Below are 57,671 nucleotides of genomic sequence, written 5' to 3' on the forward strand. Positions count from 1 at the left end.
TGAATCCAAATAATCGTTTAACAACAAACCAAGGTGCTCCGGTTGGAGACAACCAAAATTCTCGTACAGCTGGTCGCCGTGGACCGGTATTATTAGAAGACTATCATTTAGTAGAAAAATTGGCTCACTTTGATCGTGAACGTATTCCAGAGCGTGTTGTGCACGCACGTGGTGCAGGTGCTCATGGTGTATTCGTTACGAAAAATAGCATGAAGCAATATACGAAAGCAGCATTTTTACAAAATGAAGGAACTGAAACGCCTGTATTTGTTCGTTTTTCAACGGTTATTCATGGTCAAGGTTCTCCAGAAACAGCTCGTGATCCACGTGGGTTCGCTGTTAAATTTTATACAGAAGAAGGAAACTATGATATCGTAGGTAATCATTTACCGGTCTTCTTCATTCGTGATGCAATTAAATTCCCTGATATGGTGCATTCTTTAAAACCAGCACCTGATACAAATATTCAAACACCAGATCGTTACTGGGATTTCATGACGTTAAGTCCAGAATCTACACATATGATGACATGGGTATTTTCTGATTACGGTACACCAGCGAGCTATCGTGAAATGGAAGGTTTCGGTGTACATTCATTTAAATGGATTAATGCAGAAGGTAAAATTGTCTACATTAAATATCACTGGAAACCACAGCAAGGTGTACGTAACTTAAGTGCAAAAGAAGTGCAAGAAGTACAAGGAAAAGACTTCAACCATGCAACTCGTGACTTATTCGATGCAATCGAAAAAGGAAATTATCCGAAGTGGGATTTACACGTACAAGTGATGCAACTAGAAGAAACGGATTCTTTAGATTTCGATCCGTTAGATCCAACGAAAGTTTGGCCAGAAGATCGTTTTCCATTAATGGAAGTAGGGACAATGACGTTAAATCGTAACCCGAAAAACTTCTTTGCTGAAGTAGAACAAGTGGCGTTCTCTCCAAGTGCAACTGTAAATGGTATTGAACCATCTGAAGATAAATTATTACAAGGTCGTTTATTCTCTTATCCAGATACACAGCGTTATCGCCTTGGTGCAAACTACTTACAAATTCCTGTAAACTGCCCATATGCAGCTGTTCATAACCAACAACGTGATGGTGCGATGCAAATCAATCAAAACCCATCTACAATCAACTACGAACCGAGCCGTCATGCTGAAAATCCAGTTGAAGACCCAGCTTACCGCGATTCAACTATGAAAGTAGAAGGCTATGTATCTCGTGAGAAAATTGACAAACCAAATGATTTCAAACAAGCTGGTGAGCGTTACCGTTCATTCTCTAAAGAAGAGCAAGACAACTTAATTGCAAACTTAACAAATGACTTAAAAGACGTAAATGAACGCACGAAATTACTAGCTGTTTGTAACTTCTTCCGTGCAGATCAAGAGTACGGTATGCGTTTAGCGCAATCATTAAATGTTGATATTACGCAATATGTAGGAAATGCTCCGAAATAAATTGGAAAAGACGACTGTTAAACGGTCGTCTTTTTTTGTAAAATTATTCTGGGGTATTTTTCATTTTCGTCATGTCGAAATTTGCTGGTAAATCGATATCCTGTGTCGAAACGTCGATATATTGAAATAATCGCTGATATATTTGAAAAATCGCCGATATATCCGAAGAATCGCCGATATATTCTACCAAATACTAGATGGGGTATTTCAAGATGCGAATATAAACAATATGTAACGGTTCCCCTACATTCAATAAAGCTAAGCAGCCTGAGTTCTACAATAGATAGGAACTCAGGCCTTTTTATGCGAAAAATTTATGAAATCTTTTTGGGACAAAACTGAGGACGAGGAAAAGTGCGATTTCACCTAAAATAGCGACAATGATATTAAATAAGAAGGTGCGGAAATTTGTAGTGATATGATTAAGAATTGCGTATTTCCAATAGGATAAGCTCATGAAAATCACTCCCTGAGGCATTTTTTATAGTATATAAAATTTGTTTCGTAAAAGTGCATGTCTTAGTTTGTGATTTGTAAAAAAATAAAACGAATTCTCAATATAATCTCAATAATTGAGCAAGAATAATGTGGAATATATTACCTGTATACTTGCATAAGAATAGAAAAGTTTACAAAACATTTTTCTGAATTAACATAAAATTTACAAAAAACTAATAAATTGTTGAAATAATGCAAATGAAAATATATACTCGATATATACTTTTTACAAAAAAAGGATGTGACAAAATGGATTACACGTTTACTTAGCTTGGATAGGATTGATTCAGTTTACAGACTCAAAAATAATGAAGTGAGGAGAAATGTACATGTTTCGATTTATGAAATCACCAATCGGTATAGCTGTTGGGGTAGCAGCAGTTATATTGGCGTCACCGAAAGCGAGAACGGGGTTAAGAAAATTAGCGGTAAAAACAGTATCTGCTTTTCTCGGTGCAAAAGAACAAATGAAAAGTGCTGGTTCAGAAATGGAAGAAGCTCTGCCGAAAGTTAAAGAAGCGGCACGAAAAGCGGCGGTAAAAACAGTATCACCGATTATCGGAGCGGTAGAAGCAGTGCCGATTACAATTTCTAAATTCCAGGAAAAATGGGCATCTCGTGTAAATGCATATCATTCGAATGAGAGTGTAGATTATGAAAGCCTACCTGTTACTCCTTAAATAGTAAGTGATGTTATTTCATTTACAAGAATAAGGAGGATGATGATGCAGAGTAAATCATTGAAAACGAGATTTATACGATCGTTACCTGGAAGAATTCGAATTGAAATATATAAACTGAAATACAATACAAATATGGCGAACTTGATAGTAGAACGTTTTCGTGACGTGGAAGGTATTTATCAAGTAAGTCCCTCTATTTCTACGGGAAGAGCCCTTATTACTTACGATATCAACAAGACCTCTCTACATACAATTTGTGAAATAATTAAACTCCTAGAAGAACAAATTACAAAAAATAATAACCTTAATAATATGGAAGAAACGAAGAAAGTAGAAGATTCTTCATCTAGTGTAATTTCTTACGAGAAAAAAGGTGAAGGTGTCCCGTTACCGTTAGCGCTTTCTGTCGCTGGATTAGGTGCATTTGGTATAAAGCAATTATTTATGGGAAGGTCAGCTTTAGCTAGAAGTCCAGGGCTTTTTTATGTATCGGGTGCTTTATCCGTTGTAACAGGATATCCGTTTCTTAAACGAGGATTCAAAAAAATGGTTGCTAGCAAAAAAGTGAATTCTGATTTAGTGCTTGGCATAGGAACGCTAGCGCTAGCACTTGCGCGAGAAAATATTATCGTATTAGCGGGACTTAGTCTATTAAACTATTTAAATTGGAAGCGTAGTCAGGCGAATATAAATGAAGAAACAGATTCGTACAAAGAAAGGATTTTATCCCCGGAGATTAAAGCATACAGTGAAAGACAATCGAAATGGGGTATGCTTTTTGGCGGAGCAACATGGGCATTTACGAGAAATCCGTTACGCGGAATGGCGGTTTTATTAGCTGCGAATCCAAAACCTGCTGTTTCATCTGCTGAGTATGCGTGGCGACAAGGGGATCTCGTTGCGCGAGAAAGAGGATACGTTATTCCAAATGAAGGGTCATTATCTCAATTGTCTCGAACGAGAACGGTCGTATTTGACGATGTGTCTCGTATATTCCGTAATGAAGAAGCGGAGATTAGCTGCGTTTCAGAAGATGAAGGGCAAGTTTTGTGCACGGCAGCTTCGTTACTAGAGAAAAGTGAGCATGATTGGAAAGATGAGGTTGTGCAACGAGCGAAGCAAACAAGAAGAACGTTAAGGAAAGCTTTTGAAGTTGAAGCTGATGATGAAGGGATAAAAGGTGAAATACAAGGTATGCCATCTTTTGTCGGTAGTAAAGAATTTGCAGAACGAAATGGTGTAGATATAAGCCTATATGAGTTAGAAGCGAAGAGACTAAGCAAAGAAGGATTTAACATTCAGTTTGTAGCAAAGGGTCAAAAATGCCTCGGATTGTTAGTTGGATCAAAAATAACAATTGTTCCTGAGTTTGCACATATCTTTCATAAGTTAAACGAAAATAAATGGGCAATAGCTGTTATGGGAAATAGTTTAAATATAAATGAGGATGTTCTTACGCAATACGGTATAGATACAAGCTGGCGACATAGCGATGTTGTAGAACGTGTAGAGCGTATCCGTTTGAATGGGGAAGAAGTGTTATTTGTATGTGAGGAAAAGATTGAATTTCCGTCAGTAGCTCACTATGAAATGAAAAATATTTTCCAATCAATAGCGTATGCAAAACGAATAGATATGCTAGTGAAGGAACATTTTCGAGTAGCAAAAATGTGGAATATTGCTGGAGAGATGTTGGCTGTTTGGTCTATATTTACTGCACCTGTCATCGCTTTAATGGCGAATGCTCTATCTTTAACATTTTTATCTAGAGCAAAGCGGGTGAGTGAGAAGATTTTTTCTAATAAAGAGATAGTAAATAAGAACGACTCGTCAGTGAGAGAACCTTCTACTAAATGGTATACACTCTCGCAAGAAGATGTAATAAATGATTTGCAAGTGGAGAAACAGCGAGGATTAAGTGAGCAAGAAGTGCAAGTGCGACAAGAAAAGTATGGGGTGAATACAATTGAACCGAAGCAGTCTGTTCCTTGGATTGTTTCATTTATGGGCCAATTTAAAGAGTTTACATCGCTTATTTTACTTGGAGCAGCTGGATTGTCTGTATTATCAGGCGGTGTGTTTGACGGGTTAGCAATGGGCATAATCCTCGTTGTCAATGCGGTAATTGGAACTCTTCAAGAGCGGAAGGCCGAAAAAGTAGTGGAAGCTTTAAATCAATTCCGTGCGCCGAATTGTACAGTACTTCGAGAAGGGGAAGAAGTAGAAATAGCAAGTAGTGAGCTTGTTCCCGGTGATATTGTTTGCCTGCAGGCTGGAGACCGTGTACCTGCTGATCTTCGTACTATACATTCTTGGAATTTGGAAGTGAATGAAGCAATGTTAACGGGGGAGTCTCTACCTGTTGAGAAGAAAGTGGATGCTATAGGAGAAGAATGTTCGTTAGCGGAGCGGAATAATATGCTCTTTATGGGTACGTCTGTAACGCGCGGTAAGGCGAAAGCTATAGTAGTGGAAACAGGGATGAATACAGAAATGGGCTATATGATTTCCTTGATGAAAGGAGAAGAAACAGAACCTACACCACTCCAGCAAAAGGTGACGTCTATTAGTAAAACGTTTATTAAAGGGGCTTTTGTAGCTGGTGGTATTGTACTTGTAGCGGGGTTACTACGTGGTTTACCAATTACGCAAATGATTACAACATCGGTTGCCCTTACAGCATCAGCTGTTCCAGAAGGTTTGCCGATTATGATTACAATCGCTTTAAGCGCAGGGATATTCCGTATGCAGAAGCAAAATGCGCTCGTTCGGAAGCTTTCCAGTTTAGAAACGTTGGGTAGAACAACGGTTATTTGCTCTGATAAAACAGGTACTCTTACGAAGAACGAAATGACGGTTAAAGTGATCGCTACGCCAAATCGTGTATGGAGTGTATCTGGTGACGGATATGAACCAGTTGGTAAGATTTCGGATGTAACGTCATCTAAAGTCGCTGCTGCTGTAGAGATGGAAGTAGAAGAAGTGACTTATCATGAAAGTGAAAACACACCATTAGAACATCCAGATTTAGTTCGCGTTCTGCAAATTAGTGTTCTTTGTAATAATAGTAAATTAGAACAAGAGGAGGATCAGTGGATTGTGAAAGGTGACCCGACTGAAGGAGCTTTGTTAAGTTTGGCCTCTAAAGTGGGGGTGTCACATGAAGATATGAAATCATTTGAACGACATCATGAAGAACCGTTTGACTCTGAGACGAAAATTATGAGTGTCGTTTGTAAGGAAAATGAATCAATCTATAAGTTTTCGAAAGGGTCTGTAGAGGCGATTCTTACTAGATGTAAATGGTATCAACATAATGGCGAAATCTATCCGTTATGTGATGAGGAAAAAGAAGTGATTTTACAACAAAATGAAGGTTTTGCAGAACAGGCGCTGCGAGTATTAGCGTTTGCGTATAGTAATGGTGAAAATGATGACCTTATTTTTGTTGGATTAGTTGGTATGATTGATCCGCCGAAACCTGAAGTGGAAGAGAGTATTCGTGAAGCGATTGAACTTGGTGTAAAACCAGTCATGATTACTGGGGATCATCCGACTACGGCGATCTCTATTGCGAAGCAGACTGGCATTTGGAATCGTGATGATCGTGTTTTAACAGGGATAGAAATTGATAATTTAACAGATGAAGAGTTGGAAAATATCGTGAAAAACACGTCTGTGTTTGCGCGAGTAACACCAGCCCATAAATTACGCATAGTAACTGCATATCAAGCTGACGGTCAAATTGTTGCGATGACTGGAGATGGTGTGAATGATACGCCTGCTATAAAGAAAGCGAACATCGGTATTGCAATGGGGCAAACGGGAACAGAAGTAACGAAAGAGGCTGCCGATCTTATATTGAAAAAAGATCATTTCGGTTCCATTGTGGAAGGGGTAAAAGAAGGTAGAACGATCATTGGTAATATTCGAAAAGCGGTTGGGTGTTTATTAACGGGAAATTTAGCTGAAGTATTAGTGACAAGTGCAGCAGTTATTGCAGGAATGCCCATTCCGTTAGTGCCAATTCAAATTTTATTAATGAATCTTATTACGGATGCTTTACCAGCGATGATTTTAGCTGTAAATCCTGGAAACAAAACGAAGCAAACGAAACGTCAAGATATTGTTGATAAAGAGCTATACAAAAAGGTTGTAACGCGAGGCATACTGCTTGGAGCGGGTTCACTTGCTTTATTCGGTATGAGCTTAGCGGCTGGCGTGCCTCTTGCGGTAGCGCAAACATCAGCATTTGCTGCATTAGTTGCAGGTCAACTTATTCAAACATTTTCTTGGAGACAAGAAGGGTCAGATGAAACGATGCGTGATTGGTCAAAAGATCGTTTCTTTGTAACAGCATTAGGAACGTCTTGGCTTGTATTATTATCAACTATATATGTTCCGCCGTTTGCTCGTATATTCCATACCGTTCCATTGACATTTATGCAATGGGTACCTGTTCTTCTTGTAGCGGGCACAGTATCTCAAATTTCAAAACCTATTATTAATTTAGTTTCATATAAGAATGATGATTCGAAAAAATTGGCAGTTAATGAACTAGCATTATTAAAAACAGTGTAAAGGAGTAATGAAGATGATACGAAAAATTGTTATTGGGTCTACTTTAGCGTTAGCGAGTGCCGCTTTATTACCTGTTGTAAGAAATACACTTCGTCCACTTGCTGAATCAGGTACAAAAGTTGTGAAATCTACTTTTGAAACAATTAAAGAAGAAGTAGAAGATATTATTGTAGAAGCGAAAATGGATAGAATGCAAAAACAATTTGAGAAAGAACTTTCTTATGTTGAAGATGATTATGCTGAAGAGCAAGAGGTAATAGAAGCGGCTGCAAAGGTTGAGGAAAAGGAGGAAGTAAGAAATGACGCATAAAGTTGTTGAACAAAATGTAGATTACCATTTAGAAAAAGCGTTAGAGCATTTTGAACAGGCGTTAGACTTGAGTGTAAAGGTAGCATCAGAAAATAAAGAGATGCAAAAAGAGATTGCTACTAAAATGGGGTCTTTTACAGGAGAAATTTTTCGATCTGTTCGTGAAAAAGGAAAGGTGAATCGCATGAATATAATGAAGTGGTTCACGCTACCACGTTTGTAAACAGGGCCGTTAATTGGAAGGGATATAGGGAGTTTTGTCTCCCTTATCCATATTCCGTACTATGTATGTCACGTTAGTTTCCGGAATGTTCAACAATATGAAGGGGTGAACGAAATGGCAGCATGGATAATGGTATTGGCATTAACATTTTCATCAAGTATCGATAACTTAGGAGTAGGAATTTCTTACGGCATTCGAAATATAAAAATTAGTCATCTATCAAACTTTATTATTTCGATAATTTGTTTTTTATTTAGTGTAGTAGGAATATATTTTGGCTTATGGCTGTCAAAAATTTTACCTGGGATTATGCCTGTTGTAATCGGTTCGTTCTTATTAGTGATAATTGGTCTCCGAATTATTTTACTAGCAATTCCTCGTAAAGTTCCGGTGCAAGAGACTGAGGGAGAAGTGGCAAGTACAGAAATAAATGGTTTAACGAAAAATATCGGTAAATCTGGTGAAATCGGTTTTGTAGAATCTATTTTTCTTGGAATTGGTTTGTCTGCGAATGCACTAACGAATGGTTTAGGCGCAGGATTATTTGGTTTGAATCCAATTGCGATTTGTATTGCCGCTGCAGTGGGTAGTTTTATTACAGTATGGGGCGGAGTTGCGTTAGGGAGAAAGATTGCTCATGTTCGTATCGGTAAGTTCACTTTAGGTCAGTTTGGTACATTGATTAGTGGAACATTATTATTAGTTATTGCGTTTGCTGCATTTTTTGATTAATTCATAGAAGGTGAGTGAAATTGAGATTACTGTATAAAAGGCTAAAGTACTCGGAGTTAGAGTCGGAGTTGCAGTTAGTAGAAAGTGTTTTAACTTCAGGGTACTTTATTTTATTAGATTTATTCTTTGTATCTTTCTTATTGATGATACTAACCTTTTCTCTACATCATTCATTTTTTATGGCCATCGTCATATTCGTGAGTTCTTATATAATTTGCGGTAGTGTATTTGTATTATTGCGGAAATGGTTAAAATGATTTTAAAAAGCTATCTTGAATAGAAGATAGCTTTTTTGTTTGTAAAATGTAAACATATAAAGGGACTTCTATCTTGTAAATGGTCAGAAAAATTTGTTAATATAAAATGTATAGTGATGTAGTTATTTTTCATATAATAACTATGGTTATTCTCGTGAATAAAGGGGAATGAGATATGTCTCAAGATAATGAAAAAAGTAATCTTGGATTGTTGTTGAAAAAATTACTTAAGGAAAAGTCTTTATCGATGCGAAAACTTAGTGCGCTCACTAATATTGATACCGCTACAATTTCAATGATTGTAAATGGTAAGCGAAAGGCGAATCCGAAGCATTTGCAAAAGTTCGCAGAGAGCCTTGATGTTCCGGTAGGTGATTTGTTTGTAGCGGCAGGTTATTCTATTGACACGAAACAGGAGGAGCAATCTGATATTCACGTTTCCATTAATAATATTGAACACTTACTTGAATCTGCTCAGCTATATGATCAAAAGTTTAGTATATCAAATGTAGAGCAGCAGTTAGCGAATTATGAACAATATTCGCAAACAGAAGAAGGGAAAGAAACAATTGAAAAGGGGTTTCTTGAAAAGATTCAAAAGGTAAGCAGTATCGGCCCATTTATTAATGATTTAAAAGAATTGTACGAGAGATTTTCGAAGAAGAAAGGAACGACTGCAGAACTTGCTTTAATGGGAAGTGCGCTCATTTACTTTATATTATCGGTCGATGTAATCCCAGATTATATATTTCCAATCGGCTATTTAGATGATGCGGTTGCGGTACAACTTGTTTTAAATGCACTAATGAAAAGATAAGATGTTTATATGAATAGATAGATAAAGATATTTATATACCAATAGTTTGGGATAATTGTATCGTTATGAATATACGAAAAAGGTGTACCCCGTGTTAGAACGGAGTACACCTTTTTCGTTTTAATTAGCCGATTTTTCTACATACTCATAAGCTTTCTCCCCATGCATTGAAATATCAAGTCCCATATGTTCCTCGTGCTCATCTACCCGGACAGGGAGGAAGAAGTTAATTGCTTTAATAATCGCGTACGTCATTATAATTGTGAACGCATATGTTGCACCGATTGCTACAAGTTGTTTAAACAGCAACGCGGCGTTTCCGTAAAATAATCCGTTAGCGCCATCGCTGTTTACGGTAGTAGTTGCAAATAGTCCTGTCGCAATGCCGCCCCAAGTTCCGCCGATGCCGTGACATCCAAATGCATCGAGTGTATCGTCGTATCCGAATTTTGTTTTTAAGAAAAAGACCGCTCCGAAGCATAATACGCCGCCAATTGCTCCGATAAGAAGAGCTGAGAAAGGTGTAACGAACCCGCAAGCTGGTGTAATAGCGACTAGACCGGAAACGGCGCCACAAGCAGCTCCCATCGCGGTCGGTTTTGATTGGAAGAACCACTCTGAAAGCATCCAAGTTAATGCGGAGGCAGCGGCAGCTATATTTGTATTAATAAATGCAGTTAAAGCTACATCATTTAAAGATAATGCGCTTCCGACGTTAAAACCGAACCAGCCGAACCATAGCAGCCCAGCGCCTAACATCGTAAATGGTAAATGATGAGGAGACGAACCGTTTATGTTTTTTCGTTTTCCAAGGAAAATAGCTAATACGAGGCCAGCCACGCCAGATGTAATATGAACGACATTACCGCCAGCGAAGTCTAATGCGCCAAGTTCTCTTAGCCATCCGCCAACGCCCCATACCCAATGAGCGACAGGATTGTAAACGATTGTTGTCCATAGAAGGATGAAAATAAGGAAAGCTGAAAATCGCATTCTTTCGGCAAATGCTCCTGAAATTAGAGCGGGGGTTAGAATAGCAAACATGAGTTGAAACATCATAAATAAATTGTGAGGAATAGTAGATGAGTAGTCTGGATTTGGTGCGTAGGTAACTCCGTTTAAACCGAACCAATTGAATGTGCCGATAAGTCCGTGCCAATCGGGTCCGAATGATAAAGAATAACCAATTACAATCCATTGAATCGAAACGATAGCCATTGCGCTATAACTATGCATTGTCGTACTGAGTACGTTTTTACTGCGAACCATACCTCCATAAAAAAGTGCTAATCCTGGTGTCATTAACATGACCATTACTGTCGCTACAAACATAAAAACCGTATCTCCTGTATTCATTCTCTCTCCTCCTATAATGTTAGAAAAAATAACATCAATTTGTTATGTTTCATATCATATTCGAAATAAAGAGAAAAATCAACTAAAAATTCAGAAAACTTTATATGTAATGTTAGAAAATCTAACATGGAGTAATTTAATAAGAATGAAATCAACGTATGCGATTCGTTCGGATAATTGGTATAATATTCTTACAATTAAAATACATGGGGGATGCGTGTGGGGAAAATACATACTAGGAAACTATTCATTTGTTTTTGTTTAGCTGTCGTTTTGTTTGTACCAATACATACATTTGCAGACGAAAAAAGAGAGTGGCGAGACGAAGTTATATATTCCATTATGATTGATCGTTTTAATAATGGGGAACCGAAAAATGACAAACAGTTAGAAGTTGGCAATTTAGAAGGATATCAGGGCGGAGATATAAGAGGTATTATAAAAAGGTTGGATTACATAAAAGAAATGGGATTTACTACTGTTATGCTTTCGCCGCTTTTTGAAAGTGTAAAATACGATGGGTTAGACGTGCGCAATTTTCAGAAGGTAAATGAACATTTCGGAACAGAAAATGATGTGAAAGAACTTGTGCAAGAAGCTCATGCAAAAGGAATGAAAGTTGTATTTCAATTTCCACTTGGAGAAAACGAACAACAAGTAATTGACTCGATGAAATGGTGGATCAAAGAAGTTGATTTAGATGCAAGTTATGTAATACATAGTGAAAAAAAGTCGCCTGCTTTTTGGGATGATGTGCAAAAAGATATGCAAGTGATAAAGAAAGATTTTCGAGTTATGACAAAAGAAGATAGTGAATACAACGAAAAAATAGTAGATGCGTTTTCCAAAGCGGACGTATCGGTGAAACCTTTATATGATGTGAGTAAAAAAGACGGAGCAGCCGCTACATTTTTAGATAATCAAGATACAAAAAGATTTGCTCGTATTGCAAAAGAGAATATGAATTATCCACCATCTCGTTTGAAACTAGCTCTTACATATTTATTAACAACACCAGGTATTCCGAATTTTTATTACGGAACTGAAATTGCATTGGATGGAGGAGGTACGCCAGATAATAGACGATTAATGGACTTCAAATCAGATGAAAAGTTTATGCAACACATAACGAAACTTGGTGAGCTTAGACAAGCGAGACCATCTTTACGCCGCGGTACGTTTGAGCTTCTATACGATAAAGATGGAATGAGTGTACTAAAGAGAAAGTATAAAGATGAAGTCACATTAGTAGCGATTAATAATACGAAAGAGACGCAAAAAGTTGCTTTACCTGCAAGTACGATTGGTGAAAAACAAGAGTTAAGAGGATTGTTAGAAGATGAAATTATACGAGAAGAAAATGGAAAGTTTTATCTCGTTTTAAAGCGTGAAGAATCAAATGTGTATAAAGTTAATAGAGAAACAGGTGTGAATTGGTTATTTATCTCCTTAATAGTTGGTGTGAACGTATTGTTTATTGCTTTTTTAATTGCGGTTAAAAAGAGACGGAAATAAGTAACGATTTTCTTTAGTATCTCGTCTTCAGTTTAAGGTAAGGCGTTGCTCTTAATAAGTATAGGGGATCAGGTTAAAGAGAAGACTTTCTCCTTAACCTGTTTTTCTGCGAAGTAAGACTCGCGCCTCGAAATGCATCTGAGCAAAGAAGTGAAAAGAACAATAGAAGAAACAATAATTGCAACTATACTAATTTTACATTACATTAAAAGATGAAAACTAATTTTATACTCATTAAGGGTTATATTTGAGGAGCGAAAATGGAATTTTACGATTTGGGTATTACCATTAAAGAACTTAGAATTAAAAAAAATATATCACAATCCGAATTGTGTCATGGAATATGTTCACAAAGTCAAATTAGCAAGATTGAAAAAGGTGTGATTTATCCATCTAGCATATTGTTATATCAATTATCAGAAAGGCTTGGTATTGATCCAAATAATATATTTGCACTAACTCAAAACAAAAAATTAAAATATATAGAAAATGTAAAATTTGTAATGAAAGACTGCATAAGACAACATCAATATAAAGAGCTTTATGAAATAGTAACAAAAGAAAAAAACTTAAATAATTTTCGAATGAAAGAAGATAAACAATTTCTAATATGGCATGAAGCAATTGCTATATATCGTGTGAATAACTCAATAAAAACAGCTTTAACTCTTTTGAATAATGCATTAAAAATAACTGTAACGAATATTGATTTTTTAACAGAGAGAGAAATAGATATTATGCAGACAATGGCTATATTTCATGCAGAAAATAAAGAATATAAAGAGAGTATTAATATATTAAAAAGATGTTTAAATAATTTTGATAAGTTAGATTTTCCTAGAGATAAAGAAATTAAATTAAAAATTATTTATAATTTAGCAAAATGTTTAAATTACACATATCAATACGAAGAAGCAAAAAAATACATTGATAAGGGTATCAAATTAGCTATTAATCTAAATACTTTATACTTATTGGGTGAACTATACTATGAAAAAGGTTCGAATTTATTAAAGCTTGAACAATCTAATAAAGAAGAAGTTGCTGATAACATGAAAACAGCGTTATTTATATTTGAATTAACAAAAAACGAAAAAAAATTACAAATAATTAAAGAAGGATATTTCGAAAAACATAATTGCTAAATAACTACTTATAGTACAATAAAACCTACAGGAAAAGTTCCTGTAGGTTTTACACTTATAAACCTCTTAATATTTTTTATAAACTTGATTCTAAAATATTATTACTTAATATGAATTTTTTAATGAAAGTTTACTTAACGTACTTTCTATTTTGAAATCTGCATCCTTATTAACACTTTATACTTCTTTTCCTTCCATATTAAAATTAAGATGGTTCAAGTAAGAGGAAGGCAACTTAAAGTGTTTTTTTTTATGAGCTTTATCATCAACTATTTAGTGTTTCTTTAAATTATTACATAACGTAGTTTTTTTGTACCAAGCTTTGTGAATGCAATTAGATTTATCATTTAGTGTAGTTACATTATTAGAACATCCTGTCATATGTAGAGAGAGTATAGCCAATAAAAAACATAATATTAACTTCTTCAAATAACCACTTCTAACTCTTTTATAATTAACTTTTTTTACGGAATAAGATTCCTTATTAATTTTACATTACATTGAAGGGTGGAAAATATTCTTATACTCATAAATTGTTACGCTTGAGTAGGAGAGGGATTTTGGTTTGGGATTCAATTGATAAAGAAAGTGCTTCAAGTTGAAGGGAAATGTTCTAAGGTGTCTTTTCCTTATTTTTAAAAGGTTATCCTCAATTCCATGTATAAAAAAATTCTACAATGAGACCTAGTCTAACAACGCGGTCACCTGTAAGATATTCGCATGAATAAACACTGTTCGCTCAGCAATTTTCACCGCAAATACCTTCTTGTCCTCGTCATATTGTTTCTACCCGCTAAAAAGAAAAACATCCCCTATGCAGAGGATGTTTTTCTTTTTAGCGGTAGTTAATAAATTGTACGTCAATTGGTAAATCAGCGCTACGAACTGCTGCGATAACTGCTTGTAAGTCATCACGGCTTTTCGCCGTAACACGTACTTGATCATCTTGTACTTGTGTTTTTACTTTTAATTTCATTTCTTTAATGATATTGTTAATTTTTTTTGCGTTATCTTTATCGATACCTTGTTGAAGTGTTGCGCGTTGGCGAACAGTGTTACCAGCCGCCGCTTCAACTTTTCCGTAATCTAAGTTCTTAATTGGAACGTTACGTTTTACGAGTTTAGAAATAAGAACGTCTTTTACTTGCTCTAATTTGAACTCATCGTCAGAAGTTAAAACAAGTACTTCTTTCTCAAGTTTAATATCACTTTTACTTCCTTTAAAGTCATATCGGTTTTGGATTTCTTTTAATGCAGTGTTAATTGCGTTTGTTACTTCAGGTAATTCTACTTTCGAAACGATGTCAAAAGAACTATCTTTTGCCATAGTTAGCACCTCCAAATAAATTTCTAATCTTTTTATGTACTGTACATACTAAAGTATAGCTGAAAACGAGCTTAGACTTAAGTGTTTTCATGCTTATAATGATGTAACCTCATTTTATTATAGTGAATTTTGGGCAGTTGGACAAATAAAGAGAAAATCGTGTTATAATTAACTTTTGTTTGGAATGATAAAAATATAAAAAGTTAAAAAAGTTCATTTTATATATAGAGAAGGGAATTAAAAAAATATGTATTTACAAATAGGATCGATTGAGCAGGTAACTGTTTTACGCGAAACGGAAATCGGATATATGGTTGGGAATGAAGAAGAAGAAATTTTCCTACATAAAAATGAAGTAGCTGGAGAAATTGAAGAAGGCGATACGATTGATGTATTCTTATATCTTGATCACCAAAATCGTATTTCGGCAACAATGAAGGAACCAATTATTACAACGTATGATTGGAACTGGGTAAAGGTTGTAGAAGTCATTCCTAGTCTAGGTGTGTTTGTTGATATTGGTGTATCAAAAGATATACTAATTCCAGCTGATGAATTCCCAATTTATATGCCAGTATGGCCAGAAGTTGGAGACGAATTATATTGTACGTTAAAATTAACGAATCGTGATCGTTTAATTGCTCTTCCAGCAAGAGATAGTGATATGCAAGAAATCGTTGTAGATGCGACACCATCTATGCGTAATAAAAACGTAAACGGACGTGTGTATCGTTCACTTCAAGTTGGTTCGTTCGTATTAACAGATGAGCATTTCCGTGCATTTTTACATCATACAGAAAGAAAAGAGCAAGTTCGCATCGGTCAGCGTGTAACGGGACGAATTATTGATGTAAAAGATGACGGTACAATTAACATCTCTCTTCTTCCTCGTAAGGAAGAAGGAATGGAAGATGATGCTGCAGTGATTTATGCATATATGGAAGAACGAGGCGGAGCAATGCCGTTTTGGGATAAGAGCTATCCAGAAGACATTAAAGAACGTTTCAATATGAGTAAAGCTGCATTTAAGCGTGCACTTGGTAAGTTGATGAAAGAAGAAAAGGTTTACCAAGAAGAAGGTTGGACGTACTTTAAGAAATAAAGGAAATAAAAAGCACCACCTTATATTTTACCTATAAGGTGGTGCTTTTTTAATTCCCTTGCTCATGTACAAGAGTGAACGTATCTTTCAACTCACTATCGTTTATTTTAATATTTGCTTTTTTTAATTCATTTTGCAATAGTTTTTTGCCGAATATAGGGTCAGAGATACGTTCTTCTTCTAAGTTTTTGCGAATAGAGTCTTTCACTTCATCATAAGGCTTTAAAGCTTTTTTATCAGTTAATTTAATAATATGATAACCGTTTGGTGATGCAACGGGATTGCTAATTTGTCCGACCTTTAGTTTATAGGCAGCAGTTTCAAATTCAGGTGCCATTCTACCTGAATTGAAGTATCCAAGGTCTCCGCCTTTCTCTTTTGATAGTAGGTCTTGCGATTCTTGTTTTGCTAGTTCTTCAAATGAAGCACCAGCATCTAATTTTTTCTTTATTTCTTTCGCTTCATTTTCGTCACTTACTAAAATATGGCTTGCTTTAATTTCAGGTTTATAGTGGTCTTTCACGTCTTTTTCTGTAATACTTTTCTTAATCGCTTCATTCATAGCAAGTTTGAACTTAATTTGATTTTTGAAATCAGCTTCATCTTTTAAACCATTGTTTTTCAATACGTTTTTAAATTGGTCTCCGTATTGATTTTTCGCTTTTTGTAATTCTTTATCTACATCATCGTCAGATACTTTATATTTTTTCGTGATAACGTCTTGCGCCATCATTTCGTACAGCATGTCTTTTCCGTAACGATCTTTTAACTGTTTTTCGAAGTCGCTCTTCGTAATGGTTGAGTCTGTTGCTGTAGCGACTGTATCTGAGTCGTTTTTTTGTCCACAAGCAGATAGCATTAATATACTTAGTAGTGCAGTAATAATGAAAATGTGTTTCCCTCTCATGCTAACACCTCATCCGAATATGTTATCGCTATTGTAGAATATAGAAGTGAACATGAAGTGAATTTTTAATGTTTTTTCCCTGTAAACTGTAAAAAAAGTACACCAACAATATTGTCGGTGTACGATGGAATCAAAGGTGATCAGTCTTTTTAGAATAGGCACGCTTACCTTGTTCTATATTCTTTTGTTCTTGCTCATTTTTTTGCGCGCGTTTTGCATTATTATCGCGTGCTTTTTTGTCGTTATCACTCGTATGTGGCATATGTATCAACTCCATTTCTAAACGTTGTACGTTTATCATTTCCTTTTTCGTAAAGACTATGTATAGCAGTGTACTCATGAATAATGAAGGTGGATTGGAAATGGATTTGAAGTTGAATTATACCGAACTTATAAAGAAGTTAATCGTTGTAATCGTCGCAGGTTTGTTAAATGCGATTGGAATGAATTTATTTTTAACGCCAGCGAAAGTGTATGCAAGTGGCTTTGCTGGATTGTCTCAATTGCTATCACAAATATTAGGTGATTTTTTATCTATTCACATATCAACCGGGGTATTATTTAGCTTGTTTAACATTCCAGTCGTTATTTTAGCCTGGAAAAAGGTTGGAAAGGCCTTTACTTTCTTTAGTTTTCTTTGCGTTATCTTTATGACTATGTTTTTAGAAATTATCCCAGTTAGAGCAGTTTCAAACGACATCATATTAAATGCGATTTTTGGTGGGCTTATTTCAGCAATCGGGGTAGGGATTGCGTTGAAGTGGGGGGCTTCTACAGGTGGTTTAGATATAATCGCCATGATTTTATCAAAGATTAAAGACAAGCCTGTCGGTACGTATTTTTTCTTCTTTAATGCACTGATCATTATCGCTGCCGGCTATGTGTATGGATGGGAAAAAGCATTATATACTTTAGTGACTTTGTATGTGTCAACGCGAATCATCGATGCAATTCATACGCGTCATGTGAAGATTACGGCGTTAATCGTTACGAAGAATGGGGCGGATGTACGAAAGGCGATTCACTCACGCTTAGTGAGGGGGATTACAACTATACCAGCAACTGGTGCTTATACGAATGAAAATAAGGAAATGTTAATGATTGTTATTACTCGTTACGAACTGTACGAATTAGAGAGGGTTATTAAACAAGTGGACCCAGGTGCATTTACAAACGTACTGCAAACGGTTGGGGTGTTCGGATTGTTTCGAAAAGATTAAAGAGGACCAAAGCTGGTCCTCTTTTTTAATGTGCATTCGTAATGTTTTGCAACTGCTCTTGCATTTCACGTAGCTGAGCTTTTTCAGCTGTTGAAGAGTTTGCGTATGCAGAGTGCAAAGCGTTTTTGGCTCTATATACGAGATCTTGTTGCTCGGCACCGCTTGAACAAGATACGGCATTTGCAACAGCATCTCTAGCTTGTTGAAATAGTAAGTTCCCCATTTAGACCCCTCCAAAAGAAGAGTTACTTCTCGCTTTTTCTGCCTCAGCTAATGTACCTCGGTACGGGAATCTTGCATCATGCTTCATAACAGCATCGGCTCCTTGTTGGATAAAACGTTTTGATTTATTCTTTTTACCCATTCGAAAAACCCCCTTTATTTAGCTGAAAACAATCGACGCGCTAACTTTTGCGTCTAATGATAGTATGAGCGTTTGGCGAGAAACTATAAGCAGGGAATTTTTAGATTACAACCCAAGAACCTCTTCTAAATATAGTGCAATGCCATCTTCTTCGTTCGTTAGCGTCGTATGGTTTGCGAGCGATTTTAATTCAGGGATGGCATTTCCCATTGCGATGCCGTGACCAGCAAATTCAATCATTTCAAAGTCGTTATCTTCATCACCGAAAGCGATAATTCGCTCTTGTGGAATGTTGTAATGACTAGAAATTTTTTGTAGTCCAACGGCTTTATTTAATCCGCTTTTTACAATTTCAATAATCGGCCAAGGTGCGCCCCATTTTCTATGGTCAATTACTTCAGCATGCATATCAGTTAAATGTTGACGAATTGCACTGGAATGCTCGTCATGTGCGTCAATTAATAAGCAAGTTGGATGATCGTTTAAAATATTTAATAAGTCTCCTGTAAAAATGTTTGGAGAACCGAATTCAAAAATATGTTTTTTATCTTCATCAATTTCACGAACATACACATCATCCATTACTTCAGCGTATATATTTTTTACGCCAAAATCAAAGCAAGCTCGGACAATTTCTTGCGCTGTTGCTAGCTCAAGAGGAGAGTGATGTGTGCCCCACTTTGAATCAAGAGGGTGATGTACGTAAGCGCCATTAAAGTTTACGATTGGTGTATTTAAACCAAGTTCTTTATAGTAATCATAACTAGCGCGGAATGGACGTCCTGTTGAAATAACGACAATATGTCCTTGTTCCTTTGCTTTTGCAATTGTATGTTTCGTTCGAGTGGAAATTATTTTGTTGTCTGTTAATAAAGTGCCGTCTAAGTCTAGTGCGATTAAATGCTGTTTGTTCATAATTTCACCTCTTATAATAATTTATTTTTGTTTCTATCTGTATTTCCGTTTTAATATGCAGAAATAAGAGGTTAAGCTGGGTGAGACCACCAAAGATGGAAACTTCACTATATATCCATCTTACGTCGCAAAGTGTTACGGTGTCTACTATTTCTCGCTGGAAATTAAGAAAAGTCAACATCTTTTTAGAAAGTTCAAACAATGTTTCTTTCATTATGGACAAATTGTGAAAAGGGTTACATTGTTCGTAGGATGAGGCTTATAATGAACATGTAATCTTCTCGTATATGTTTGACTCTCCTTTGAAACTGGCCTATAGTAGGTTGGTTTCTTTTTTTTCTACAAATAGGGAAGAAATCCCTGCTTTAAGCTTGTGTCATTCATGTATATGTACAAGAATGAAATGTAGTACTTGTTTCCTAAACATGACAGACAAGCTTTCTTTTAAAATGGATATACTAATGAGGCAAAGACGTCATGGAAGGAGAATGGAAATGGGGCAAAATCGTAGGTTTCGTTCTGGACAAAAAGCGCCGAATGATGGCATTTACGTAGAAATTGGTGAAACGGGAAGTATGGTGAAAGATCCGCAAATGGTAAAATTAACTGCTGGTGAAAAGTTTCCAGATAACACAAATCATAACCGCCAGTGGACATATAAAAGAAAACCGTAAAAGAAGCCGCAATTATTATTGCGGCTTTTTTGTCGTCATCCATTTTAATTTCATTTACCGTATATTTTTCAGTCGTATCATGCATGCTCCCTTTTTCTTTTTCTAATAATAAGTTTGAAAATACATAATCAAAATTATTGTATAAAAAAGTCAGTTGGCGTATAATCAAATCAAAGGTCAAAGAAAGTCAAACATTTGGAGGACTGTAAAGATGGACTTAAATCAAATGACAACAAAAACACAAGAGGCGATTATGAGTGCTCAATCTTTAGCGGTATCTCATCATCATCAAGAAGTAGATACTGTTCATCTCTTGTTTACATTATTAGAAGAGCAAGATGGGCTAGCAGTACGTATTTTTCAAAAAATGAATGTCGATATAGAAGCGTTAAAACAAGGTGCTGAAGGTTTAATTAAGAAAAAGCCCTCTGTAACGGGAAGCGGTGCAGAAGCAGGTAAATTATATATAACAGGTGCTTTGCAACAACTGCTTGTAAGAGCAGGAAAAGAAGCAGAAAAATTGCAAGATGATTACATTTCAGTTGAACATGTATTACTTGCTTTTACTGAAGAAAAAGGCGATATAAACCAATTATTTACAAGATTTCATATTACGAAAGATAACTTATTACAGTCTTTAATGACAGTTCGGGGGAATCAAAGAGTGACTAGTCAAAATCCAGAAGCAACTTATGAAGCGTTAGAAAAATATGGTCGTGATTTAGTGGCGGAAGTAAGAGCGGGGAAAATTGACCCTGTTATCGGCCGCGATAGTGAAATTCGCCGCGTAATCCGCATTCTTTCACGTAAAACGAAAAACAACCCAGTTTTAATTGGTGAACCAGGTGTTGGTAAAACAGCAATTGTTGAAGGGTTAGCACAGCGTATTGTGAAAAAGGATGTACCTGAAGGATTAAAAGATAGAACAATTTTTGCATTAGATATGAGTGCGCTTGTAGCTGGAGCGAAATTCCGCGGTGAGTTTGAGGAGCGTCTCCAAGCTGTATTAAATGAAATTAAAAAGAGTGAAGGTCGTATTTTACTATTCATTGATGAACTTCACACAATCGTCGGCGCTGGTAAAACAGAAGGCGCAATGGATGCAGGAAATATGTTAAAACCGATGCTTGCGCGTGGTGAACTGCATTGTATCGGGGCGACGACGTTAGATGAATATCGTAAATATATTGAGAAAGATCCAGCGCTAGAAAGACGTTTCCAACAAGTATTAGCAGAAGAACCAACTGTTGAAGATACAATTTCCATTTTACGTGGTTTAAAAGAGCGCTTTGAAATTTATCACGGTGTAAATATTCATGACCGCGCGATTGTAGCAGCATCAGTTTTATCAGATCGATATATTTCGGACCGTTTCTTACCAGATAAAGCAATTGATCTTGTCGATGAAGCGTGTGCAACAATTCGTACAGAAATCGATTCTATGCCGACAGAATTAGATGAAGTAACGCGCCGCATTATGCAGCTAGAAATTGAAGAAGCGGCTCTTGGAAAAGAAAAGGACTTTGGTAGCCAAGAACGTCTAAAAACGTTGCAACGTGAATTATCGGATTTAAAAGAAGTTGCAAGTGGTATGAGAGCCAAATGGGAGAAAGAAAAAGAAGATATTCACAAAGTTCGTGACTTACGTGAACATTTAGAGCGTCTGCGCCGTGAATTAGAAGAAGCAGAAGGTAATTACGATTTAAATAGAGCAGCGGAACTTCGCCACGGAAAAATTCCTGCAATTGAAAAAGAGTTAAAAGAAGCAGAAGAAATGGGCGCGCATAATAAACAAGAAAATCGTTTATTACGTGAGGAAGTAAGTGGAGAAGAGATTGCTGATATTGTTTCACGCTGGACTGGTATTCCTGTCGCAAAACTCGTTGAAGGTGAACGTGAGAAATTATTACGATTAGAGCAAATTTTATCAGAGCGTGTCATCGGACAAGAGGAAGCGGTAAGCTTAGTATCAGACGCAGTTCTTCGTGCGCGCGCAGGTATCAAAGACCCGAACCGTCCGATTGGTTCCTTCATTTTCTTAGGACCTACTGGTGTTGGTAAAACAGAACTTGCAAAAACGTTAGCGCAGTCATTATTCGATAGTGAAGAACAAATGATTCGTATTGATATGTCTGAGTATATGGAGAAACACGCTGTGTCACGCTTAATTGGTGCGCCTCCTGGATATGTTGGATATGAAGAGGGCGGTCAATTAACAGAAGCGGTAAGACGTAAACCGTATTCGGTTATTTTATTAGACGAAATCGAAAAAGCACATCCAGAAGTATTCAACATTTTATTACAAATGTTAGATGACGGTCGCATTACAGATTCGCAAGGACGTACAGTAGACTTTAAAAACACAGTTATTATTATGACTTCAAATATTGGATCTGCTCATTTATTAGATGGATTAGAAGATGATGGCTCCATTAAAGAGGAATCAAGAGAGCTTGTAATGGGACAATTAAGAGGACATTTCCGACCAGAGTTTTTAAACCGTGTCGACGAAATTATTTTATTCAAACCTCTTACAACGAATGAAATTAAAGGTATTGTTGATAAAATTGTAAAAGAATTACAAGGTCGTTTAGCTGACCGTCACATTACGGTAGAATTAACAGACGCAGCGAAAGAGTTTGTTGTCGAAGCTGGCTTCGATCCGATGTACGGAGCCCGTCCATTAAAAAGATATGTACAGCGTCAAGTTGAGACGAAATTAGCGAGAGAATTAATTGCAGGTACGATTACTGACAATAGTCATGTAGTGGTTGATGTAGAAAATAACGAGTTAGTTGTTCATGTGAAATGAAAATAGGTTGTGGAGGAGGATTTCTCCACAGTCTATTAAAAAAAGCACTCTTAAGTGCTTTTTTTATTGTTTATAGACTCTGGTGCAACTTCATTATCGGTTTGAGTGTAGTAATTTTCATCGTGGTAGGGCAAAGCTAAGTGCTCCAATGTTTTTTCATCTTCTAGACAAATAATTTTCAATTCGTATCCTTCAAAATCGGTTGGATAGAAAATATCTTCACTTTGATTTTCAGTTAATGCTACATCAATCATATCCCTTAATTGTTCTAATCCTTTTTTGTTACCGATAATTATAGCTTGATTATGCCACATTTGCTGGCCGTAAATATTGCAAATCTTATAATCTTTGAAATTAATAACATTACTCCTTTATATTACGATATAGTCTTTTTTAATAAGAGAATAGTGCTTTTTGTCCTTATATTAGTTATTTAACCGTTAAAGGATAATAAAGGATTTTTATCCATGTAAAAAAGAGTTCGGATAAAATCCGGACTCTTTTTTTAGTGTTGTTCTACTGGCTCGTTTGGAATTGCAGCTGAAATTGCTAGTACGAATACCGCAAGAACAACTGAGAAAATAGACGCTTGGTTAAAATCGTATGTACCGCCAGTCATAGAGCCGATTACGTAGCTCATCATATGTACAAGCAAGAACGACCAAATTAATGCCCAAATGAAACGCATATTTTACACCTCTATTCGTTCAATCTGTCCTTATTGTAACACAATTGAAAAAAGAATATAGAAAAATATTTGTAGATTTTTCAACGCAAATTTGCATTCCGTTCATACATTATAAAAGAGTACTTTTATACGTTTAGAAAATAAGGCGGGGGAAAAATGAGTATTACGGAACGTTTTTTTTACTTAGAAAAAGAACCATGCGTTATTTATTTACCAGAGAAGCCAAATGGATTTTCTGTCATGCTTCTTGGTGATTACAACTACTTTATTGAGAATGGTACAAGTTTATGGACACAGCATACAGGTAGATCTTATTTTTTACATGGCCTTATTGAGGAAGGCTATACGGTCTTTTCTTCTAATTTATACGGAAGACATTGGGGAAACGACCAATCTGTTCGTCTAGCGAAACGTCTATATGACGTTGTGTTGAGAAAAGAGACATTAAATGCAAAAATGCACATTATGGCAGATGGTATGGGAGCACTTGTTGCGCTTGAAATGATGAACAAATACCCTGAATGTATACGTTCTGTCATTATGTTAAATCCGTGTTTAGATTTACCAGAATATGTGGAGTTTGAGAAAGAGCATAAATTTTTTTACAAGAGACTCTTGAAGGAATTAAGTTTGGCGTATGATGCTAAAGAAGAAGAATTAGAAGCGAAAATAAATAAGAAATCATTTACGCTTCTTCCGTCTTGTGTACCTGTTAAAATTTTTGTATCAACACAAGAAAAAAGAGGAAGAAAACAGCTGCTACGTAAATACGAGAAAATGAGGCAATTGAACCAATGCGATACTTCTGTCTTATTCCATCTGCAAGATGTGAAATATAAAATGGTTAGGCAAACGACTGATTTCTTTAAAAAATATGAAGAAGAATTGTGAAGCTCCCATATACATAAATGAGGAGCTATTTGTTTCAAGGGGAAAGGGCTGGTGGTATGGAACGCGTGCTAATTATAGGTGCACTTACGTTTGTAGGTTATCACCTTGTGAATAAAATGATTGCAGAAGAAGTAGAAGTATATGGTCTTGATTTTGATGAATTTGATAGTATGACAAAAATTAATGAAGAGAAGTTATTGTTAATTGGGCGAAATGCGTTATTTACGTATTATTCGATAAGAGATGAAGACGGATGGAGATCCGTAGAGGAAGAGAAATTTGATGCCGTTTACTTTTGTCTGTATGAACCAAATCAACAAAGGGGCTTTCGAAATGAAAGAGTTATATTACAGTATTTAAAGCGAATGATAAGACTGTGTGAAGAACATAAAGTGAAGTTAAATCTAATTTCTTCTATTGAAGTAGGAAACGCAGATGAGTCCGAAAATAAACGTTTATTTTCGAAAGTGGAAGAAGGATTGAAAAAAGGAGAGGTACAATATAGTGTATTTCGAGTTCCTACATTATATGGTCCATGGCAACCATCTTTTATGATGTATCATCAGCTCATGTTATCAGAACTGGGTGAGAAAGAGTGCCATTATGTGAGTGAGGAAAACGGAAGTGATCTACTGTACGTTGAAGATGTATGTGAATACTTATGGGAAAATGGAATGAACGAGGAGCATCTCGGTATATATAATTTACTTAGTGGCAAAAAATCATTATGGAAAAAAGGTATGAACCTTTTACGTGCAGAGGATAAAGTGAATAAAGAGAATGCGGAAGAAAGAGATGGAGCGGCCGAGGATATTTCAATAAAAAGAAATACTCCGTTAGAATACGGTTTAAATAAACAATTGGCACATATGAAAAAATATAAAGAGTTATACGAAGGATAGAGAGCATGTTACACTATGTATGTGAAAGTTTTAATGGAGAGGAAGAACGTAATATGAATGAGAAAAGCATGCAATTTTTACAAATCGCAATGAAGCATTTACCAGAAGCTAAGGCCATTTTAGATGATAATGGAATTGCGCTTGATATGGAGAAAGCTCAACCAGTATTAGAGTTATTGATGAAAGTTATGAACGAAGCATATGAGCTCGGGAAAGCAGATAAAGAATAAAAGCATTTTTTTAGACGGAAGAAAGGCCCGAACCGTAAGTAGAAGCGGTTCGGGCCTTTTTATATTTCGAAAGAATAGGGAAAGGTATGTTTCCGTTTCTTTTCATGAACAATAAGGTGAATAATGCGTTAGCTTTATGTTTTAGCTGAAATATATTCTAGACAAAAATACATTTATGTTTTAAAATTAGTACCAAGTCATAATAATTGATATAAAACGGAGGGCTGCGATGTGAACGTGGGCATTTTAGGGATCGGAAGATATGTGCCAGAAAAAGTAGTCACAAATCACGATTTAGAGAAAATAATGGATACATCCGATGAATGGATTCGTACGAGAACAGGGATTGCGGAAAGACGCATTGCCGATGATACAATAGATACTTCATATATGGCCGTAGAGGCTTCTAAAAAAGCACTTGAAGATGCAGGGATTAGCGGAGAGGATATCGATCTTATTTTAGTAGCCACAGTAACGCCAGATCGTGCTTTTCCAGCAGTAGCTTGTGTTATTCAAGAAGCGATTGGCGCAAAACATGCAGCTGCAATGGATTTAAGTGCAGCGTGTGCTGGTTTTATGTACGGAATGATTACAGCGCAGCAATTTATTCAAACGGGAACTTATAAAAATATACTAGTAGTTGGTAGTGATAAACTATCTAAAATTGTAGACTGGAACGATCGAAATACAGCAGTACTATTTGGAGACGGAGCCGGTGCGATTGTAATGGGAGCTGTTTCAGAAGGTAAAGGTGTTCTATCTTTCGAATTAGGAGCGGACGGAAGTGGCGGTAAGCATCTTTATCAAGACGAGTATGTTATGATGAATGGCAGAGAAGTCTTTAAATTTGCCGTTCGTCAACTTGGGGATTCTTGTCTTCGCGTTTTAGATAAAGCAGGTCTTACGAAAGAAGATGTGGATTTCTTAGTACCGCATCAAGCGAACATTCGTATTATGGAATCTGCAAGAGAGAGATTAAATTTACCACAAGAAAAAATGAGTATGACAATTGAGAAGTTCGGTAATACATCAGCTTCTTCCATTCCGATTGCGATGGTAGAGGAATTGCAAAACGGACGTATTCAAGATGGTGATTTAATTATACTTGTTGGTTTTGGCGGCGGATTAACGTGGGGAGCAGTCGCTCTTCGTTGGGGTAAATAAGGACTGAGAGAAAAAAGGAGTGTATTTTGTATGGAAAAAAAGAGGGTCGTAATTACAGGACTAGGAGCTGTTACACCGGTCGGTACAGATGTTGAAACAGCGTGGGAAAACATTAAAAAAGGTGTATCTGGAATCGGACGACTTACAAGAATTGATCCGGAACTATTTCCAGCAAAAGTAGCAGCAGAAATTAACGACTTTGAAGTCGAGAAATATATTGATAAAAAAGAAGCGCGCCGTATGGATCGCTTTACACAATATGCAGTAGCAGCAGCGAAAATGGCAGTTGCAGATGCAAAGCTTGAGATTACAGAAGAAAACGGACCTCGAATTGGTGTATGGATTGGTTCTGGTATTGGCGGTATGGAAACATACGAAGAACAATTTAAGATTTTTACTGAGAAAGGTCCGCGCCGCGTGAGCCCATTCTTCGTACCGATGATGATTCCAGATATGGCAGCAGGCCAAGTATCAATCGCAACAGGAGCAAAAGGAATTAACACTTGTTCTGTAACGGCTTGTGCATCTGGTGCAAACTCAATTGGTGATGCGTTTAAAGCGATTCAGCGAGGTGATGCTGATGCAATGATTACAGGCGGAGCAGAGGCGCCGTTAACAAGTATGGCATTCGCAGGATTTAGCTCAGCGAAAGCATTAACATTCAATGAAGATCCAGCAACAGCTTGCCGTCCATTCGATAAAAACCGTAGCGGTTTCGTAATGGGTGAAGGTTCGGGTATTTTAATTCTTGAAGAATTAGAGCACGCATTAGCTCGTGGTGCTCACATTTATGCAGAAATCGCTGGTTACGGTGCAACTGGTGATGCATTCCATATTACAATGCCGGCTCCTGGCGGTGAAGGCGGCGTGCGCGCAATGCGTCAAGCTTTAGCAGATGCAGGTCTACAGCCAGAAGATATTGATTACATTAATGCGCATGGTACAAGTACGGATGCGAATGAAAAGTATGAAACGATGGCAATTAAAGAAACGTTCGGTGAGCATGCGTATAAAGTAGCGATCAGCTCAACGAAATCAATGACAGGTCACTTATTAGGGGCAGCTGGTGCTGTTGAAGCGATTTTCTCTATTAAATCAATTACAGATGGAGTAATTCCTCCAACAATTAACTATGAGACACCAGATCCAGAATGTGACTTAGATTACGTACCGAATCAAGCGAGACATCAAGAAGTAAACGCAGTGTTAAGTAATTCATTAGGATTCGGTGGTCATAACGCAGTATTAGTATTTAAAGCGTATAAATAATAGATGAAATAAGGAGTTTTTTCGTAACATATTGCGAAAAAACTCCTTATTTATTTTTACGCCTTTTTCTCCTTTTGCATATACATAAGAAAAAGGAGGGATAAAGATGGGGGTTGTTGAAACTGCTGAGTGGTTACATCTATATTACGGACGGCCAGAAAAGCTGTGTGAGAAATTTACGAAGTATATCCCGCTGCCAAAAGAAAGATTGTATCGCTTTTTAATTTCTAAAGGTATGTATCGCCCCGTTATGCGAGGAGAACGAGAAATTAAAGAGTTAGAGAAAAAGGAAGTTTGGAAAGAGTTACGTGCGGAGTATGAGAAGCTGAAAGATTGGCTAAAAGGTCCAGATGTCCCTGTCTTTATTTTATTATCAGATTCCTATAATCGAACGGTACAAGAAGAGTATAACGGCAGGGCTGGATTATCTATGCGTCACGTTATTTTCTTATTTGTATGTGGACGGAATTCGGTGGAAGAATTAAAAGTGTTACTAGCGCATGAATATCATCACATATGCAGGTTACATCAAATTGAGACGAAAGAAACGGAATATACATTACTTGATACGATGATTATGGAAGGTTTGGCTGAGCAAGCGGTAACGGAAAGATATTCAGAAAAAAACAATGCACCGTGGACGACGTATCTTTCAAAAGAAGAGGCTATATATTATTGGAAAAATGTTGTACATGAAAGAATAAGTATAAAGCGAGGAACAAGGGAGCACGACATCTTATTAAATGGATTTCATTCTTATCCAAAGATGCTTGGCTATGCGCTTGGATTTCATATTGTCAAAGATTGTGTAACTTTGGAAGGAGAAGATACACTTTCTTTATTGCCTATAGATGCGAAAGAAATATTGAATAAAGCAAATACATTTCATATATAAAAAAACAGGAGCTCTCTTTCCTGTTTTTTTAGTATTAATAGAAGAAAAAATAATAATTAGAATATATTTCCTTAGGTGGAATAAAGTTAAGAAAAATTGAACATAATGATGGATACAAACAGTAGTGAAGTGAGGGGTAGTGAATGTTATATCTACATGATGTATGGGTAAATTGGTTTGAAGGTGAAGAAAATGGGTATAACGTTTGTCATTTTTACGAATGGCGGAAAGATGATACGATTGAGCTATTAGATCAAGTGCCATTATTAAAAGTAGATGCCACATTATATCATTACATCGAGAACGAATTGTTAGAGCTTCCGCAAAAAATGTTGGAAGACGTACATCATAAGGCTTATATTCGTAAAAATCATGAACGTTTGCAGCAAGAGTATTGCTTTGTAGTTACAGATGGAAAAGGAATTATTGCGATTGACACAATTGGTTACAATGTACCGATTCGAAAAAGTAGACTTATACCGCGCCAAGAGCAGATGGTATATGAGATGGTAGAAAACGTACAAGCAGAAAAGTATGAGTTCCAAGTAGAAGAAATAGAAAAAGAACATCATATTTTATCACCATCACCATTCATTATGAATGGCCTGACTCGTAAAGAAAGACAGCTTAAACAATTATTATTTATGGCGTTAGATCAATTACATACAACGAAAAACACAGCAGAAATTCGCTATTGGTTCACAGAGTGGGATCCATCAGCATACGGAATGGTTCAACATATGGAATTTGAAGATATTTGGGCTAAGCTGTATGAGGAAGCGAAAACAGGTTGGTCTGAGAAGCACGAACAATTATGCGAGCGTCTCGTAAAAGGACAACCATTTTTTGAAAAGTTATGGGAAATGGAAAACGAGCAAAAGGTAAATTAAAAAAACCGCCAATCGGCGGTTTTTTTAATTTGGTGTAACTTATCTTCAGCAGCAAGCTCTTCGTGTCTAAGAACTGAACGAGCTGCCTCCGCTTTTATATGAAATCCAGCTCCAGCGGCAAGAATGTTCGGTGGCTTCGCACCTTCCTGCGAGGCAAAAAACGCCTCTCCGTCAGGAGCTCCATCCCCCTCACATTCTAAGCGAGCCGCTTCCGCTTTATATAGAAATCCAGCTCTGGCTCCTAGCCCTCCGCTTTATATGTTACCTACGTTTTCTGCTTAGTCCCATTGCGTTTTCTACTTTGCGTAGTTGTTTGAATGCGACGCGGTTTGCTTTTTCGGCACCTTTGTCTAGAATTTCGTCTAGTTCTGGTGAGTTAATTAGTTCGTTATATTTGTCTTGGATTGGGCGAATCGCTTCTACGACTACTTGTGCTAGGTCGCCTTTGAAGTCGCTATATCCTTTTCCTTCGTACATTGCTTCGATTTCTTCAACTGTTTTTCCAGAGAATGAAGAGTAGATTGTTAATAAGTTAGAGATACCAGGTTTGTTTTCTTTATCGAATTTCACGATACCTTCAGAGTCAGTTACAGCACTCTTAATTTTCTTTTCAATTGTTTTTGGTTCATCAAGCATGCTAATCATTGATTTTGGATTCGGATCAGATTTACTCATTTTTTTCGTAGGCTCTGTTAGTGACATAACGCGAGCTCCTACTTTTGGAATGCGGATTTCAGGAATTGTGAATACTTCACGGAAGCGTTTGTTGAAACGCTCTGCTAGGTCACGTGTTAATTCCATATGTTGCTTTTGATCATCACCAACAGGCACGATCTCAGTGTTGTAAAGTAAAATATCAGCAGCCATTAATGGTGGATACGTTAGTAATCCAGCTGGTACTGAATCTCTACCTGACGCTTTATCTTTATATTGCGTCATACGCTCTAATTCTCCAACGTAAGCAACTGATTGCATAATCCATCCTAGTTGAGCGTGTGCCGGTACTTCTGATTGTACAAATAACGTAGCTTTTTCAGGGTCGATACCGCATGCTACATAAAGTGCAGCAAGACTGCGGATGTTTTTACGAAGCCCGACAGGATCTTGAGGTACTGTAATCGCATGTTGGTTTACAATACAGAAATAACAGTCGTGTTCATTTTGAAGCTCTGTAAATTGCTTCATAGCTCCTAAATAGTTTCCAAGTGTAATCGTTCCACTTGGCTGAATACCAGAAAAGATAACTGACATAATTAATTCCTCCTAAATTTGAATGCGTAATGGGGAAGAGAAGGCAAACAAAAAAAGCCCATTCATCCCAAAAAACTATAGGGACGAATGGACCGCGGTACCACCCTAATTATTTCACTACTGTGAAATCTCTCTAATCCATAATAACGTTTGGATATAACGCCAAAGCCTACTACTTTCGGTTCGGTTTGGAGCTCAAAAGCCCATTCCATACTGTACAATTACTTGTTCACACCAGCCACAAGCTCTCTGAAATTGCCTCAATATGTACTCTTCTTTATCATCGCATACATATAAATTTATTTATTGTTACCTGAGCTCTTTAAATATGAAAGAACTAAAGTTTTATAACAAAATGTTTTGCTGATTATTATATCATATGGGATAGTGTTTGCAAACTACATCAAAATAGTAAAGCTAATGAAGGTCGAGAACAACCCAAGAATGATACCGGTAATGCAAATTGGATACGTCCATTTGAATGAATATGTTTTATAAATACGTTCTTTCTTATCGACAGGTTCCTCTACTTCTTCAATTAAAGAGTCAATTTTTTTGTTCGTACCAAATACTCTTTGGAAGGCGTAAATTGTTACATTAAAAAATCCATTTTGAAATATGAATAAAAAACCGCCTATAAGAATAAAAAATAGTGCGATATAAAACGAGATGTTGACAAAATTCAACAAAAAATGCGATGAAACGAGGAATGCACCAATACTAGAAGCGATTATCGCTATGAAAATTAGTATACAAGTATGAAAAAAAACTTTATTCAAAATGTTCCCCTCCGTCAAAATATTACTAGAATTATTATACTATAAAAGCTATAATATGTACTAGAACTAATTTTTTGAAAATTATACGCAATTAAAGGTCTGATTGCAAGATGATGGTAGCAATGTTAACGTATCCCTTTACAAAAAAAAAAAATATAAACATTTTATTAAAAATTTTAACAAAAAAACAAAAAACTATATTCACAATTGTTATATTATATGTATAATGAAAATTGTAGAAACTTGGAGATTATTCTTTCAATTCTACTTTTTTACAAGTGAGGGTACAGGAAGTGCAATTAGGGGAGGCAACACAACATGAAGAAAAAGATACCGTTATTACTTGCATCGACGTTGACTGTCAGTATGTTAGGAGCTTGTAGTTACCAAAAAGAGGATAATAAAGCAGGCGCGAAAGAAAAATCCTCAAACAAGCAAGTGTTAAATCTAACTGAGACAGCTGAAATCCCAACTATGGATACGACGTTATCAACAGATGCAACATCTTCTAACATCATGAATAACACAATGGAAGGGTTATATCGTCTGGGGAAAGATGATAAACTTGTTCCGGGTGTCGCTAAATCTTATGAGAAATCAGAGGATGGCAAAAAGTATGTGTTTAAGTTACGTGAAGATGCGAAATGGTCTAATGGTGAACCTGTAACAGCGAAGGACTTCGTTTATTCTTGGCGAAGAGCTGTAGATTCAAACACGGGTGCCAAGTTTGCTTACATACTATTTGATGTTAAAAATGCGGAGAAAGTTAACAAAAAAGAGTTACCAGTTGAAGAACTTGGTGTAAAGGCAATTGATGATCATACACTTGAAGTGGAATTAGATAACCCTGTTCCTTATTTTGTAAGTTTAACAGTCTATCCAACATTGTATCCTTTGAATGAGAAGTTTGTAACAGAACAAGGAGCAAAATTTGGATTAGAATCCAATACGACACTTTATAATGGTCCATTCGTATTAAATGAATGGAAGCATGAACAAAGTTTCAAGCTTAAGAAGAATCCAACGTATTGGGAAAATAAAGAAGTAAAACTTGAGGAAATAAACTTCAATATTGTTAAGGATCGTTCAACTGCTATAAATTTATATGAAACGAAAGCAATTGATCGTGTAGTCTTAACATCAGAGTTTGTAGATAAATACAAATCAGATGCTGACTTTAAAACGATTAAGAGACCATCTACACAATTTATTCGCTTAAATGAAAAGAATAAATTTTTAGCAAATAAAAATATCCGAAAAGCAATTGCAATGTCCTTTGAACGTGAAAACATCGGAAAAGTAATCTTAAACGATGGTTCAGAGGGTATATATGGTTTTGTTCCGAAAGGCTTAGCAAAAGGTCCGAATGGAAAAGACTTCCGTGAAGAAAACGGAAAGCTTATAAAAGAGGATATGAAAGAAGCACAAAAATACTGGGAAGCTGGTAAAAAAGAACTTGGTGTAGACAAAGTAGAGTTAGAGCTATTAAACTTTGATACTGATGATGCTAAAAAAATCGGAGAGTATTTAAAAGGCCAATTTGAAAAGAACTTACCAGGTTTAACAGTTCCAACAAAAATGCAACCATTTGCACAAAAATTAAAACTTGAAGCAAGTGGAGATTATGCAATGTCATATGCGGGATGGAATCCAGATTATATGGATCCAATGTCATTCCTTGAAATGTATACGACAGGTAATGCGCAAAACAAAGTACATTACGCAAACCCAGCGTATGATGATTTAATTAAAAAAGCAAAAACAGAAGTTGATGTACAAGCTCGTTGGGATGCATTATTACAAGCAGAAAAACAACTGCTTGAAGATGCAGCAATTGCTCCAGTATATCAACCTGGAAAAGCATATTTACAACGCCAATCTATTACTGGCCTATTAGAACATAAATATGGCGGGGAATTTAGCTATAAGTGGGTTGAACTCAAAAACTAAAAATGGTTTCCATCATGAATAAGGGTATATGCCTATGATGGGCATATACTCTTATTTTAAAAAAATAAAAGTAAGAATATTTAAAACTATCTTATTGCTTTTGAGAAAAACGGGGAGGTGCTTGACTATGGGACGTTATGTATTAAAACGTTTCGTGTACATGGCTTTGACATTATTTTTAATTACTACACTGACTTTCTTTTTAATGAAATTACTTCCGGGTTCTCCGCTTAAAAACCAGGAGAAGTTATCACCGGCACAAAAAGAAATCATTCTTGAAAAATATGGCTTAAATGATCCAGTACCAGTTCAATACGCACGTTACTTAGGTAACTTAGCAAAAGGTGATTTAGGGGTATCATTCCAATATGATAACCGTCCAGTAACAGACATGATTGTGGATCGCATTGGACCATCAGCACAACTTGGTTTACAAGCGATTATATTAGGAACATTTATCGGTTTAATTTTAGGAATCGTTGCGGCACTTCGTAACAATACGTGGGTCGATTATGGAGCGACAATTATTTCCGTACTCGGGATGTCGGTACCATCGTTCGTATTTGCCGCATTACTACAATATTTCGTAGGGGTAAAACTTGGATGGTTCCCAGTAGCATTCTGGAAAGGACCAGAGTTTACAGTAATGCCTACAATCGCTTTATCGATGGCAGTTATCGCAACAATCGCACGTTTCGCTCGTGCAGAGTTAATTGAAGTTATGCAAGCTGACTACATTTTAACAGCGAAAGCGAAAGGAATTAGCCAAGGCGTTATCATTATCAAACACGCCCTTCGTAACGCGTTAATTCCAGTTGTAACAATTTTAGGACCAATGGTTGCAGGGTTAATTACAGGTACATTAGTTATTGAGCAAATTTATGCTGTACCAGGACTAGGGGAACAGTTCGTTAAATCTATTACAGTGAATGACTATACAGTTATTATGGGAACTACAATTTTCTATAGTGCGATCTTCATCTTAGTTATTTTCATTGTTGATATTTTATACGGAATTATTGATCCTCGTATTCGTTTAGCGGGAGGGAAAAAATGATGAAAGATGTACAAAAATTATCTCCAGACTTATTTCAACAAGCTAATCAAAATAATGTGGATAATGAAGTCATTGCCCGTCCAAGCTTAACGTTTTGGCAAGATGTAAGAAGACGTTTGTTCCAACATAAAGGAGCAATGTTCGGTTTAGTTTTATTAACGCTTATTATCTTACTAGCAATCTTCGGACCGATGGTAAGTAAGCACTCGTATAAAGAGCAAGATTTAGGACGTGCAAAATTGCCACCGAAAATTCCAGTTATTGAAAATGTTCATTGGTTACCATTTGACGGTACAGATCAATATGGTGTTGACCAATATGAAAAACGTGATATTAAAGAGTATTTCTGGTTTGGTACAGATGATCTTGGACGCGATTTATGGACAAGAACATGGGAAGGTACACGCGTATCATTATATATCGCTCTTTTAGCAGCAGCAATTGACTTAATAATTGGGGTTGCATATGGAGGTATTTCAGCATTCTATGGCGGTAGAGTAGATAACATTATGCAACGTATTATGGAGATTATTAACGGTATTCCATACTTAATCATCGTTATTTTAATGGTAATCATTATGGGATCTGGTATATGGTCAATTACACTCGCAATGGCAATTACAGGTTGGATAGGGATGTCGCGTATCGTTCGTGGACAAATCCTGAAATTAAAAAATCAAGAATACGTATTAGCATCTCGTACATTAGGTGCAACAAATACACAATTAATTGTAAAACACTTAATCCCGAACGTAATGGGACCAATTATCGTAATGACAATGTTTACAATTCCAACAGCGGTGTTTGGTGAGGCGTTCCTAAGCTTTATCGGTTTAGGTATTCAGCCACCATTCGCATCACTAGGTTCTCTTGTAAATGACGGTTATAAATCAATTCAAACGTATCCGCATATGATGTTCATTCCTGCGGTTGTCATCAGTATATTAATTTTAGCATTTAACTTAATGGCAGACGGATTACGCGATGCGTTAGATCCAAAAATGCGTAAGTAAAAGAGGGGAGAGGCAAAGATGAAAACATTGTTAGAGGTAAAAGATTTACAAGTCTCCTTTGATACACATGCAGGTGAAGTACAAGCTGTACGCGGCGTTACTTTTGATTTGAAAAAAGGGGAAACATTAGCGATTGTAGGAGAATCTGGTTCTGGGAAATCAGTTACTTCTAAAGCGTTAATGGGTTTAATTCCGAATCCTCCTGGACGCATTAAAAATGGTGAAATCGTATTTGAAGGTCGTGACTTAACGAAATTAACAGAAAAAGAAATGCAGCAAGTACGTGGTAAAGATATCGCGATGATTTTCCAAGATCCAATGACATCATTAAACCCAACGATGACAATTGGAAATCAAATTATGGAAGGCCTTATTAAACACCAAGGGATGAGTAAAGCAGACGCACGTAAAGTTGCGTTGGAATTAATCGACCTTGTAGGTATTCCAAATCCAGAAGCTCGTTTAAAACAATATCCGCACCAATTCTCTGGTGGTATGAGGCAGCGTGTAGTTATTGCGATGGCGTTAGCTTGTAACCCGAAATTATTGATTGCGGATGAGCCGACAACAGCGCTAGACGTTACAATTCAGGCGCAAATTTTAGAGCTTATGAAGGACATTCAGCAAAAAACAGAAGCAGCAATCATTTTCATTACGCATGACTTAGGTGTAGTGGCAAATGTTGCGGACCGCGTAGCAGTTATGTACGCTGGTAAAGTTGTTGAAATCGGAACTGTAGATGAAATTTTCTACAACCCAAAACATCCATATACTTGGGGCTTAATCGCATCTATGCCAAGTTTAGATGGTTCAGAAGAAGAGTTATATGCAATCCCTGGAACGCCTCCAGATTTATTGAAGCCGCCAAAGGGAGATGCTTTTGCACCACGTAACCCACAGGCATTAAAAATTGATTTTGAAATGGACCCACCTTTATTTAAAGTAAGTGATACACACTATGCGGCAACTTGGTTACTTCATGAGCAAGCTCCAGAAGTAAAACCGCCGGCAGTCGTTGAAAAACGTATTCTTCAAATGAAAGCAGGTGAACAACATGACTAAACAACGTGAGAAATTAATTGAAGTAAAAAATGTAAAGCAGCACTTCGACGTGAGTGGTGGTGTTGTCAAAGCGGTTAATGATATTTCATTTGATATTTACCGCGGAGAAACATTTGGTCTTGTAGGAGAATCAGGTTGTGGTAAATCAACAACTGGAAGAACGATCATTCGTTTATATGATGCAACTGCTGGTGAAGTATTGTTTGATGGTGAAAATGTACATGGTAAAAAATCACGCGCAGAACTGAAGAAATTCAACCGTAAAATGCAAATGATTTTCCAAGATCCATATGCATCATTAAACCCGCGTATGACAGTAGGGGATATTATTGCAGAAGGTATTGATATTCACGGATTAGCAAAAAACAAAAAAGATCGTATGGACCGTGTTCATGAATTATTAAACACAGTTGGTTTAAATAAAGAGCACGCAAACCGTTTCCCGCATGAATTCTCAGGTGGACAACGTCAACGTATTGGTATCGCTCGTGCACTTGCTGTAGAACCTGAATTTATCATTGCCGATGAGCCAATCTCAGCACTTGACGTATCAATTCAGGCACAAGTTGTAAACTTACTGAAAAAGTTACAAAAAGAAAAAGGATTAACATACTTATTCATTGCCCATGATTTATCGATGGTAAAATACATTAGTGACCGCATTGGCGTAATGTATCGTGGTCAAATCGTTGAATTAACAACAAGTGATGAGTTATATGCAAATCCAATTCATCCATATACAAAATCACTATTATCAGCAATTCCACTTCCAGATCCAGATTATGAGCGCAATCGTAAACGTATCGTATACGATCCATCTCAGCACAATTATGGTAGTGAAGAACCGACAATGCGTGAAATTCGCCCAGGACATTTCGTATTATGTTCTGAAGCGGAGTATAAGAAATATAAAGAGATTTATCAATAATAAAAAATCCATTCTTCTATCACGGAAGAATGGATTTTTTTACTATATAAAAGAGTTGTCAATATTTCTCGGTAAGTCGATATATTTAAAGAATCGCAGATATAAGTTGCCTATACGAATGACTACACCTTAATTAAACGAGTATTATTGCGCCTGAACAGAAACAATCTCCTCTTGTTCTTGAGGTTTAACAAGTGCATAACGTTCCCACGCTCTACTTTTCCAGCGGAAGAACATAATAATAGCACGTGTCCATTCATCAATAGCAATTGCTAGCCAAATACCAACGAGCCCCATATCTAAATGGAAGGCAAAAAAGTAGCCGAGTGGTAAACTCATTAACACCATAGAAAATGCGCCGATTAAAACTGGGTACTTTGCGTCACCAGCTGCGCGAAGTGAATTGATGATGACGATGTTCATCGTACGTCCTGTTTCAAGTAGTACACTTAGTAAAAGAACGCTTGCACCTAACGAAATAATGTGCGGATTATCTGTAAATAGTCCCATTAATTGTGTGCGGAATGTAATAACGAGAGCAACCATACATAAAGTGACACCAATCGCCCACTTTACACTTTTCCATACACGTTCATACGCTTCATCTTTTTCACCACCGCCAACGAGGCGCCCAATAATAATAGCTGTTCCCATACCGATTGCAATAGCGAATAAATAAGTGAACATAGAAATGTTCGTAGCGTATTGTCTAGCCGCTAACGATTCCGTTCCTAAATATGTTGCATAGTATAAGAAGACAATTTGGCAAGCTTGATACATAACCTGCTCAAATGCAGATGGAATCCCAATCTTTAAAATTTTTCCGATGTATTCTTTTGATAAGGTGAAGTAGTATTGTAATTTCACACGGTACTCCATAACGCGGTACAGTAACCAGAAGAAAACGATAAGCGCGATTAGCCTGCTGGCAGCAGAAGAAATGGCAGCCCCTTGTACACCAAGCTCTGGAAAACCAAATTTCCCGAAAATGAGTACGTAGTTTCCAGCGATATGAATAATATTCATTCCAAGTGAAATAAACATCGCTTGCTTTGTGAAGCCATGTACGCGGATAATTGCGGCTAATGAATTAATAATAGCTTGAAGGAAAATAGCTCCTCCGACGATAGATAAATAGCTCTGTGCATACATAAGTACATCGCCTTGTAAGTTCATCGCCATCATCATATGTTTTGAAAATAAAAGAAAACCAGCACTTATAACGAGTCCGACCACTAAATTTAATGTGACGGCTAAAGCTGATATTTTAGATGCTTCCATAAAACGTTTGGAACCGAGGTATTGAGATACGACGATAGCTGCGCCGTTCCCGATGACTTCTAGTACCAAAATAGCGATATGGAGATATTGATTCGCTGCACCAACCCCAGATACAGCATCGTCTGATAATGCACTTAACATGAAAGTATCAGCGATCCCCATTAACATAAATAGAAAAACTTCTAGAAAAATAGGCCATGTTAATAAGAATAAACTTAATTTCTCAGTGGGCCCGTTTTTTGCCTGAATTGCTGTCATGTCCGTCCCCTCTTTACCGATATCTATTTTTAGCAAAGTGTATCGTAACATACTTTCTTAACCTTTGCACTCATTTTAACCTACATATCTTTATTATGAAGGGAGCGCTATTTTATGATAAAAACAGAAGGATAATTATGCAGAAAGTATTATAGAATATAAAATTTATTTTTATCTAATAATTTAGAAAAATATAAAAATAATTATTTCTGACATTTCAGTAAGGAAAATCAGCAATATGAAACGTTTACAAAGGTTTATTTTTTAACAGAAAATTTTAATAAAATAGAAATATAAATATACAAAAAATATATTTGTGTGTATAATATGAATTATTGGAACATATATATATTTCTATTTGTTTGAAAATGAAAGGGCTAACATTTTTGTGGAGGGTGGAAATATGAAAAAAAAGATGCCAGTTTTTGTAGTATCAACAGTAGCGATGAGCATGATGTTAGGGGCATGTAGCTACCAAAAAGATGAACCGCAAGCGAACGCAAAAGGGGATAGCGGGAAAAGCGGTGCGAAGCAAGTTATTAACTTAATTGAAACACAAGAGATTCCAACGATGGATCCAGCGTTATCAGCTGATGCAGTTTCTTCAAGAGTAATGACTAATACGATGGAAGGCTTATACAGTTTAGGAAAAGATGATAAGCTAGTTCCTGGTGTAGCGAAGGAATTCAAAAAGTCAGAAGACGGTAAAAAATATACATTTACATTACGTGAAGACGCAAAATGGTCAAATGGTGAGCCTGTGACAGCGAAAGATTTCGTATACGCATGGCAAAGAGCGATTAACCCAGATACAGCTGCGAAATCAGCGTACATTATGTATGATATAAAAAATGCAGAGAAAATTAATAAAAAAGAGATGAGTCCGGACCAATTAGGGGTAAAGGCGATTGATGATTATACATTAGAAGTGGAATTAGATAATTCCATTCCATATCTTGTAGATTTAATGGTATATCCAATCTTCTATCCTGTGAATGAAAAGTTTGTGAAAGAGCAAGGTACGAAGTTTGGTTTGGAAGCGAATACAACACTTTATAACGGACCATTTACATTAAGTGATTGGCAACATGAACGTAGCTTTAAAATGACAAAGAGCGCGTCATATTGGGATAATAAAGAAGTGAAGATTGAGGAAGTAAACTTTAATATTGTTAAAGATACGTCTACACCAATTAATTTATATGAAACAAACGCAGTCGATCGAGCGACGTTATTAGCGGAGTTCATCGATAAATATAAAGGAAAACCAGATTTCCAAACAGTAGAAGATACATCTGTATTCTTCCTTCGTTTAAATCAAAAAGATCCAGCGTTAGCAAATAAAAATATTCGTAAAGCAATTTCACTTGCTTTTGAACGTAAACCGTTCGTTGATACATTATTAAATAACGGTTCTAAGCCGGCGACAGGATTAATTCCTGATAACTTCATTAAAGGACCGGATAAAAAGGACTTCCGTGCTGTAAATGGAGATATTGTAAAACCAAACGTGAAAGAAGCGAAGAAATATTGGGAAGCTGGTAAAAAAGAGCTTGGTAAAAATGAAATCGAATTAGAGTTATTAAACGAAGATGTTGAATTATCGAAGAAAACAGGGGAATATTTAAAAGGTGAGTTAGAAAAGAATTTACCAGGTTTAACAGTGAAAATTAAACAACAACCATTCGCGCAAAAACTAAAATTGGAAGATGCGGGCGATTTCGTCATGTCATTCTCTGGATGGAGTGCAGACTTCCCAGATCCAATTACATATCTTGATATGTTTGTAACTGATGGATCACAAAATAAAATGAAATATTCTAATCCGAAATATGATGAGATCATCATGAAAGCGAAAAAAGATGGAAGCGATGTAAATGCTCGTTGGAAAAGCTTACTAGAAGCAGAGAAAATGTTACTTGATGACGCTGCGATTGTACCGGTATATCAACGTGGTAGAGCATACTTACAAAGAGATTCCATTAAAAATATGTACAACCATAAATATGGCGGCGATTTAAGCTTTAAATGGGCGTCAGTAGAGAAATAAGAAAAAAGCAGGTAATTGCCTGCTTTTTTTTAATACGTACGTTTCTTATAAATACCTTTCCCGCCAACCTCGTTCCAGCCGGATTGTACATCCAAACTTTTATTAACAAACTTCATCTTTTCTTTTCCGCCAAAGAGTTTTTCACCAATGCTATTTGTAATGACACCAATCAATGCTGTTATTCCGATGATGAGGGCAGCAACAGTGACAAAATCAATAAAAAAAGCAATCATTTGCAAATTCCCCCTTTGCCTGTCTGTATTTTTATTGTATGAGATAAAAGATGAAAAAGAAAGAAATGTCAGAAAAATATTTAATATATTTTAGAAATCGTATAGACATGAACGAGAATGTTTGTTAAAATAAGAACAAACGTTCTTTTAATTCTCACTTATATAGTCTTACATTTCTTAATTGATTTATCAAAAAAAGGTAAGAAAACGTTCTCTTTTTCATAGAAAAGATTATGAGGAAATAACTATAAATCATATGAAAAATCTATGAAAAGCAAGCGTTAAGAGGGTTGAAGATTATTGTTAAAGAACAGATGAAGTAAGTGTGATTATGTTACATAGCAGTGAAATGCACGGAAGAGTTTTCTCAATTAGAAGGAAATTTACTGTATATTTCTTGCAAAATCTATTGTATAATGATTATAGAAGTTACTTATTAAAAGTAATTGTTGTTTACTAAAAGTTGTTGCTTACATGAAAAGCAATTTTTGCACTTTGTTTTAAGACAAGGTATCGCGAAAAATTGCTGAATTTAGAAATTTAAACTGTAATTAGTACAGAATTTGTACTCTTTAAGGAGAGTGAGCTTTGTATGGTAACATTATATAGTTCTCCAAGCTGTACGTCTTGTAGAAAGGCGAAATTATGGCTAGAGGAAAATCATATTCCTTATACAGAACGTAATATTTTCTCAGATCCGTTAACGATTGAGGAAATTAAAGAGATTTTACGCATGACAGAAAGCGGAACGGATGAGATTATTTCTACTCGTTCGAAAGTTTTCCAAGAATTAAATGTAAACTTAGAGTCTTTACCACTTCAAGATTTATATAAGATGATTCGTGACTATCCAGGGATTTTACGTCGTCCAATTATGATTGACGAGAAACGCCTTCAAGTAGGTTACAATGAAGACGAAATCCGCCGTTTCTTACCACGTACAGTAAGAACGTTCCAATTACGTGAAGCACAGCGTCTTGTAAATTAATTATAATAATATGAAAACCTTCTACCTATTATATAGTAGAAGGTTTTTTTTAATGTTTCACATTTCGTAATCGAACTCGTTGAACGATAAAACCGATGCATAAGATGGTGAAAATAAATAAGTAAGGAATGCCTGCAGTGAAACTTGGGTTGTTATGAAAAAAGGTTGCCAGTCTGTCTTCATGTGTGACCATTTTTCCTGCTGTATAAGCGAGAATTGCTGCCCCGCAATAGATGAGGAATGGAAAGCGTTCCATAAGTATTAAAATGAGTTTGCTGCCCCAAATAATAATCGGGATAGAAATGAGTAAACCGATTATTACGAGTAAAAATCTTCCGTGAGCTGCCCCTGCAATGGCGATAACGTTGTCAAATCCCATAACAAGGTCCGCGAATACAATTGTACGCACAGCTTGAAATAAAGTTGTTTTTCCTTGAATAGAAGAAAGATCGTTGCTATTATCAGTTAGTAAATTTACTGCAATGAATGTAAGTAAAATGCCCCCGATAAGTTGCAGAAATGGAATGTCGAGCAAATAGACAGCTAGTATAGTAAGGATAATTCTTAGTACGATTGCTAAAAGAGTACCGATCAAAATAGCTTTATTTCGTTTCGATTCAGGTAAATTTCGGCTAGCTAGTGCGATGACAATTGCGTTGTCACCACCTAATACAACATCGATACCGACAATCATTAGTACAGATGTTAAAAACTCTAAGTCCATTCGTCTGCCTCCATTTATGATGTTTTAATAAGCGAACTATATGTATGTGGTGAAAAGGACTAAAGCATCTTCTCTAATAAAAGTTTCACTTTATTACAGTGTACGGGGGAAGATGGAAATGTATGTCCAAATTTTTTATAAGTGAGTAATCGCCACAATGATATATTTGTGTATACCATTGAACGAAGATAGGTATATAACTATTTTTGTAAAATAAATCGATTTTATTTCCATTCTGGAGAATCTTATCATAAAATGAGAGTACAAGAATCTATTGATTTGTCATATGAGTGGGGAATCCCTTCATAACAATTCTAAGCAGGAAGGGAGAGTTGTATTTTGGATATTGAAAGAATTAATGATCATACGATGAAATTTTTTATTACGTACATTGATATAGAGGACAGAGGCTTTAATCGTGAGGAAATTTGGTATGACCGCGAAAGAAGCGAAGAGCTCTTTTGGGAAATGATGGACGAAGCTCGTGATCATGACGATTTCTTTATTGATGGGCCGTTATGGATTCAAGTGCAAGCAGTCGATAAAGGGATTGAAGTACTTGTAACGAAAGCAGAACTTTCAAAGGATGGACAAAAGCTAGAACTACCAATAGGTGTAGATAAAATTATAGACATTCCTCTAGATGAAGGTATTGAATCATTATTCCAGCAAGAAGTAGTGGAAGAGGTAGAAGAACAAGCAGGTACAAACTTTAACGAAGATGGTACGTTTGGCTTTTTAATTAAGTTTAATGATTTTGAAGATGTCATTTCATTAAGCCACCGTCTTATCTTTGAAGATATAAAAGATGAGCTGTATTCATTTGAGGACCGCTATTATGTATATGTGGAATTCGATGAAGTGCTACATGATGAAGAAGAAATTGATCGCATTTTAAGCATTGTTTTAGAATACGGGGAAGAATCAACTTTAACAATTCATCGTGTAAGTGAGTATGGGAAACAAATTGTGAAAGAGCATGCGCTTGAAACAATTCGCAATAATTTTCCTGCTAAAACGTAGGCCGATTTCTGTAGTATGAAATCGGCTTTTTATATGAAGAATAGGAAAGCTTTCTTAGTAAGGAGGTAAGAGATGAAAAATACGTTAAAGTTGATTTTTTTTGTGTTACTATTGTTTGCATTATTTGTGTCATTACGTATGTTTATTGATGTAGCATTTTATTCGGATGTAATTGGGATAAAAGATGTTTCGATTTTAGGTATTATTAGTATTTTATTTACGGTATCTGCATTTTTAATTGGCTGCGTTATTTTCTTAGAGAACCGTCATCCGTCAAAAACACTTACATGGCTCATTGTGTTAGGGATTTTTCCGGTATTTGGATTTTTCGCTTATTTATTATTCGGACAGAACTTTCGGAGGAAGAGAATGTTCCAAAAGAAGGCGTTGCTCGATGAACAAGCATTTTTACAATATAAGGGGCATGAAGATTACGAAGAACGGATTTTGCGCAATCATAAGCATCAAGAGCTGTTATTTCGTTTAGCGGATCGCTTAGGCGCTTTAAATATTTCATTTCAAACTGAAACGAGAACATTAACAAATGGAGATGAAACGTTTCAGGCTATTTTAGATGGATTAAAACGAGCGAAACATCACATTCATATGGAATATTACATTGTGCGTGATGATAAGCTTGGAACAGAAATTAAAGATATTTTAATACAAAAATCAAAAGAAGGCGTAGTCGTTCGTTTTTTATATGATGCGGTTGGAAGTTTTAAATTATCAAAATCATATATTGAAGAATTAAACGACGCAGGTGTCGAAATGATTCCGTTCTTCCCTGTACGCTTTCCGATTTTAAACGATAAGATTAATTATCGAAACCACCGAAAAATCGTTATTATTGATGGAAATGAAGGATTTGTAGGTGGATTAAATATTGGTGATGAATATTTAGGGAAGGATAAGTACTTCGGCTTTTGGCGAGACACACATTTATATTTACGTGGTGAAGCTGTGCAAAGTTTGCAGCTTATTTTCCTTCAAGATTGGTTTTATATGACTGGTGAGGCTGTGCTAGCCCCTGAATATTTACAAGCGAAAGCAGTTGAGGGGGAGCATTGGGGAGGCGTGCAGCTCGTTGCAGGTGGACCGGATAATAAATGGGAAACAATTAAACATTTATATTTTGCCATGATTGCTTCTGCGCGGAAATCCATTTGGATTGCAACGCCGTATTTCATCCCGGATGATGATATTTTGTCCGCATTAAAAGTAGCGGCACTTGCCGGTATCGATGTTCGTTTGTTAATGCCGAGTAAGCCTGATAAGCGCACTGTCTTTTATGCATCAAGGTCATACTTCCCAGAGCTTTTAGATGCAGGGGTAAAGATATATGAATACGAAAAAGGTTTTCTTCATAGTAAAGTTGTCATTGTCGATTCTGATTTAGCTTCAATTGGGACAGCTAATATGGATATGAGAAGTTTTCATTTGAACTTTGAAGTAAATGCCTTTTTATATGATACAGATAGCATTCGAAAACTTGTTCAAGATTTTAAAGACGATTTAGAAGAATCCAGTGAAATTCACGTCGATCGTTTTCATAAAAGGCGTCTGCATAGAAGAATTGTTGAATCAACGTATCGGTTATTATCGCCATTATTATAAAAAGAGATGTCCGAAATTGGGACATCTCTTTTTTAAAAGGAATTTGTAATAAATTGTAGAATATAAGGAGCTGAAAGGGTGTGATTCCGATGTTTATTGCCAAAAGAGAAAACGGAGAGAAAATTCATCTACTCTATCATCATGATGAAGAGATTTTACATCGTATGCGGAAAAGGGAAAGCTTCTTTTGCATAGCTTGTGGGAAAAAAGTACTAATGAGATTAGGAAAACAAAAAAAGTGGCATTTTGCTCATAAGAAAGAAGATTCATGTTTAGCCTTTTATGAAGCAGAATCTATGTATCATAGGCACGGTAAAGAATTGTTATATAAATGGTTCAAACGTCAAAACTTTCATGTAGATATAGAGCATTATTTACCAGAGATTCAGCAGCGACCAGATATTTTCATAGAGAGAGCAGGGAGAAAAGTTGCGATTGAATACCAGTGCGCGAATCTCTCTATAGAACAGCTGTACAAACGAACCTATTCGTATTGGCGAGCTGGTATACAGGTCATTTGGATTATTGGTGGAAATCAATTGAAAAAGCACTCTGCCTATTGGGTGAAATTTTCCTCCCTTATGGCTTTCTCCTTACAATCTTATCCTCAACCACTTCTTATTTTCTTCTGTTCGAAACAAAAATCATTTATGAAATGCGCGTTTCTCACTTCGTTTTCTACAAGCGTCTCTTTCTCACATATTATATACTTACCAACTGAAACGACTACTTTTGAAATGCTCTTTTCTTCTGTTCCTTTTCAAAAGGAGATATTAGAACGAGAATGGAAGAAGCGAAAGGACTATTTTCGAAAAAATGCTTTGCCTATTTGGAATTATAATCATAAATCACTATTACGCCTCTTATATCACTGTAAATGTACCCCAGCAAATTTCCCTTCTGAAATTGGTGTGCCGCTTCCGTCCTCATTTGCTTTTCAAACAAATCCATTTATATGGCAAGCTTTTTTATATATGAAGTGTATAGGCGAGCTTGCGGTAGGGGATTATATTTCCCTTCCATACGTGTGGAGTTATATAAAAAAGTATACGAAAAGGCGTATGCTCCCGTACTTTTCACAGCATATATGGAAAGTAGCAGTTACTGAGTATATGACATTTTTATGCTATACAGGTGTATTACGTAAAGTAGGGACTTATAAGTACCAGAAAATACGGGGGATAGTTATGGTAAAAACAGAGGAGGAAGTTATGAAATATGATGAAAGTAGTTTAGCGTATGCCTTATCTTTATTTGAGGCAAAGTACAACATGAGAGAAGGAAAAGCGGATATAATAAAGACTGATCGTGAAGGAATTACATAAGAAAAATCGAATTGTATGTAAGTAGAGATATTTAAAGGAGGGCTTAAAGCATGTCTGAACAAAACACAGCAAAAACATTACCGGATCGTAACGAGATTGAAGAATCAAGTACGTGGCGATTAGAAGATATTTTCCAAACAGATGCAGAATGGGAACAAGAATTCCAAGCTATTAAAGAGCTATTACCGAAGTTAACTGAATTTAAAGGGAAACTTGGTGACTCTGCGAACAATTTACTTGAAGCATTGCAATATGAAGATGAAATTTCAATGCGATTAGGTAAGCTATATACATATGCACATATGCGTTACGATCAAGATACAACAAACTCTGTGTATCAAGCGTTAAATGACCGTGCAACAAATTTATATTCACAAGTATCTAGTAGCACAGCATATATTGTGCCTGAAATTTTATCGATTTCAGAAGATACATTGCAAACATTCTTGAAAGAAAATAGAGAATTAAGTGTATATGAACATGCGTTAGAAGAAATTACGCGTCAACGCCCTCACGTATTATCTGAAGCGGAAGAGGCTTTATTAGCAGAAGCATCTGAAGTAATGAGTGCGTCAAGTAATACATTTGGTATGTTGAATAATGCGGATTTGAAATTCCCATCTATTAAAGGTGAGGATGGAGAAGAAGTAGAAATTACACATGGCCGTTACATTCAGTTTTTAGAAAGTGATGATCGTCGTGTGCGTGAAGATGCATTCAAAGCTGTATATGAAACGTACGGAAAATATAAGAACACATTTGCAAGTACGTTAAGCGGAGCTGTAAAGCGTAATAATTTCAATGCACGTGTTCGTAAATATGACTCTGCACGTCAAGCAGCATTAAGTAATAATAATATTCCTGAAGCGGTGTATGATCAACTTGTTCAATCTGTAAATGATAATTTACACTTGCTACATCGTTACATTGATATTCGTAAGCGTGCACTAGGGCTTGATGAGCTTCATATGTATGATTTATATACACCACTTGTACCAGAAGTGAAAATGAATGTGAAGTATGAAGAAGCGCAAGACATGTTATTAAAGTCTTTACATGTACTGGGTGATGAGTATGTTGATATTTTGAAAGAAGCATATGAAAATCGCTGGGTAGATGTGTATGAGAATAAAGGAAAACGAAGCGGAGCATATTCATCTGGTGCATATGGAACAAATCCTTATATTTTAATGAACTGGCATGATAATGTAAATAATTTATTTACACTTGCTCATGAATTTGGCCATTCTGTCCATAGTTACTACACAAGAAAAACGCAGCCGCACGTATACGGGGATTATTCAATCTTCGTTGCGGAAGTAGCATCAACTTGTAATGAAGCGCTTCTAAACGATTATTTATTAAAAACGACAGAAGATAAGAAAGAGCGTCTATACTTATTAAATCATTATTTAGAAGGATTCCGTGGTACTGTATTCCGTCAAACGATGTTCGCAGAGTTTGAGCATATTATTCATAAGAAAGTACAAGAGGGACATGCGGTAACACCAGACATGCTAACGGAGATCTACTATGATTTAAATAAGAAATATTTCGGTGATGCTTTAGTAATTGATGAAGAAATTGGTTTAGAGTGGTCTCGTATTCCGCACTTCTACTACAACTATTACGTATACCAATACGCAACAGGATTTAGTGCAGCAACGGCTCTATCTAAACAAATTTTAGAAGAAGGGCAACCAGCAGTAGAACGTTACATTAATGAGTTCTTAAAAGCAGGAAGCTCAGATTATCCAATTGAAGTGCTGAAAAAAGCTGGAGTAGATATGGCATCTCCAGAACCGGTAAAAGAAGCATTGCAAGTATTTGAAGAGAAATTAAATGAATTAGAAGCATTATTATTTGAAGAGAAGTAATAGAAAAGACGAGGAATTTGCCTCGTCTTTTTCTTGATGTCATTTTGTCGATATTTGTCGAGAAAATAAATCGAATTGTCTTCTTTTTTCTAAACTAGAAGGCAGTTTTACAGTTCATTAAAGCCCTTTAAATCGTTTTTTATGGTTGAAATAAGAGAGAGCGATGACAATGACTCCGAATAAAAGAGGAAAGGCAATCATTTTAGGAAAAGCTTGTAGTAGAGAGAGGATGTACAAGAAAAAAGAAACGATGACGGCTAGAATGATAAGTAAAATATACGTTTTTTTCATACAAAACACCTCCAAAATAGCTTTTTTATAGCTTATTCAAAAATGAAAACGTTTAGAATGTGACAAAAGTGTGAAATTCGACAAAAGGGGTTGTCATCTGACGTCGAATCTTGTAATATAATAAGCGTGAACGAATTCACATACAAACATATACCCCTTTGTTTGAACGTGAAAATTTCTCCCATCCCCTTTAATATTTTTATAAGCCGTAAAGAAAAAGACCTGGTGTTTACACCAGGTCTTTTTCTTTTGCTATCCATTTCCAATAACGCTCACATTTTACGTCAATCATTTGTACTTTTCGTTTCAGTTGTAATTTTTTTAGTTCACGTTCAATTTCTTGCTTCGAGCAGTCATATATAAATGCTACTTCTTTTGAAGAGATAAATTGTGTCGCTTCCAGTAATACTTCTAAAGGTGGTAATGGCTCTGGCTCGATTTCACATTTTACAAGTTCTTTCAATAATTGTACGTAGACGTCGTAGGAATACGTTCCAGCGATTTTAATACCTTCTTCATCTGAATTTGCATGAAAGAATACGAGAGAAGGTATTTCTGTAATATGCATTTCATTTGTGAATTTTAAGTCACATTGGAAAGCCTTTTTTGCGCTAGCGGAATATAGGTCTTTTTTAAATTCTTCTACATCAATATTGCTATCTTTTGCGCATGCAAGTAATAATTCGCAGTCAGGATTTGATACATTTTCAAGGAAAATATATTCTTGGAGTTTTCGCAAAAACTTCGAACCTGCTTTTCGGCCCTGCAACTCCGCTGCTTTAATTGCCATCGAAACTAAATATGGTGTTGACGATGCTTCTTGCATATGTACCTTTCCATCACATGAAAAACCTTGTAAACTTGTTGTCTTTTCCCACACAAATCGAATATTAGCAGGTTTATTCCATTTGTGTGAGGAAGCGTTCGTTCCGTCCACTTTTCCTGTTACGATATGACGAATAGAGAAGTATTTCCCGTACTCAAGCCATAGTTTAATAATAAAGGGCTCAATTTCCCAGCAATCTTTACAAAGTGGATCAATAAATAAATATGCTTCTACAGACTTATGCTCACATGCGGAAGGAGATGGCATATTGATATGCTTTGCTTCCTGTTTATCCATTATATTTCACCTGTTTCGTTTGGAGTATTAACCATATGCTGAGCAGTTAATGCTAAACGTTCAAAAACGAACTCTCTTATATGACCGTGCACTCCTGTGTCATCCATTGCTTGCTCCATGCACGATAGCCAAGCCTCTGCTCGTTTTGGAGTAATCTCAAACGGGAGATGGCGTGCTCTTAACATAGGATGACCATGTTCTTCAGTGTACAAATTAGGACCACCTAAATATTGTGTTAAAAATTGTTTCTGCTTCCTAGCTGTTTCGGTTAAATCATCCGGGAAGATGGGAGATAGGTCAGGGTGTTTACTGACATAGGAATAAAATGTGTCTACTAATATTGCAATGCATTGTTCACCGCCAATTGCTTCAAATGGTGTCATCGGTTGCTTGCTCATCCTTTTAAACTCCTTTTTCCATGAAATGTATATCTATTGTAGCAATGGAATGTTAGGGAGGGCAAATAAACAGCCTTCATAACGTTCTTTGCTTATTCTACAAATGTAAAAGAATCTTTTCTTTTTCAAAAAGTGAGATGTATCCACTAGTAGAACGTATTCACTAGTGGAATTTTCACTTTAGCGTGCTTTGTTTTGTTTGGCAAGGAAAAAGCGTTTTACTTTATTATTTGTATGACGGATTGGTATGTCGTGTTGCTTTAACAAATGAATAAATGAAGCTTTGCCTGCTTCTTCATCTTGCACTTCAAATTCAATTTCATAATCATCGTGATTGTAATAGAAACTATGATCAAAGACAAGCGTTCCGCCTTCAAATAGTGTTTCGGCTCTTTCAGTTGTTAAACTACCCATATAAGTTAAAGCAGAAACAGGAATTTGTAATGTGTGTAGTTGATCTACTACAGCGCCTTGAATAATTGTATTTGTTTCCATCATCAATCTTGCTTCATCTGCTGTTATAACTTGATGCGTTTCTAACAAGCCGACTTCTGCAGGTTGTTTCAATGTTAATGTATAAGTTGCTCCTTTATGACGAATACGAAGTGCAGAGCCAGCTTCTTTTAATGAGAAGCTCGGTGTTTCAAAGTAGTGATTCACCTGTTTCGTAAATCCTTCAATAGAGAATGATTTACATAATGTATTGAATTCTTCTTCTGTAACAATATTTTTAAATTCAATTTCAATTTCTTGTGTCATTGTATGCGCGCTCCTTTTGAAAAATAATTCTTTACACATTATCGCTTTTTCACAAATTTGGTTCAATGTTTTATTTGTTTGCGTCCATGTTATGATACAATAATACTGTTAAGTAAGACAGGAAGTTGAGATGGAGGAGTTAGAGCATGCAAAATAAAATCCAAGTTAAGAGCGTAGAAAAGAGAGAGAATGCTCTTATTTTTTGTGCGGAAAATAGTGAAATAGAGGTAAAGGAGTTAAGTGCGCGTAATCACGTACTTGTAGACTCAGATAATTTATCATTTTTATATATCTTAGAAAACGAATCATCTTTCATTTATGTAAGCATTCCGCATACATGCTGGGAAGCAATGCATGAAGCGATGAATAACGACGTGGTTATGTTCGTTCGCGTGAATGACATTGAAATGGAATTAGAAGGTTTAAAAGAAGAAGTAGAATATTTAGTTGAAAATATTGAAGGTAATGCAAATTACGGAGAAGAACTAGTAACTGCTGTAGAAAAAGTATTTCTATAAGCAAATGGATTGATTTTGGTGGTGGTTGAAATGAATCGAAATTGGGAAGAATTTTTAGCACCTTACCACCAAGCGGTGGCAGAGCTGAAAGTGAAACTAAAAGGAATGCGTACTCAATTTGCAATGTTAACAGAGCATTCTCCAATTGAGTTTGTAACAGGAAGGGTAAAGTCGGTTGCAAGTATTATTGATAAAGCGGAGAAGAGAAATGTACCGTTAGACAGGCTAAGAGAAGATATGCAAGACATCGCGGGCCTTCGAATGATGTGTCAATTTGTTGATGAGATTAAGCCTGTTGTAGAATATCTTAGAAAACGAAATGACTTTGAAATCGTGGAAGAACGTGATTACGTCACGCAGAAGAAAGATAGCGGTTATCGTTCTTATCATGTTGTCATTAGTTACCCCGTTCAAACGATTCAAGGTGAACAAAAAGTATTGGTAGAAATCCAAATACGTACGCTAGCAATGAACTTTTGGGCAACAATTGAGCATTCTTTAAATTATAAATATAGTGGGCGTTTTCCTGAAGATATTAAAATACGCTTGCAACGTGCAGCGGAAGCAGCATTTTTATTAGATGAAGAAATGTCTTCTATCCGTCTTGAAATTCAAGAAGCGCAGAAGGCTTTTTCAAGAAAGCAAGAAACGAAAGATTCCGAATCATAAACTAAAGGGTGTTGGGCGATGAAATTTACAATTATGTCAAAGGGAGATCAATCATCAGATGCACTGGCAAGCACGATGAAAGAATACTTGCTAGATTTTGGATTTATAATGGATGAACAGGAACCCGATATTGTAATTTCTGTTGGGGGAGATGGAACGCTTTTATATGCGTTTCATCGTTATTATAATCGATTGGATGAAACAGCATTTGTTGGTGTACATACAGGGCATTTAGGTTTCTATGCAGATTGGTTACCGACAGAAGTAGAGAAATTAGTAATTGCAATTGCTAAAACACCATTCCAAGTGGTGGAATATCCGCTTTTAGAAGTGATTATTCGCTATGTGAATGGGAGTAAAGAGTCACAGTATTTAGCGATGAATGAAGCGACTGTGAAAAGTGCAGAAGGTACATTAGTAACAGAAGTGGAAATACGCGGAGAGTACTTTGAAACGTTCCGCGGGGATGGCCTTTGTATTTCTACTCCTTCGGGAAGTACTGCGTATAATAAGGCGCTTGGCGGAGCAATTATTCACCCTTCTATTGAAGCGATTCAAATTGCGGAAATGGCATCTATTAATAACCGTGTGTTTCGTACGGTAGGTTCGCCGCTCGTATTGCCGAAACATCATACATGCGTGCTGAAGCCGACTGCAGGAATGAACTTACAAATTACGGTGGACCATTTAACGATGGTTCATCAAGATGTGAAATCAATTCAGTATCGCGTGGCAAACGAGAAAGTACGATTTGTTCGTTTCCGACCGTTTCCGTTCTGGAAACGAGTTCGTGACTCGTTTGTTGCAGATAAATAGAAAGGGTTTATATATTTGAACAGATTTACATTGAAATGGGATATAGACTCGGCTGAGGAAGGAACTTTGGTTAGAGAATTTTTAAAAACAAAAGGGATCTCCAAAGCCGCATTAACGGATATAAAGTTTCACGGCGGAGCTATTGAAGTAAATGGTCAACATGCGAGCGTTCGCCATCAGTTGCAAGCTGGTGAAGAATTACGTGTCTTTTTTCCAGTGGAGGAAAGAAGTGAAGGGATGATTGCAGAAGATATCCCTTTATGTATTGTATACGAAGATGATGCAGTTCTTGTCATAAACAAAGAGGCGAACATGTCAACGATTCCGTCTAGAGAACATCCGGCTGGAAGTGTTGCAAATGCACTTTTATCTCATTATGATAAGCAACATCTTGCAAGTACGGTGCACATCGTAACGAGGTTAGATCGTGATACTTCAGGGCTTATGCTTATTGCAAAAAATCGTTTCGTACATCATCTTTTATCGAAACAGCATCAACAAAAAGCTGTGAAAAGAACGTATGAAGCGATCGTTCACGGTGAGATGGTAGAAAGAGAAGGAACGATTGACGCACCGATTGGACGAAAATCGGATAGCATTATTGAGCGAACCGTTTGTGAGGATGGGCAAAGAGCTGTTACTCATTTTAGAGTGATCGATAGCGCGAATCATAAGACGCACGTATCACTTGAGCTCGATACAGGGAGAACGCATCAAATTCGTGTACATATGGCGCACATAGGACATCCGCTACTTGGCGATAATTTATATGGTGGAAAAAGAGATGAAATGAAGCGACAAGCGCTTCACAGTACATCCTTGACGTTTTATCATCCTATTTTAGAGAAAGAAATGTCTTTCACTACACCGATTCCAAGCGATATGCAAGCGGTATTAAGACATACTTAAAAAGGGAACAAAATTCTTATGTAACGAAGAATTTTGTTCCCTTTTTTCTTAGCGGAATAATATTAAAATTTGGTTTTCACCCGTGCGCTTTATAACGAAAAAGCCACTTTCAGATTTTGTAGCAATGCCATCGTTATTTGGACGACAATATCCATGCGTTTCGCAAGTACCGTCATCACGTACTAACATTTGTCCAATTAATCCGACAGGAAGCCACTCGTTACGGTCTTTTCTTGCTATATATTTGCAAGCTGGATCCCATTCTGTATTTAAAAGGGGTTGTATGTCTTGCGATTCCGTACGTACATATTGACGTTTTCCAAAGCTATCTGTTTTATAGCGTTTTTGCCAACTTAAAGCGCCGCTATTTCCTATAAGAGCGGGGGTGGCGCTAGATATTCCTAAGATGAATGAATCGTTTGAAGTAGCGATTCGAATTTTTTCTTCGCTACTAAATGTAACGAAATAACCTACATCAATAAAAGTATTGTCTACTGTTTCAAACATTTGCGCAAAATCAGTTCCGCTTGCATTGTAAGAAGCGCCCTCAATGTACATTTCTCCATTATGAGCAAGCCACTTTGCACCGATATTATGATCGGTTTCATTTGTGCCGTTTGCAATAAACCAAGAATAAGATTCATCTGCTGTGCCGAAGCGCCCCATAATATGGCTACCTGCAAAATGAGCTGTTGATGTATGATTACCTTCCGCATGAGAAGAGAATCCGTTAGCGATAGTCGCGGTTCCTTCTGCATGTGCTGCTTCGCCTAAAGCGATTGTATGTTTACCTTCTGCATGAGAATAAGCGCCACTTGCTGTCGTTTCACTTCCTTCACTATGGGAACTATGTCCAGTTGCTTTCGTTTTTGATCCTTCTGCATGAGAGAAAGAACCTTTTGCATGTGTCAGAAGTCCTTCTGCATGTGAAGCTGTACCCTCTGCATGAGAGTGAAGACCCTCTGCATATGCATACCGCCCATCTTTTTTTACTTTTGTATTTTCAGATGTAGGGGTCTGAATGATAATCGTTTTTTCTGTTTGTATATCACCTGATGGTACTAATGCTTCTTTAATTTTTTTCACTTGATTTATAATAGCAGCTGGAATTTCTGCTTCCGCTTTTTTATTTATTGCTACAGGGCTGTTTTCTTCTGTATTCTTCTCTACTTGCTCAGAAGGCACAATCTGTTCAGGATGAGTAGAGAGAGGTTTATTTTTTTGCTGCATCTTTGCTTTTCTATTATCAATTATGCGGCTCATTACAGCATTCTGTAATGAGACATATTTTGGTCTATCTTTGTTTTTTGTGGAAGCCTCTTGTTCTTCCAGTTCTTCTACAGCTGCAGCTCGAATGCTGCACCAGTTGTTAATTCCGTACATGGGCAGATAAAAAGGCGGGCATTTTCTTTTTTGTTTAGAAGATTTTTTCTTCATTCTGTCACCTCCTGCGACAGTATATGCCGTGTCATTAAAAAAAGATGCACTTTATTGCATCTTTTTTTAATGACTTTACCCAGTTTTTATATGAGAGACGCCTAAATGATACGGTAATCCTTACATATGGGTTATGAAATTGGGCGGAATTTCTCAGGGACAAAAGGCAGGGAGGAAGGAACGGAAACAGTCTCCATTTCAGGATAACGTAGTCCAGTTAGTTTGCCACCAAATACAGCACCAGTGTCAATATTGACTGTATGATTTACAAAGCGAGGTTCTTTTACGGGTGTATGTCCATATACAACCCAAGCTGTTCCTTTATACTCCTTCGCCCAGTCGCGACGGACAGGAGAGCCGTCAGCATGTTTTTCTCCTGTAATATCGCCGTATAATACAAAGGTTTGTACTTTTTTATCTTTTCTTCCTATGTAATCTTGCCGAATGCCGGCGTGACACACAATTAACCTTTTTTCATCGAGTACATGATATAAAGGGGATTGCTCGTAAAGTGTGATGAATTTTTCTTTTATCATGTTTTGTTGATGAGAAGGCAGTGCTTCATATTCGGCAACAGTTGTTTCGAGTCCATGAGCGATTGTCACATTACGTCCAAGGAAAAATCGGTATAGCTTATTGCAGTGATTTCCCGGAGCGTAATACGCTACTTTTTTATTTATGACAAGTTCCCATACAATTTCAATCATACGTAATGAGTGAGGACCGCGATCTGTGATATCGCCAACAAAAGCAAGCTTGCGTTGATCAGGGTGAATCGGCAAGTCACTATTCCAGTTATATCCGAGTTTTTTCGTTAAATCTTGAAACTCTTGGAAGCATCCATGAATATCCCCTATAATGTCATATTTCATATGTAAACCTCCATCATATTTTTCATTAGTATATCTAAAAAAGGATAGAGATAAAAATATACCGCTTTTGTGCTTCAGTTGAACATAAAGATTTTCGTTCTTGAGCGGACGTTTAAAACAAATCCAATCGCTATCATGTATGTGAGTAAGGAGCTTCCTCCGTAGCTCATAAGGGGTAGTGTGATGCCTGTAATAGGTAGTAATCCGATTGTCATCCCGATATTTTGAAATACTTGAAAAGTAAACATTCCGATTGTACCAGCGCAGATGTAACTGCCGAAAGGGTCATTACTTTCTATAGCGATATGAATCATGCGGAAAATAAGTAGGAAAAAAAGCGCAATAATGACGCTTGCGCCTAAAAATCCGAATTGCTCAGCGACATTCGTGAAAATAAAATCTGTATGTGGTTCTGGAAAGTATACTTGTCCATTTTCCCAACCTTTTCCTTGCATTTCTCCTGATCCGGTAGCTAAGAAAGCTTGTCTTAATTGATAGCCTTGCGCATCATATTTGTATGGCGCTAACCAGCCGTAGAAGCGATTTAGTTGATATTCTTGTAAAATGTGTGCTTTAAAGAATTTTGTATGAGTGAAAAAAATATACGTTAATGTAAAGCCAGCTACAAAG

The 57,671-nt window shown here is 36.5% G+C and carries 57 protein-coding genes and 1 other annotated feature (2 of these 58 cut by a window edge); of the genes, 36 read left to right on the top strand and 21 right to left on the bottom strand.

Annotated features, from left to right (window positions below; all coding sequences use genetic code 11):
* The 8 genes from katB to ACTFRN_RS07710 all read left to right on the top strand — a co-directional run.
* Positions 1 to 1,466, top strand: partial view of a catalase KatB gene (gene katB, locus ACTFRN_RS07675; protein WP_001069174.1) — the 3' portion only. It extends 1 nt beyond the left edge of the window; the window shows 1,466 of its 1,467 coding nt (coding positions 2–1,467); only part of the start codon is in view: it crosses the left edge, with 2 bases visible at positions 1 to 2; its stop codon occupies positions 1,464 to 1,466.
* An 827-nt stretch (positions 1,467 to 2,293) separates the two neighbouring features.
* A complete protein-coding gene (locus tag ACTFRN_RS07680; RefSeq protein ID WP_049113328.1) occupies positions 2,294 to 2,644 on the top strand; it encodes a YtxH domain-containing protein in 351 nt (116 codons plus the stop codon).
* Positions 2,645 to 2,689: 45 nt separating this feature from the next.
* Positions 2,690 to 7,228, top strand: coding sequence for a cation-translocating P-type ATPase (locus ACTFRN_RS07685; RefSeq protein WP_001190926.1), 4,539 nt, complete (start codon positions 2,690 to 2,692; stop codon positions 7,226 to 7,228).
* A 13-nt stretch (positions 7,229 to 7,241) separates the two neighbouring features.
* A complete protein-coding gene (locus tag ACTFRN_RS07690) occupies positions 7,242 to 7,538 on the top strand; it encodes a hypothetical protein (RefSeq protein ID WP_000619722.1) in 297 nt (98 codons plus the stop codon).
* A complete protein-coding gene (locus ACTFRN_RS07695) occupies positions 7,528 to 7,761 on the top strand; it encodes a hypothetical protein (protein WP_000149057.1) in 234 nt (77 codons plus the stop codon). Before ACTFRN_RS07690 ends, ACTFRN_RS07695 begins: the two co-directional genes overlap by 11 nt.
* 51 nt (positions 7,762 to 7,812) lie before the next feature.
* On the top strand, positions 7,813 to 8,493 hold the full coding sequence (gene ytaF / locus ACTFRN_RS07700) for a sporulation membrane protein YtaF (protein WP_229130798.1): 681 nt from the start codon (positions 7,813 to 7,815) through the stop codon (positions 8,491 to 8,493).
* Between the two features lie 20 nt (positions 8,494 to 8,513).
* Positions 8,514 to 8,750, top strand: coding sequence for a hypothetical protein (locus ACTFRN_RS07705; protein ID WP_071713437.1), 237 nt, complete (start codon positions 8,514 to 8,516; stop codon positions 8,748 to 8,750).
* A 175-nt stretch (positions 8,751 to 8,925) separates the two neighbouring features.
* Positions 8,926 to 9,567, top strand: a complete 642-nt coding sequence (locus ACTFRN_RS07710; RefSeq protein ID WP_049112533.1) for a helix-turn-helix domain-containing protein — start codon at positions 8,926 to 8,928, stop codon at positions 9,565 to 9,567.
* 120 nt (positions 9,568 to 9,687) lie between these two features.
* Here ACTFRN_RS07710 and ACTFRN_RS07715 read toward each other — a convergent pair whose 3' ends face one another.
* On the bottom strand, positions 9,688 to 10,923 hold the full coding sequence (locus ACTFRN_RS07715; protein WP_001091649.1) for an ammonium transporter: 1,236 nt from the start codon (positions 10,921 to 10,923) through the stop codon (positions 9,688 to 9,690).
* Positions 10,924 to 11,136: 213 nt separating this feature from the next.
* On the opposite strand from ACTFRN_RS07715, the gene ACTFRN_RS07720 reads away from it, so the two are divergent.
* Positions 11,137 to 12,438, top strand: coding sequence for an alpha-amylase family glycosyl hydrolase (locus ACTFRN_RS07720; RefSeq protein WP_049112534.1), 1,302 nt, complete (start codon positions 11,137 to 11,139; stop codon positions 12,436 to 12,438).
* Positions 12,439 to 12,698: 260 nt separating this feature from the next.
* The gene (locus ACTFRN_RS07725) at positions 12,699 to 13,583 is read left to right on the top strand and encodes a helix-turn-helix domain-containing protein (RefSeq protein ID WP_000397888.1); all 885 of its coding nucleotides are present in this window, start codon (positions 12,699 to 12,701) and stop codon (positions 13,581 to 13,583) included.
* Positions 13,584 to 14,418: 835 nt separating this feature from the next.
* On the opposite strand, the gene ACTFRN_RS07730 is transcribed toward ACTFRN_RS07725, so the two are convergent.
* Positions 14,419 to 14,910 carry a YajQ family cyclic di-GMP-binding protein gene (locus ACTFRN_RS07730; protein WP_001040153.1) on the bottom strand — a complete coding sequence of 164 codons (492 nt, stop codon included), beginning with the start codon at positions 14,908 to 14,910 and terminating at the stop codon, positions 14,419 to 14,421.
* Positions 14,911 to 15,157: 247 nt separating this feature from the next.
* Here ACTFRN_RS07730 and ACTFRN_RS07735 point away from each other — a divergent pair, with 247 nt between their 5' ends.
* On the top strand, positions 15,158 to 16,012 hold the full coding sequence (locus ACTFRN_RS07735; RefSeq protein ID WP_000281266.1) for a CvfB family protein: 855 nt from the start codon (positions 15,158 to 15,160) through the stop codon (positions 16,010 to 16,012).
* Positions 16,013 to 16,061: 49 nt separating this feature from the next.
* Here ACTFRN_RS07735 and prsA read toward each other — a convergent pair whose 3' ends face one another.
* Both prsA and ACTFRN_RS07745 read right to left on the bottom strand, forming a co-directional pair.
* A complete protein-coding gene (gene prsA / locus ACTFRN_RS07740) occupies positions 16,062 to 16,919 on the bottom strand; it encodes a peptidylprolyl isomerase PrsA (RefSeq protein ID WP_001214227.1) in 858 nt (285 codons plus the stop codon).
* Between the two features lie 130 nt (positions 16,920 to 17,049).
* Positions 17,050 to 17,181, bottom strand: coding sequence for a DUF3941 domain-containing protein (locus ACTFRN_RS07745; RefSeq protein WP_001120845.1), 132 nt, complete (start codon positions 17,179 to 17,181; stop codon positions 17,050 to 17,052).
* Between the two features lie 100 nt (positions 17,182 to 17,281).
* Between ACTFRN_RS07745 and ACTFRN_RS07750 the strand changes: the two genes are divergently transcribed.
* Positions 17,282 to 18,139, top strand: a complete 858-nt coding sequence (locus tag ACTFRN_RS07750; RefSeq protein ID WP_000364453.1) for a YitT family protein — start codon at positions 17,282 to 17,284, stop codon at positions 18,137 to 18,139.
* A 25-nt stretch (positions 18,140 to 18,164) separates the two neighbouring features.
* Here the strand turns inward: ACTFRN_RS07750 and ACTFRN_RS07755 are convergent, their stop codons facing one another.
* The 3 genes from ACTFRN_RS07755 to ACTFRN_RS07765 all read right to left on the bottom strand — a co-directional run bounded on the left by ACTFRN_RS07755 (position 18,165) and on the right by ACTFRN_RS07765 (position 19,418).
* The gene (locus ACTFRN_RS07755) at positions 18,165 to 18,362 is read right to left on the bottom strand and encodes a DUF3813 domain-containing protein (protein ID WP_000527391.1); all 198 of its coding nucleotides are present in this window, start codon (positions 18,360 to 18,362) and stop codon (positions 18,165 to 18,167) included.
* Positions 18,363 to 18,503 carry a hypothetical protein gene (locus tag ACTFRN_RS07760; protein WP_000516816.1) on the bottom strand — a complete coding sequence of 47 codons (141 nt, stop codon included), beginning with the start codon at positions 18,501 to 18,503 and terminating at the stop codon, positions 18,363 to 18,365.
* A gap of 105 nt (positions 18,504 to 18,608) precedes the next feature.
* A complete protein-coding gene (locus ACTFRN_RS07765; protein ID WP_001041235.1) occupies positions 18,609 to 19,418 on the bottom strand; it encodes a Cof-type HAD-IIB family hydrolase in 810 nt (269 codons plus the stop codon).
* 494 nt (positions 19,419 to 19,912) lie between these two features.
* Between ACTFRN_RS07765 and ACTFRN_RS07770 the strand changes: the two genes are divergently transcribed.
* Together ACTFRN_RS07770 and clpB are read left to right on the top strand one after the other, a co-directional pair.
* A complete protein-coding gene (locus ACTFRN_RS07770; protein WP_000531421.1) occupies positions 19,913 to 20,092 on the top strand; it encodes a YjzC family protein in 180 nt (59 codons plus the stop codon).
* A 211-nt stretch (positions 20,093 to 20,303) separates the two neighbouring features.
* Entirely contained in the window at positions 20,304 to 22,904 is a 2,601-nt protein-coding gene (gene clpB, locus ACTFRN_RS07775) for an ATP-dependent chaperone ClpB (RefSeq protein ID WP_088106550.1), read from the top strand.
* A gap of 50 nt (positions 22,905 to 22,954) precedes the next feature.
* Here the strand turns inward: clpB and ACTFRN_RS07780 are convergent, their stop codons facing one another.
* Positions 22,955 to 23,218 (bottom strand): hypothetical protein, encoded by a 264-nt coding sequence (locus ACTFRN_RS07780; RefSeq protein ID WP_000264678.1) that lies wholly within the window; start codon positions 23,216 to 23,218, stop codon positions 22,955 to 22,957.
* Between the two features lie 191 nt (positions 23,219 to 23,409).
* Positions 23,410 to 23,592, bottom strand: coding sequence for a YjzD family protein (locus ACTFRN_RS07785; RefSeq protein WP_001211115.1), 183 nt, complete (start codon positions 23,590 to 23,592; stop codon positions 23,410 to 23,412).
* Positions 23,593 to 23,748: 156 nt separating this feature from the next.
* On the opposite strand from ACTFRN_RS07785, the gene ACTFRN_RS07790 reads away from it, so the two are divergent.
* From ACTFRN_RS07790 to ACTFRN_RS07820, 7 genes are all read left to right on the top strand, one after another.
* A complete protein-coding gene (locus ACTFRN_RS07790) occupies positions 23,749 to 24,483 on the top strand; it encodes a hydrolase (protein WP_000028715.1) in 735 nt (244 codons plus the stop codon).
* Positions 24,484 to 24,512: 29 nt separating this feature from the next.
* Positions 24,513 to 25,385, top strand: a complete 873-nt coding sequence (locus tag ACTFRN_RS07795) for an NAD-dependent epimerase/dehydratase family protein (RefSeq protein ID WP_000486158.1) — start codon at positions 24,513 to 24,515, stop codon at positions 25,383 to 25,385.
* A gap of 53 nt (positions 25,386 to 25,438) precedes the next feature.
* Positions 25,439 to 25,615: a ComZ family protein gene (locus ACTFRN_RS07800; protein ID WP_001986215.1), complete on the top strand. Its 177-nt coding sequence runs from the start codon at positions 25,439 to 25,441 to the stop codon at positions 25,613 to 25,615.
* A gap of 231 nt (positions 25,616 to 25,846) precedes the next feature.
* Positions 25,847 to 26,779: a beta-ketoacyl-ACP synthase III gene (gene fabH / locus ACTFRN_RS07805; protein WP_001100536.1), complete on the top strand. Its 933-nt coding sequence runs from the start codon at positions 25,847 to 25,849 to the stop codon at positions 26,777 to 26,779.
* A 30-nt stretch (positions 26,780 to 26,809) separates the two neighbouring features.
* Positions 26,810 to 28,048 carry a beta-ketoacyl-ACP synthase II gene (gene fabF / locus ACTFRN_RS07810; RefSeq protein ID WP_000412655.1) on the top strand — a complete coding sequence of 413 codons (1,239 nt, stop codon included), beginning with the start codon at positions 26,810 to 26,812 and terminating at the stop codon, positions 28,046 to 28,048.
* 106 nt (positions 28,049 to 28,154) lie between these two features.
* On the top strand, positions 28,155 to 28,943 hold the full coding sequence (locus ACTFRN_RS07815) for a DUF2268 domain-containing protein (RefSeq protein WP_000539320.1): 789 nt from the start codon (positions 28,155 to 28,157) through the stop codon (positions 28,941 to 28,943).
* Between the two features lie 143 nt (positions 28,944 to 29,086).
* Entirely contained in the window at positions 29,087 to 29,833 is a 747-nt protein-coding gene (locus ACTFRN_RS07820) for a YjbA family protein (RefSeq protein WP_000966125.1), read from the top strand.
* A gap of 261 nt (positions 29,834 to 30,094) precedes the next feature.
* On the opposite strand, the gene trpS is transcribed toward ACTFRN_RS07820, so the two are convergent.
* Both trpS and ACTFRN_RS07830 read right to left on the bottom strand, forming a co-directional pair.
* The gene (gene trpS, locus ACTFRN_RS07825) at positions 30,095 to 31,084 is read right to left on the bottom strand and encodes a tryptophan--tRNA ligase (RefSeq protein WP_074567617.1); all 990 of its coding nucleotides are present in this window, start codon (positions 31,082 to 31,084) and stop codon (positions 30,095 to 30,097) included.
* 76 nt (positions 31,085 to 31,160) lie between these two features.
* Positions 31,161 to 31,377 (bottom strand) — a binding site (T-box leader).
* Between the two features lie 105 nt (positions 31,378 to 31,482).
* On the bottom strand, positions 31,483 to 31,863 hold the full coding sequence (locus ACTFRN_RS07830) for a DUF3899 domain-containing protein (RefSeq protein WP_001044987.1): 381 nt from the start codon (positions 31,861 to 31,863) through the stop codon (positions 31,483 to 31,485).
* Between the two features lie 318 nt (positions 31,864 to 32,181).
* On the opposite strand from ACTFRN_RS07830, the gene ACTFRN_RS07835 reads away from it, so the two are divergent.
* From ACTFRN_RS07835 to ACTFRN_RS07855, 5 genes are all read left to right on the top strand, one after another.
* Entirely contained in the window at positions 32,182 to 33,813 is a 1,632-nt protein-coding gene (locus tag ACTFRN_RS07835; RefSeq protein ID WP_046646762.1) for a peptide ABC transporter substrate-binding protein, read from the top strand.
* A 127-nt stretch (positions 33,814 to 33,940) separates the two neighbouring features.
* On the top strand, positions 33,941 to 34,870 hold the full coding sequence (gene opp3b, locus ACTFRN_RS07840) for an oligopeptide ABC transporter permease (protein ID WP_000534165.1): 930 nt from the start codon (positions 33,941 to 33,943) through the stop codon (positions 34,868 to 34,870).
* Positions 34,867 to 35,883 (top strand): oligopeptide ABC transporter permease, encoded by a 1,017-nt coding sequence (gene opp3C, locus ACTFRN_RS07845; RefSeq protein WP_000974100.1) that lies wholly within the window; start codon positions 34,867 to 34,869, stop codon positions 35,881 to 35,883. The genes opp3b and opp3C overlap by 4 nt, the downstream gene beginning before the upstream one ends.
* An 18-nt stretch (positions 35,884 to 35,901) precedes the next feature.
* On the top strand, positions 35,902 to 36,945 hold the full coding sequence (locus tag ACTFRN_RS07850; RefSeq protein ID WP_000854346.1) for an ABC transporter ATP-binding protein: 1,044 nt from the start codon (positions 35,902 to 35,904) through the stop codon (positions 36,943 to 36,945).
* Positions 36,938 to 37,873, top strand: a complete 936-nt coding sequence (locus ACTFRN_RS07855) for an ABC transporter ATP-binding protein (RefSeq protein ID WP_000166342.1) — start codon at positions 36,938 to 36,940, stop codon at positions 37,871 to 37,873. Before ACTFRN_RS07850 ends, ACTFRN_RS07855 begins: the two co-directional genes overlap by 8 nt.
* Before the next feature lie 144 nt (positions 37,874 to 38,017).
* Here ACTFRN_RS07855 and ACTFRN_RS07860 read toward each other — a convergent pair whose 3' ends face one another.
* The gene (locus tag ACTFRN_RS07860) at positions 38,018 to 39,463 is read right to left on the bottom strand and encodes an MATE family efflux transporter (RefSeq protein ID WP_041184457.1); all 1,446 of its coding nucleotides are present in this window, start codon (positions 39,461 to 39,463) and stop codon (positions 38,018 to 38,020) included.
* A 352-nt stretch (positions 39,464 to 39,815) separates the two neighbouring features.
* Between ACTFRN_RS07860 and ACTFRN_RS07865 the strand changes: the two genes are divergently transcribed.
* Complete coding sequence (locus tag ACTFRN_RS07865) at positions 39,816 to 41,462, top strand: peptide ABC transporter substrate-binding protein (RefSeq protein WP_000728614.1); 1,647 nt, start codon at positions 39,816 to 39,818, stop codon at positions 41,460 to 41,462.
* Between the two features lie 29 nt (positions 41,463 to 41,491).
* On the opposite strand, the gene ACTFRN_RS07870 is transcribed toward ACTFRN_RS07865, so the two are convergent.
* Positions 41,492 to 41,695 (bottom strand): hypothetical protein, encoded by a 204-nt coding sequence (locus ACTFRN_RS07870; RefSeq protein ID WP_000559976.1) that lies wholly within the window; start codon positions 41,693 to 41,695, stop codon positions 41,492 to 41,494.
* A gap of 592 nt (positions 41,696 to 42,287) precedes the next feature.
* On the opposite strand from ACTFRN_RS07870, the gene spx reads away from it, so the two are divergent.
* Entirely contained in the window at positions 42,288 to 42,683 is a 396-nt protein-coding gene (spx, locus tag ACTFRN_RS07875; protein ID WP_000258267.1) for a transcriptional regulator Spx, read from the top strand.
* Positions 42,684 to 42,732: 49 nt separating this feature from the next.
* On the opposite strand, the gene ACTFRN_RS07880 is transcribed toward spx, so the two are convergent.
* Positions 42,733 to 43,407, bottom strand: coding sequence for a TerC family protein (locus ACTFRN_RS07880; RefSeq protein WP_000362602.1), 675 nt, complete (start codon positions 43,405 to 43,407; stop codon positions 42,733 to 42,735).
* A 339-nt stretch (positions 43,408 to 43,746) separates the two neighbouring features.
* On the opposite strand from ACTFRN_RS07880, the gene mecA reads away from it, so the two are divergent.
* The 4 genes from mecA (at position 43,747) to pepF (ending at position 49,249) form a co-directional block, all read left to right on the top strand.
* Entirely contained in the window at positions 43,747 to 44,430 is a 684-nt protein-coding gene (mecA, locus tag ACTFRN_RS07885; RefSeq protein ID WP_000350722.1) for an adaptor protein MecA, read from the top strand.
* Between the two features lie 72 nt (positions 44,431 to 44,502).
* The gene (locus ACTFRN_RS07890; RefSeq protein ID WP_000799204.1) at positions 44,503 to 46,047 is read left to right on the top strand and encodes a cardiolipin synthase; all 1,545 of its coding nucleotides are present in this window, start codon (positions 44,503 to 44,505) and stop codon (positions 46,045 to 46,047) included.
* An 80-nt stretch (positions 46,048 to 46,127) separates the two neighbouring features.
* On the top strand, positions 46,128 to 47,372 hold the full coding sequence (locus ACTFRN_RS07895) for a competence protein CoiA (RefSeq protein WP_074567615.1): 1,245 nt from the start codon (positions 46,128 to 46,130) through the stop codon (positions 47,370 to 47,372).
* Between the two features lie 50 nt (positions 47,373 to 47,422).
* Positions 47,423 to 49,249: an oligoendopeptidase F gene (gene pepF / locus ACTFRN_RS07900; RefSeq protein ID WP_000003391.1), complete on the top strand. Its 1,827-nt coding sequence runs from the start codon at positions 47,423 to 47,425 to the stop codon at positions 49,247 to 49,249.
* Between the two features lie 117 nt (positions 49,250 to 49,366).
* On the opposite strand, the gene ACTFRN_RS07905 is transcribed toward pepF, so the two are convergent.
* From ACTFRN_RS07905 to ACTFRN_RS07920, 4 genes are all read right to left on the bottom strand, one after another.
* Positions 49,367 to 49,540, bottom strand: coding sequence for a hypothetical protein (locus ACTFRN_RS07905; RefSeq protein WP_074567614.1), 174 nt, complete (start codon positions 49,538 to 49,540; stop codon positions 49,367 to 49,369).
* Between the two features lie 229 nt (positions 49,541 to 49,769).
* Positions 49,770 to 50,663 carry a ClpXP adapter SpxH family protein gene (locus ACTFRN_RS07910; RefSeq protein ID WP_000360652.1) on the bottom strand — a complete coding sequence of 298 codons (894 nt, stop codon included), beginning with the start codon at positions 50,661 to 50,663 and terminating at the stop codon, positions 49,770 to 49,772.
* Positions 50,663 to 51,061 (bottom strand): globin domain-containing protein, encoded by a 399-nt coding sequence (locus ACTFRN_RS07915; protein WP_000043381.1) that lies wholly within the window; start codon positions 51,059 to 51,061, stop codon positions 50,663 to 50,665. The genes ACTFRN_RS07910 and ACTFRN_RS07915 overlap by 1 nt, the downstream gene beginning before the upstream one ends.
* 180 nt (positions 51,062 to 51,241) lie before the next feature.
* Positions 51,242 to 51,820, bottom strand: a complete 579-nt coding sequence (locus ACTFRN_RS07920) for a CYTH domain-containing protein (protein ID WP_000191109.1) — start codon at positions 51,818 to 51,820, stop codon at positions 51,242 to 51,244.
* A 146-nt stretch (positions 51,821 to 51,966) separates the two neighbouring features.
* On the opposite strand from ACTFRN_RS07920, the gene ACTFRN_RS07925 reads away from it, so the two are divergent.
* Genes ACTFRN_RS07925 through ACTFRN_RS07940 form a run of 4 tightly spaced genes read left to right on the top strand, consistent with a single transcriptional unit; the run spans position 51,967 to position 54,732 of the window.
* Positions 51,967 to 52,338 (top strand): hypothetical protein, encoded by a 372-nt coding sequence (locus ACTFRN_RS07925; protein ID WP_001180003.1) that lies wholly within the window; start codon positions 51,967 to 51,969, stop codon positions 52,336 to 52,338.
* Positions 52,339 to 52,368: 30 nt separating this feature from the next.
* Complete coding sequence (locus tag ACTFRN_RS07930) at positions 52,369 to 53,007, top strand: GTP pyrophosphokinase (RefSeq protein WP_001081482.1); 639 nt, start codon at positions 52,369 to 52,371, stop codon at positions 53,005 to 53,007.
* Between the two features lie 18 nt (positions 53,008 to 53,025).
* The gene (locus ACTFRN_RS07935; RefSeq protein WP_000673185.1) at positions 53,026 to 53,823 is read left to right on the top strand and encodes an NAD kinase; all 798 of its coding nucleotides are present in this window, start codon (positions 53,026 to 53,028) and stop codon (positions 53,821 to 53,823) included.
* Positions 53,824 to 53,838: 15 nt separating this feature from the next.
* Entirely contained in the window at positions 53,839 to 54,732 is an 894-nt protein-coding gene (locus ACTFRN_RS07940; protein WP_049113696.1) for an RluA family pseudouridine synthase, read from the top strand.
* Positions 54,733 to 54,780: 48 nt separating this feature from the next.
* Here ACTFRN_RS07940 and ACTFRN_RS07945 read toward each other — a convergent pair whose 3' ends face one another.
* The 3 genes from ACTFRN_RS07945 to ACTFRN_RS07955 all read right to left on the bottom strand — a co-directional run.
* Positions 54,781 to 56,169: a peptidase G2 autoproteolytic cleavage domain-containing protein gene (locus tag ACTFRN_RS07945; protein ID WP_000730501.1), complete on the bottom strand. Its 1,389-nt coding sequence runs from the start codon at positions 56,167 to 56,169 to the stop codon at positions 54,781 to 54,783.
* 131 nt (positions 56,170 to 56,300) lie between these two features.
* Positions 56,301 to 57,041 (bottom strand): bis(5'-nucleosyl)-tetraphosphatase PrpE, encoded by a 741-nt coding sequence (gene prpE / locus ACTFRN_RS07950; protein ID WP_049113694.1) that lies wholly within the window; start codon positions 57,039 to 57,041, stop codon positions 56,301 to 56,303.
* Positions 57,042 to 57,115: 74 nt separating this feature from the next.
* Positions 57,116 to 57,671: the end of an FtsW/RodA/SpoVE family cell cycle protein gene (locus ACTFRN_RS07955; RefSeq protein WP_088106552.1), read on the bottom strand. The gene runs 605 nt beyond the window's last position; only the last 556 of its 1,161 coding nucleotides appear in the window; its start codon lies beyond the right edge, outside the window — the gene reads right to left on this strand; its stop codon occupies positions 57,116 to 57,118.

Source organism: Bacillus cereus group sp. MYBK245-2 (assembly GCF_051916145.1).
In the GTDB taxonomy this organism is placed as follows: domain Bacteria; phylum Bacillota; class Bacilli; order Bacillales; family Bacillaceae_G; genus Bacillus_A; species Bacillus_A pacificus.

Coding starts and splice junctions, on each gene's coding strand:
- ACTFRN_RS07680 (WP_049113328.1), top strand. CDS start 2,294: ATGTTTCGATTTATGAAATCACCAATCGGTATAGCTGTTGGGGTAGCA.
- prsA (WP_001214227.1), bottom strand. CDS start 16,919: ATGAGAGGGAAACACATTTTCATTATTACTGCACTACTAAGTATATTA.
- ACTFRN_RS07730 (WP_001040153.1), bottom strand. CDS start 14,910: ATGGCAAAAGATAGTTCTTTTGACATCGTTTCGAAAGTAGAATTACCT.
- ACTFRN_RS07920 (WP_000191109.1), bottom strand. CDS start 51,820: ATGACACAAGAAATTGAAATTGAATTTAAAAATATTGTTACAGAAGAA.
- ACTFRN_RS07800 (WP_001986215.1), top strand. CDS start 25,439: ATGAATGAGAAAAGCATGCAATTTTTACAAATCGCAATGAAGCATTTA.
- ACTFRN_RS07945 (WP_000730501.1), bottom strand. CDS start 56,169: ATGAAGAAAAAATCTTCTAAACAAAAAAGAAAATGCCCGCCTTTTTAT.
- ACTFRN_RS07785 (WP_001211115.1), bottom strand. CDS start 23,592: ATGCGTTTCATTTGGGCATTAATTTGGTCGTTCTTGCTTGTACATATG.
- ACTFRN_RS07760 (WP_000516816.1), bottom strand. CDS start 18,503: ATGGGTAAAAAGAATAAATCAAAACGTTTTATCCAACAAGGAGCCGAT.
- ACTFRN_RS07860 (WP_041184457.1), bottom strand. CDS start 39,463: ATGTTACGATACACTTTGCTAAAAATAGATATCGGTAAAGAGGGGACG.
- ACTFRN_RS07880 (WP_000362602.1), bottom strand. CDS start 43,407: ATGGACTTAGAGTTTTTAACATCTGTACTAATGATTGTCGGTATCGAT.
- spx (WP_000258267.1), top strand. CDS start 42,288: ATGGTAACATTATATAGTTCTCCAAGCTGTACGTCTTGTAGAAAGGCG.
- ACTFRN_RS07905 (WP_074567614.1), bottom strand. CDS start 49,540: ATGAAAAAAACGTATATTTTACTTATCATTCTAGCCGTCATCGTTTCT.
- pepF (WP_000003391.1), top strand. CDS start 47,423: ATGTCTGAACAAAACACAGCAAAAACATTACCGGATCGTAACGAGATT.
- ACTFRN_RS07770 (WP_000531421.1), top strand. CDS start 19,913: ATGGGGCAAAATCGTAGGTTTCGTTCTGGACAAAAAGCGCCGAATGAT.
- clpB (WP_088106550.1), top strand. CDS start 20,304: ATGGACTTAAATCAAATGACAACAAAAACACAAGAGGCGATTATGAGT.
- ACTFRN_RS07765 (WP_001041235.1), bottom strand. CDS start 19,418: ATGAACAAACAGCATTTAATCGCACTAGACTTAGACGGCACTTTATTA.
- ACTFRN_RS07695 (WP_000149057.1), top strand. CDS start 7,528: ATGACGCATAAAGTTGTTGAACAAAATGTAGATTACCATTTAGAAAAA.
- ACTFRN_RS07925 (WP_001180003.1), top strand. CDS start 51,967: ATGCAAAATAAAATCCAAGTTAAGAGCGTAGAAAAGAGAGAGAATGCT.
- ACTFRN_RS07745 (WP_001120845.1), bottom strand. CDS start 17,181: ATGCCACATACGAGTGATAACGACAAAAAAGCACGCGATAATAATGCA.
- ACTFRN_RS07755 (WP_000527391.1), bottom strand. CDS start 18,362: ATGGGGAACTTACTATTTCAACAAGCTAGAGATGCTGTTGCAAATGCC.
- ACTFRN_RS07935 (WP_000673185.1), top strand. CDS start 53,026: ATGAAATTTACAATTATGTCAAAGGGAGATCAATCATCAGATGCACTG.
- ACTFRN_RS07835 (WP_046646762.1), top strand. CDS start 32,182: ATGAAGAAAAAGATACCGTTATTACTTGCATCGACGTTGACTGTCAGT.
- ACTFRN_RS07750 (WP_000364453.1), top strand. CDS start 17,282: ATGGATTTGAAGTTGAATTATACCGAACTTATAAAGAAGTTAATCGTT.
- ACTFRN_RS07685 (WP_001190926.1), top strand. CDS start 2,690: ATGCAGAGTAAATCATTGAAAACGAGATTTATACGATCGTTACCTGGA.
- ACTFRN_RS07870 (WP_000559976.1), bottom strand. CDS start 41,695: ATGATTGCTTTTTTTATTGATTTTGTCACTGTTGCTGCCCTCATCATC.
- opp3C (WP_000974100.1), top strand. CDS start 34,867: ATGATGAAAGATGTACAAAAATTATCTCCAGACTTATTTCAACAAGCT.
- ACTFRN_RS07735 (WP_000281266.1), top strand. CDS start 15,158: ATGTATTTACAAATAGGATCGATTGAGCAGGTAACTGTTTTACGCGAA.
- prpE (WP_049113694.1), bottom strand. CDS start 57,041: ATGAAATATGACATTATAGGGGATATTCATGGATGCTTCCAAGAGTTT.
- ACTFRN_RS07890 (WP_000799204.1), top strand. CDS start 44,503: ATGAAAAATACGTTAAAGTTGATTTTTTTTGTGTTACTATTGTTTGCA.
- ACTFRN_RS07790 (WP_000028715.1), top strand. CDS start 23,749: ATGAGTATTACGGAACGTTTTTTTTACTTAGAAAAAGAACCATGCGTT.
- ACTFRN_RS07850 (WP_000854346.1), top strand. CDS start 35,902: ATGAAAACATTGTTAGAGGTAAAAGATTTACAAGTCTCCTTTGATACA.
- ACTFRN_RS07910 (WP_000360652.1), bottom strand. CDS start 50,663: ATGGATAAACAGGAAGCAAAGCATATCAATATGCCATCTCCTTCCGCA.
- ACTFRN_RS07815 (WP_000539320.1), top strand. CDS start 28,155: ATGGGGGTTGTTGAAACTGCTGAGTGGTTACATCTATATTACGGACGG.
- ACTFRN_RS07930 (WP_001081482.1), top strand. CDS start 52,369: ATGAATCGAAATTGGGAAGAATTTTTAGCACCTTACCACCAAGCGGTG.
- ACTFRN_RS07720 (WP_049112534.1), top strand. CDS start 11,137: ATGCGTGTGGGGAAAATACATACTAGGAAACTATTCATTTGTTTTTGT.
- ACTFRN_RS07715 (WP_001091649.1), bottom strand. CDS start 10,923: ATGAATACAGGAGATACGGTTTTTATGTTTGTAGCGACAGTAATGGTC.
- ACTFRN_RS07855 (WP_000166342.1), top strand. CDS start 36,938: ATGACTAAACAACGTGAGAAATTAATTGAAGTAAAAAATGTAAAGCAG.
- ACTFRN_RS07725 (WP_000397888.1), top strand. CDS start 12,699: ATGGAATTTTACGATTTGGGTATTACCATTAAAGAACTTAGAATTAAA.
- ACTFRN_RS07710 (WP_049112533.1), top strand. CDS start 8,926: ATGTCTCAAGATAATGAAAAAAGTAATCTTGGATTGTTGTTGAAAAAA.
- ACTFRN_RS07820 (WP_000966125.1), top strand. CDS start 29,087: ATGTTATATCTACATGATGTATGGGTAAATTGGTTTGAAGGTGAAGAA.
- fabF (WP_000412655.1), top strand. CDS start 26,810: ATGGAAAAAAAGAGGGTCGTAATTACAGGACTAGGAGCTGTTACACCG.
- ACTFRN_RS07865 (WP_000728614.1), top strand. CDS start 39,816: ATGAAAAAAAAGATGCCAGTTTTTGTAGTATCAACAGTAGCGATGAGC.
- ACTFRN_RS07690 (WP_000619722.1), top strand. CDS start 7,242: ATGATACGAAAAATTGTTATTGGGTCTACTTTAGCGTTAGCGAGTGCC.
- trpS (WP_074567617.1), bottom strand. CDS start 31,084: ATGTCAGTTATCTTTTCTGGTATTCAGCCAAGTGGAACGATTACACTT.
- ACTFRN_RS07780 (WP_000264678.1), bottom strand. CDS start 23,218: ATGTGGCATAATCAAGCTATAATTATCGGTAACAAAAAAGGATTAGAA.
- ACTFRN_RS07915 (WP_000043381.1), bottom strand. CDS start 51,061: ATGAGCAAGCAACCGATGACACCATTTGAAGCAATTGGCGGTGAACAA.
- opp3b (WP_000534165.1), top strand. CDS start 33,941: ATGGGACGTTATGTATTAAAACGTTTCGTGTACATGGCTTTGACATTA.